At 66.8% G+C, this 56,799-nt stretch carries 47 protein-coding genes (2 of these 47 only partly in view); 23 read left to right on the top strand and 24 right to left on the bottom strand.

Features of this window, described 5'->3' with window-relative positions; translation table 11 throughout:
• The 5 genes from pdxA to lptF all read right to left on the bottom strand — a co-directional run.
• On the bottom strand, nucleotides 1-150 hold the start of the coding sequence (pdxA, locus tag ACO2RV_RS08615; RefSeq protein WP_423291862.1) for a 4-hydroxythreonine-4-phosphate dehydrogenase PdxA. It extends 924 nt beyond the left edge of the window; 150 of the gene's 1,074 nt are visible here — the first part of the coding sequence; it begins with the start codon at nucleotides 148-150; its stop codon lies off the left edge, out of view.
• Nucleotides 151-180: 30 nt separating this feature from the next.
• Nucleotides 181-1,173, bottom strand: coding sequence for a SurA N-terminal domain-containing protein (locus tag ACO2RV_RS08610; RefSeq protein ID WP_423291860.1), 993 nt, complete (start codon nucleotides 1,171-1,173; stop codon nucleotides 181-183).
• Nucleotides 1,174-1,326: 153 nt separating this feature from the next.
• Nucleotides 1,327-3,801 (bottom strand): LPS-assembly protein LptD, encoded by a 2,475-nt coding sequence (locus tag ACO2RV_RS08605; protein WP_423291858.1) that lies wholly within the window; start codon nucleotides 3,799-3,801, stop codon nucleotides 1,327-1,329.
• Nucleotides 3,798-4,883, bottom strand: coding sequence for an LPS export ABC transporter permease LptG (gene lptG, locus ACO2RV_RS08600; protein ID WP_423291856.1), 1,086 nt, complete (start codon nucleotides 4,881-4,883; stop codon nucleotides 3,798-3,800). The genes ACO2RV_RS08605 and lptG overlap by 4 nt, the downstream gene beginning before the upstream one ends.
• A gap of 40 nt (nucleotides 4,884-4,923) precedes the next feature.
• Nucleotides 4,924-6,078 carry an LPS export ABC transporter permease LptF gene (gene lptF / locus ACO2RV_RS08595; protein ID WP_423291854.1) on the bottom strand — a complete coding sequence of 385 codons (1,155 nt, stop codon included), beginning with the start codon at nucleotides 6,076-6,078 and terminating at the stop codon, nucleotides 4,924-4,926.
• 205 nt (nucleotides 6,079-6,283) lie between these two features.
• Between lptF and ACO2RV_RS08590 the strand changes: the two genes are divergently transcribed.
• From ACO2RV_RS08590 to ACO2RV_RS08580, 3 genes are all read left to right on the top strand, one after another.
• Nucleotides 6,284-7,792: a leucyl aminopeptidase gene (locus ACO2RV_RS08590; protein ID WP_423291852.1), complete on the top strand. Its 1,509-nt coding sequence runs from the start codon at nucleotides 6,284-6,286 to the stop codon at nucleotides 7,790-7,792.
• A gap of 33 nt (nucleotides 7,793-7,825) precedes the next feature.
• A complete protein-coding gene (locus tag ACO2RV_RS08585; protein WP_423291850.1) occupies nucleotides 7,826-8,272 on the top strand; it encodes a DNA polymerase III subunit chi in 447 nt (148 codons plus the stop codon).
• A 298-nt stretch (nucleotides 8,273-8,570) separates the two neighbouring features.
• Complete coding sequence (locus tag ACO2RV_RS08580) at nucleotides 8,571-9,812, top strand: porin (RefSeq protein WP_423291848.1); 1,242 nt, start codon at nucleotides 8,571-8,573, stop codon at nucleotides 9,810-9,812.
• Nucleotides 9,813-10,161: 349 nt separating this feature from the next.
• Here the strand turns inward: ACO2RV_RS08580 and ACO2RV_RS08575 are convergent, their stop codons facing one another.
• Entirely contained in the window at nucleotides 10,162-12,033 is a 1,872-nt protein-coding gene (locus ACO2RV_RS08575; protein WP_423291846.1) for an ABC-F family ATP-binding cassette domain-containing protein, read from the bottom strand.
• Nucleotides 12,034-12,220: 187 nt separating this feature from the next.
• Here ACO2RV_RS08575 and ACO2RV_RS08570 point away from each other — a divergent pair, with 187 nt between their 5' ends.
• On the top strand, nucleotides 12,221-13,039 hold the full coding sequence (locus tag ACO2RV_RS08570) for a cyclase family protein (RefSeq protein WP_423291844.1): 819 nt from the start codon (nucleotides 12,221-12,223) through the stop codon (nucleotides 13,037-13,039).
• Nucleotides 13,040-13,066: 27 nt separating this feature from the next.
• On the opposite strand, the gene ACO2RV_RS08565 is transcribed toward ACO2RV_RS08570, so the two are convergent.
• A complete protein-coding gene (locus tag ACO2RV_RS08565; RefSeq protein WP_423291842.1) occupies nucleotides 13,067-13,600 on the bottom strand; it encodes a DinB family protein in 534 nt (177 codons plus the stop codon).
• Between the two features lie 256 nt (nucleotides 13,601-13,856).
• Here ACO2RV_RS08565 and ACO2RV_RS08560 point away from each other — a divergent pair, with 256 nt between their 5' ends.
• Nucleotides 13,857-14,546, top strand: coding sequence for an aquaporin (locus tag ACO2RV_RS08560; RefSeq protein ID WP_423291840.1), 690 nt, complete (start codon nucleotides 13,857-13,859; stop codon nucleotides 14,544-14,546).
• A 305-nt stretch (nucleotides 14,547-14,851) separates the two neighbouring features.
• On the opposite strand, the gene ACO2RV_RS08555 is transcribed toward ACO2RV_RS08560, so the two are convergent.
• Nucleotides 14,852-15,070 carry a hypothetical protein gene (locus tag ACO2RV_RS08555; RefSeq protein WP_423291838.1) on the bottom strand — a complete coding sequence of 73 codons (219 nt, stop codon included), beginning with the start codon at nucleotides 15,068-15,070 and terminating at the stop codon, nucleotides 14,852-14,854.
• 238 nt (nucleotides 15,071-15,308) lie between these two features.
• Nucleotides 15,309-15,524: a hypothetical protein gene (locus tag ACO2RV_RS08550; protein WP_423291836.1), complete on the bottom strand. Its 216-nt coding sequence runs from the start codon at nucleotides 15,522-15,524 to the stop codon at nucleotides 15,309-15,311.
• 239 nt (nucleotides 15,525-15,763) lie between these two features.
• Here ACO2RV_RS08550 and ndk point away from each other — a divergent pair, with 239 nt between their 5' ends.
• The 4 genes from ndk to ACO2RV_RS08530 all read left to right on the top strand — a co-directional run bounded on the left by ndk (nucleotide 15,764) and on the right by ACO2RV_RS08530 (nucleotide 20,355).
• The gene (ndk, locus tag ACO2RV_RS08545; RefSeq protein WP_423291834.1) at nucleotides 15,764-16,186 is read left to right on the top strand and encodes a nucleoside-diphosphate kinase; all 423 of its coding nucleotides are present in this window, start codon (nucleotides 15,764-15,766) and stop codon (nucleotides 16,184-16,186) included.
• 361 nt (nucleotides 16,187-16,547) lie between these two features.
• Nucleotides 16,548-17,249, top strand: a complete 702-nt coding sequence (locus ACO2RV_RS08540) for a TerC family protein (protein ID WP_423291832.1) — start codon at nucleotides 16,548-16,550, stop codon at nucleotides 17,247-17,249.
• Nucleotides 17,250-17,434: 185 nt separating this feature from the next.
• Nucleotides 17,435-18,184, top strand: coding sequence for a TerC family protein (locus tag ACO2RV_RS08535; RefSeq protein ID WP_423291830.1), 750 nt, complete (start codon nucleotides 17,435-17,437; stop codon nucleotides 18,182-18,184).
• 83 nt (nucleotides 18,185-18,267) lie between these two features.
• Entirely contained in the window at nucleotides 18,268-20,355 is a 2,088-nt protein-coding gene (locus ACO2RV_RS08530; RefSeq protein ID WP_423291828.1) for a molybdopterin-containing oxidoreductase family protein, read from the top strand.
• A 12-nt stretch (nucleotides 20,356-20,367) separates the two neighbouring features.
• Here the strand turns inward: ACO2RV_RS08530 and purN are convergent, their stop codons facing one another.
• From purN to ACO2RV_RS08510, 4 genes are all read right to left on the bottom strand, one after another.
• Nucleotides 20,368-21,021, bottom strand: coding sequence for a phosphoribosylglycinamide formyltransferase (gene purN / locus ACO2RV_RS08525; RefSeq protein ID WP_423291826.1), 654 nt, complete (start codon nucleotides 21,019-21,021; stop codon nucleotides 20,368-20,370).
• Nucleotides 21,022-21,029: 8 nt separating this feature from the next.
• Complete coding sequence (gene purM, locus ACO2RV_RS08520) at nucleotides 21,030-22,109, bottom strand: phosphoribosylformylglycinamidine cyclo-ligase (protein WP_423291824.1); 1,080 nt, start codon at nucleotides 22,107-22,109, stop codon at nucleotides 21,030-21,032.
• Between the two features lie 79 nt (nucleotides 22,110-22,188).
• Nucleotides 22,189-23,334, bottom strand: coding sequence for a benzoate/H(+) symporter BenE family transporter (locus ACO2RV_RS08515; protein ID WP_423291822.1), 1,146 nt, complete (start codon nucleotides 23,332-23,334; stop codon nucleotides 22,189-22,191).
• A gap of 86 nt (nucleotides 23,335-23,420) precedes the next feature.
• Complete coding sequence (locus ACO2RV_RS08510; RefSeq protein WP_423291820.1) at nucleotides 23,421-24,158, bottom strand: class I SAM-dependent methyltransferase; 738 nt, start codon at nucleotides 24,156-24,158, stop codon at nucleotides 23,421-23,423.
• 199 nt (nucleotides 24,159-24,357) lie between these two features.
• On the opposite strand from ACO2RV_RS08510, the gene ACO2RV_RS08505 reads away from it, so the two are divergent.
• Genes ACO2RV_RS08505 through ppx form a run of 4 tightly spaced genes read left to right on the top strand, consistent with a single transcriptional unit; the run spans nucleotide 24,358 to nucleotide 30,057 of the window.
• The gene (locus ACO2RV_RS08505) at nucleotides 24,358-25,485 is read left to right on the top strand and encodes an AI-2E family transporter (protein ID WP_423291818.1); all 1,128 of its coding nucleotides are present in this window, start codon (nucleotides 24,358-24,360) and stop codon (nucleotides 25,483-25,485) included.
• A gap of 3 nt (nucleotides 25,486-25,488) precedes the next feature.
• Complete coding sequence (locus ACO2RV_RS08500; protein WP_423291816.1) at nucleotides 25,489-26,235, top strand: chromosomal replication initiator DnaA; 747 nt, start codon at nucleotides 25,489-25,491, stop codon at nucleotides 26,233-26,235.
• 8 nt (nucleotides 26,236-26,243) lie between these two features.
• A complete protein-coding gene (locus ACO2RV_RS08495; RefSeq protein ID WP_423291814.1) occupies nucleotides 26,244-28,538 on the top strand; it encodes an RNA degradosome polyphosphate kinase in 2,295 nt (764 codons plus the stop codon).
• Nucleotides 28,539-28,542: 4 nt separating this feature from the next.
• Nucleotides 28,543-30,057 carry an exopolyphosphatase gene (gene ppx / locus ACO2RV_RS08490; protein WP_423291812.1) on the top strand — a complete coding sequence of 505 codons (1,515 nt, stop codon included), beginning with the start codon at nucleotides 28,543-28,545 and terminating at the stop codon, nucleotides 30,055-30,057.
• Between the two features lie 21 nt (nucleotides 30,058-30,078).
• On the opposite strand, the gene rnd is transcribed toward ppx, so the two are convergent.
• A complete protein-coding gene (gene rnd, locus ACO2RV_RS08485; protein ID WP_423291810.1) occupies nucleotides 30,079-31,239 on the bottom strand; it encodes a ribonuclease D in 1,161 nt (386 codons plus the stop codon).
• 164 nt (nucleotides 31,240-31,403) lie between these two features.
• On the opposite strand from rnd, the gene ACO2RV_RS08480 reads away from it, so the two are divergent.
• Nucleotides 31,404-31,877: a DUF992 domain-containing protein gene (locus ACO2RV_RS08480; protein WP_423291808.1), complete on the top strand. Its 474-nt coding sequence runs from the start codon at nucleotides 31,404-31,406 to the stop codon at nucleotides 31,875-31,877.
• A gap of 144 nt (nucleotides 31,878-32,021) precedes the next feature.
• Nucleotides 32,022-33,794, top strand: a complete 1,773-nt coding sequence (gene aspS / locus ACO2RV_RS08475; protein WP_423291806.1) for an aspartate--tRNA ligase — start codon at nucleotides 32,022-32,024, stop codon at nucleotides 33,792-33,794.
• Nucleotides 33,795-34,132: 338 nt separating this feature from the next.
• On the opposite strand, the gene ACO2RV_RS08470 is transcribed toward aspS, so the two are convergent.
• On the bottom strand, nucleotides 34,133-36,160 hold the full coding sequence (locus tag ACO2RV_RS08470; RefSeq protein WP_423291804.1) for a hypothetical protein: 2,028 nt from the start codon (nucleotides 36,158-36,160) through the stop codon (nucleotides 34,133-34,135).
• 163 nt (nucleotides 36,161-36,323) lie between these two features.
• Between ACO2RV_RS08470 and ACO2RV_RS08465 the strand changes: the two genes are divergently transcribed.
• The 4 genes from ACO2RV_RS08465 (at nucleotide 36,324) to ACO2RV_RS08450 (ending at nucleotide 39,906) form a co-directional block, all read left to right on the top strand.
• Nucleotides 36,324-38,603: an NADP-dependent malic enzyme gene (locus ACO2RV_RS08465; RefSeq protein WP_423291802.1), complete on the top strand. Its 2,280-nt coding sequence runs from the start codon at nucleotides 36,324-36,326 to the stop codon at nucleotides 38,601-38,603.
• A gap of 1 nt (nucleotide 38,604) precedes the next feature.
• Nucleotides 38,605-38,925, top strand: a complete 321-nt coding sequence (locus ACO2RV_RS08460; RefSeq protein WP_423291800.1) for a glycine zipper domain-containing protein — start codon at nucleotides 38,605-38,607, stop codon at nucleotides 38,923-38,925.
• Between the two features lie 268 nt (nucleotides 38,926-39,193).
• Nucleotides 39,194-39,406 (top strand): cold-shock protein, encoded by a 213-nt coding sequence (locus ACO2RV_RS08455; protein ID WP_213755755.1) that lies wholly within the window; start codon nucleotides 39,194-39,196, stop codon nucleotides 39,404-39,406.
• Between the two features lie 287 nt (nucleotides 39,407-39,693).
• Entirely contained in the window at nucleotides 39,694-39,906 is a 213-nt protein-coding gene (locus tag ACO2RV_RS08450; protein ID WP_423291797.1) for a cold-shock protein, read from the top strand.
• 157 nt (nucleotides 39,907-40,063) lie between these two features.
• Here the strand turns inward: ACO2RV_RS08450 and ACO2RV_RS08445 are convergent, their stop codons facing one another.
• Entirely contained in the window at nucleotides 40,064-40,606 is a 543-nt protein-coding gene (locus tag ACO2RV_RS08445; RefSeq protein WP_423291795.1) for a GNAT family N-acetyltransferase, read from the bottom strand.
• 664 nt (nucleotides 40,607-41,270) lie between these two features.
• Nucleotides 41,271-44,975 carry a vitamin B12-dependent ribonucleotide reductase gene (locus ACO2RV_RS08440; protein ID WP_423291793.1) on the bottom strand — a complete coding sequence of 1,235 codons (3,705 nt, stop codon included), beginning with the start codon at nucleotides 44,973-44,975 and terminating at the stop codon, nucleotides 41,271-41,273.
• A gap of 561 nt (nucleotides 44,976-45,536) precedes the next feature.
• On the opposite strand from ACO2RV_RS08440, the gene ACO2RV_RS08435 reads away from it, so the two are divergent.
• The 3 genes from ACO2RV_RS08435 (at nucleotide 45,537) to ACO2RV_RS08425 (ending at nucleotide 48,003) form a co-directional block, all read left to right on the top strand.
• Nucleotides 45,537-46,736, top strand: coding sequence for an MFS transporter (locus ACO2RV_RS08435; protein ID WP_423291791.1), 1,200 nt, complete (start codon nucleotides 45,537-45,539; stop codon nucleotides 46,734-46,736).
• A gap of 98 nt (nucleotides 46,737-46,834) precedes the next feature.
• Complete coding sequence (locus ACO2RV_RS08430) at nucleotides 46,835-47,248, top strand: NADH:ubiquinone oxidoreductase subunit NDUFA12 (protein ID WP_423291789.1); 414 nt, start codon at nucleotides 46,835-46,837, stop codon at nucleotides 47,246-47,248.
• A 119-nt stretch (nucleotides 47,249-47,367) separates the two neighbouring features.
• A complete protein-coding gene (locus ACO2RV_RS08425) occupies nucleotides 47,368-48,003 on the top strand; it encodes a DUF2155 domain-containing protein (protein ID WP_423291787.1) in 636 nt (211 codons plus the stop codon).
• On the opposite strand, the gene aat is transcribed toward ACO2RV_RS08425, so the two are convergent.
• The 6 genes from aat to ACO2RV_RS08395 form a co-directional block, all read right to left on the bottom strand.
• Nucleotides 47,934-48,611, bottom strand: a complete 678-nt coding sequence (aat, locus tag ACO2RV_RS08420; protein ID WP_423291785.1) for a leucyl/phenylalanyl-tRNA--protein transferase — start codon at nucleotides 48,609-48,611, stop codon at nucleotides 47,934-47,936. The two genes, ACO2RV_RS08425 and aat, sit on opposite strands and share 70 nt — an antisense overlap.
• A 205-nt stretch (nucleotides 48,612-48,816) precedes the next feature.
• Entirely contained in the window at nucleotides 48,817-50,169 is a 1,353-nt protein-coding gene (accC, locus tag ACO2RV_RS08415) for an acetyl-CoA carboxylase biotin carboxylase subunit (RefSeq protein ID WP_423291783.1), read from the bottom strand.
• 10 nt (nucleotides 50,170-50,179) lie between these two features.
• Complete coding sequence (gene accB / locus ACO2RV_RS08410) at nucleotides 50,180-50,650, bottom strand: acetyl-CoA carboxylase biotin carboxyl carrier protein (protein WP_423291781.1); 471 nt, start codon at nucleotides 50,648-50,650, stop codon at nucleotides 50,180-50,182.
• 37 nt (nucleotides 50,651-50,687) lie between these two features.
• On the bottom strand, nucleotides 50,688-51,125 hold the full coding sequence (gene aroQ, locus ACO2RV_RS08405) for a type II 3-dehydroquinate dehydratase (protein ID WP_423291779.1): 438 nt from the start codon (nucleotides 51,123-51,125) through the stop codon (nucleotides 50,688-50,690).
• Nucleotides 51,126-51,289: 164 nt separating this feature from the next.
• A complete protein-coding gene (locus ACO2RV_RS08400; RefSeq protein WP_423291777.1) occupies nucleotides 51,290-52,087 on the bottom strand; it encodes a DsbA family protein in 798 nt (265 codons plus the stop codon).
• Between the two features lie 43 nt (nucleotides 52,088-52,130).
• Complete coding sequence (locus tag ACO2RV_RS08395) at nucleotides 52,131-53,591, bottom strand: M48 family metalloprotease (protein ID WP_423291775.1); 1,461 nt, start codon at nucleotides 53,589-53,591, stop codon at nucleotides 52,131-52,133.
• Nucleotides 53,592-53,736: 145 nt separating this feature from the next.
• Here ACO2RV_RS08395 and ACO2RV_RS08390 point away from each other — a divergent pair, with 145 nt between their 5' ends.
• Complete coding sequence (locus ACO2RV_RS08390) at nucleotides 53,737-54,939, top strand: pyridoxal phosphate-dependent aminotransferase (RefSeq protein ID WP_423291773.1); 1,203 nt, start codon at nucleotides 53,737-53,739, stop codon at nucleotides 54,937-54,939.
• 71 nt (nucleotides 54,940-55,010) lie between these two features.
• Here ACO2RV_RS08390 and ACO2RV_RS08385 read toward each other — a convergent pair whose 3' ends face one another.
• Nucleotides 55,011-56,799, bottom strand: partial view of an Rne/Rng family ribonuclease gene (locus ACO2RV_RS08385; RefSeq protein ID WP_423291771.1) — the 3' portion only. It continues 854 nt past the right edge of the window; 1,789 of the gene's 2,643 nt are visible here — the last part of the coding sequence; the start codon falls outside the window, past its right edge — the gene reads right to left on this strand; its stop codon occupies nucleotides 55,011-55,013.

Raw genomic sequence — 56,799 nt, 5'->3', positions numbered from 1 at the left:
AGGATCGCCGGTGATGAAGAATGCCGGCAGGTCGAGCTCGATCCGGTTCTCCCAGGCGAGCAGCGCGATGTCCGGGCCTATCCCGGCCGGCTCGCCCAGCGACAGCGCCAAGGCGGACAGGGACGACGGCGGCACGCGGGAGGGGGACATCGCAGTCTCGAAGCAGGGTGAAGGGCCGTCTCAGCGGTACTGGATCATAGCCGTGCGACGGGCATCCTGCAGCAGGCGCTTCGACAAATCGTCGAATTGCTTGCTCTGCAATTCGCTGCGGACTTCCTTTTTCTGGGCGCTCTCGCCCACGACCTCGCGTCGCGCGCAGATGGCGACCATCTCGATGCCGGCGCGGGTGACTTCGGGGGCCGTGGTCTGGCCCACCGGAATCTCATCCATGATCTTGCGCACCGGCGCGCTCATATCCGCCGAGGTGCGGATCACCGGCTCGCGGACCACGGTCTCGCGCATTCCGCGCGCGGTGGCGACGCCGGTTTCGCAGTCCGTGAAATTCTTGCGCAGCGCGTTGGCTTCGGCGAGGCGCTGGGCGCGCGAGGAATCCGGGGCGGTGCGCGAGACCACGAGGACGATCTGCCGCACGGTGTACTCGGTCGTACGCTGGGCCTTGGTGAGGTCCTCGCCCTTGGTTTCCAGCGCGGCGAAGATGTCGGAATCACGCACGGTCGTGGCGGACGAGAAGCGCCCGCGCACATAGGAGTTCCACACGAAGTCGGCGCGCATCTTCTGCTTCAGGGCAGCGGGTGTGAGCCCCTGCTGGGTGAGCCCCGCCGTGAGCTGCTCGACCGTGCGGCCGTTACGGCTGGCCATCTGGGCAAACATCTTGTTCACCTCGTCGTCATCGGCCTTGATGCCGTAGCGCTCCGCGGTGAAGATCTTGAGCCGCTCGTCGATCAGTTCGTCCAGCGCCTGCTTCTGGTTGAGGGAACGGCGCTCGGTGAGCTGCACCAGCTTTATACGCTGGGCGACATCGAAGCTGGTGATCGGCTGGCCCTGCACCATCACCAGAATCTGCTGGGCGGCGGCAGGCGTGACCGGCAGGACAATGGCAGGCAAGGCGAGCGTCGCGGCCACAAGTGCCGGTGCGAGCAGGCGCCGGGCGAGACGCCGGATCGCCCCGTCACAGGACGGTGTCGCAGGTCGTTCGCTGGCGGTCGTAAGCATGTCGCGCCTCATCCTCCCCTCGCCACAGCCGTCGAAGTGCCGGGGCGATACCTATGCGTCGCGGCAGAACCGACGAACCCGGCACTTTTGATGAGTGCTTGTGGCGTCAATACGACGCCGGGCGTGGCTTCGTTCGTCAGCCACGCCGCAGGGTCAGTCCGAAGTTGCCGTCGAGCCAACCTCCGAAGAGAAGCCGGCCGAACCCAGCGTACGCAGGCTGATGGTCACCAGCACTGTGTCGACGCGTTCGCGGTCGATGCTCTCCGTGTAGTCCGAGCGATAGGTGAGCGCCAGCCCGAAGCACTCGTCCGCATAGGACACGCCGAACAGGGTGTAGTCGATTTCGCTCTGCTGGATGTTGTAGCGGGCGGCAGCCGAGAGCTTCCAGTTGTCGTTGATCTTGTACTCGCCCCTGCCGAGGACGCCCTCGCGGTCCTCGTAATAGCCGAGCTCGGGTTGGGCGGTGTAGAGGCCGTAGGTCGCCGACACGCTCAGCTGCTTCCACGTCGCCCGGCCCTCGAACTCGTAACGCTCGACCGACCAGTCGTCCTTGTCGAAGCGGAAGCGGTTGATCAGCGCGAAGGTCTGGCTCGGCGCGTAATAGAGGCGGGCGACATAGTCGGAGACGTCGTCCTCAAGGCCGGAGTCGGCACCCGTATTGGCCATGTCCTCATAGGCGTAGGAATTCTGGCCGGCCAGCTGGTAGGACTGCCCGAACAGCGCGTTGACCTGGCCGACGCCCTGAATCTTGGCGGTGTACTGAATGCCGACATTGCCGCGGGTGCCGCCTTCGACGCGGTCATAGCCCGAGTACTTGTTGATCTCGAACAAGTTGGTGTCGTCGAAGATCAGGCTTTGCGCGTCTTCGTTCGGGAACTCGCCGATGTCGGTCTCGTCCGGACGCACGATGATCTGGGCGATCGGCTCGATGGTCTGCGTGCCCCAGCTCTGCACCGAGATGAAGGGGTAGCGGTATTCGAGGCCGATGGCGGGCATGGCGCGAATGAGCTGCTGGTCCTCGCCCGGCAGCCAGGGATAGTCCTCGGCCTCGGGCTGAACCGAGGCGACGTCGACCTGCACATTGGCGAAGGGCGTCCAAGACTGGCCGATCTCGTCGATCATGGTCTTGCGCCAGTTCGCCACGCCCGACAGGCGGGTGTAGGTGCCGGCCATGCCTCGCATCAGGCATTCCTGCCGCGCCACGGCGGGGTCGGCGCTGAGCTTTTCGAGATCGCAGCCATTCGAGGGGCCCTCGCTGCCGGCGGGCACCGCGTAGTCCGCCGAGGTGGCGCGCAGGTCCATCTGCTGGCGGGTGAGGCTGGTGAGGTTGAAGTCGTAGCTGAACTCGCCGCCGAAGACGGAGTTGCCGAGCGTCTTGCTGTAGTCGATCACCGGATGGATGACCGGCTGCTGGTCCTGGATGTCGTAGGTGGTCAGGCCCATGAAGTACTGGGCGCGGGCGTCGAAATAGCTGCGGTCGCCCTGACCGACGAGGAAGATCTGCGAGACGACTTCCTTCTTGTTCTTGTCGACCAGGTTATAGTCGGTCAGGAAGGTCTGGTCCGAGGTGAGCCAGCCGTCCCAGCCCCAGTACCACTGCTCGTTGATGTTGAAGAGGCCGTGGCTTTCGACCAGGCCGCGCTGGTCGCGATAGCCGTCCTGGCCGATGAACTCGTCCTTGTCCTGCTGATCGATGCCGGCGGCGCGGATCGAATAGATGCCGGTGTCGAGCCGATGGCGGAACTCGCCGTCGAGCATGACGCCCTGCTTCGAGACGAACAGCGGCGAGAAGGTGAGATCCATGTTAGGCGCGATGTTCCAGAAATAGGGAACAGTCGCGCCGTAGCCGATCTCGGTCGAATTGACGAATTCCGGGAACAGGAAGCCCGACTTGCGCTTCACCGACGGATCGGGAGCGGACATGTAGGGAGCCCAGGCGATCGGAACGCCGAGGAATTCCAGCCGCGCGTTCTCGAAATAGATCATCTGCTCGCTTTCCTTGTGGATGATCCGGGCAGCCTTGATCTGCCAAAGCGGGGGCTTTTCCGGATTCGTCTTACAAGGTTCGCAAGGCGTGTAGGCGCCGCTGGTGAGCACGGTGGTGTCGCCGCCCGAACGGTCGGCGCGGGCCGCGGCGAAATGCATGTTGTCCGGCGTGTCGATGCGGAGCGAGTTCACGAAGCCGTCGGTGAACTGCTGCGACAGGTCGAGGCTGTCGGCCGCGATGATCTTGCCGTCCTTGTCCTTCAGGCGGACTCCGCCCTCGGCGCGCAGGCGGTTGTTGGCGCGGTCATAGACCACGCGCTTCGCCTCGAGCACGGCGCCGTCGTAATAGATCTGGACATTGCCATCGGCAATGACCTCGTTGCGCCTGTCATCATAGACAAGCTCGTCCGCTGTCACCAGCATCTTGGCGTTGGGGTCGACCTGACGCTGCGCAAGCATCTCCCGCGCCGCCGCAGACGAAGTCGCCTGCTCCTGCGCAAGGGCCTGCGTCGCCGGAGACAACACCCCCAACGTGCCCGAAACCACCGTAAAGAACAGCCAACAAGCGGAGATACCCAGACGGCGCTTGTGCCGTCCGATTACCGTTTCCGCCTGGCCGGCCATGACGCCGCCGACCTTCATCCGTCCTCCCGGTGAAGCAGGATGAGAACGCCCATCAATGCTCCAACGACTGCTGGAAACCACGCTGCGATAATGGGATGCACAATCCCGGCCTCGCCGAGGTCTTCGGCGAGCTTGGTGAAAACATAAAGCAGAAAGCCGGCGGCCACGCCACCGAGAATCGTCTGCCCGATCCCGCCGAAGCGGAAAACCCTGAGGCTGACCGACGCGGCGATGAGCACCATGGCCAGCAGGAGCACGGGGCGGGCGAGCAGGCTCTGATATTGCAGACGATAACGCTCCGCGCCGAACCCGACCCGGCCTGCCGCCTCGATGGCGGCCGGAAGATGCCAGAAGGAGACGGTATCCCCTTGTAGCGTGTCTTCGATCTGATTCGGGGTGAGATTCGTTGCGACCATGTAGGTATCGTACGCCTGCAAACCTGTTTCCGGGGTTAAGACCCGCACATCATTCAGCCGCCACGCTCCCTCCTCGAGAGTCGCGCTGCGCGCTTCGATGCGTTCGATCAGCTTGCCATCGTCCCCAAATAAGAAAACGTTAACGCCAGACAGCTCGCGGCCGCCATTGGCCTTGGCGGCTGCCTGTATCACGGCCTGACCGTCCACGCTCTGCTGGCGTATCCAGAAGCCGCCAATCGTCGAGGCGAACAGGCCGGTCTGGCGGTTGAAGATCTCCGCCTCGATGCGGTTTGCCCGCTCCTTGAAGTCGGCCGACAGCGGGTCGTAGACAGTTGTGGACAACACGCCGAGCAGCATCGCGAGAAGACAGGCCGGCGCGATGAACTGCCACGCTGAGATGCCCGCGGCGCGCGCGACGACGAGCTCGAGCCGGCGCGACAGCGTCAGGAAGGTCCCGATCGCCCCGAACAGCACGGCGAAGGGCAGCAACTGCTCGGTGAAGAATGGCACTCGATAGAAGATCAGCAGCAGCAGGGTCAGCGAATCCACGTCCCGCTCGCCCACGCGCCGCGACATCTCGAGGAAGTCGATCAGCATGATGAGGAAGGCGCAGCCCACGAAGATGCCAAGGACCGACGTGATGAAGCGCCGCCCGAAATAGACTCCGAGTGTGCGCCCGATCACGTCGATTCTCCCCAGAGCGAACGCTTCAGCATGATCGGGCTCAATTCACCGTGGCGCGCGCGACGCGCTGCGCCATGCGGTCGAAATAAAGGCTGATCGCCCGCGGCATGCGGGGCTTGAAGCGGCCGCTAAGCGACAACACCGAACCGATGATGAAGATGATCGGCACGAGATAGACGAGGGGTACGAGGTCGGGATTGTTTCTCACCTGGTTGATCAGGCCGAAGCTGGTGACCTGTAGCACCACCACGAACGGGGCGGTGGCGGCCAGCGCCAGGCCGCGTCCCTCGCGTGTGGTGCGCGGTTCCGCCAGCGCCGCGACGGCGATGCCGAAGAAGGCGAGCACGTAGAGCGGCAGCGACAGGCGGCGATGAATTTCTTCGGTGAACCGGCCCGCGTCCAGCTTGTACGCGAGATCGTTCGGGTCCGGGTTCAGCAATTCGCGAAAGCTGCGCTCCGGCGCCCGGTACATGGTGTTGTCGGCCGAGGTGAACGGCGAGAGGTCGAAGGCGTAGCGCTGGAACTCGACGACATTGGTGTCCGGCTTGCCGGCGGTGCGGCGATGGATCGCCCCGTCCTCGAGAATGAGGAAGGTGCCGTCCGCCGAATCGACGACCTGCCCGCGCTGGGCGAGATAGGTGTTCACCTCGTTCGGGTTGCGGGCATCGTTGATGAAGATGCCGCCCAGCACGCCGTTCGCGTTGCGCTCGCGCACGTTGAACACCATGCCCGGCGCGAGGTTGGTGAACCGGCCGGGCTGGGCGATGAAGCCGACGAAGTCTGCGCGCACCTGGCTGATCTCGTAGCGGAACTGGCGCAGCGCCGCTGGCACCAACTCGATCGACAGGCTGGCGCAGCCCGCCGCGACCAACAGGGCGAGATAGACGAGCGGCCGCAGGAAGCGCCAGGTGGAAATGCCGGCCGCGCTCGCCACGACGATTTCCGAATCGCTGTTCAGGCGGAAGAGGGTGTGCGCGACCGCCATGAACAGCGCTGCCGGCGCGAGGCCGAGGATGAGCGCCGGCAAGGCGAGGCTGGTGATGAAGACGAAGGCGAGGATGGTCTGTCCCTGCGTCGTCATGATGTCGAGCTGGCGCAGCGCCTGCGTCACCCAGATCATGCCGGCGAGCACGGTCAGCGTTCCTACGAAGGCGACCATGGCCGAACGGAACACATAGCGATCCAGTCGGGTCATCGAGCGGCGGTCCTCATCCTTTCCAAGCGACAAGTCCGCCGCCCCGGCGTGACCATCGTGCAGGGTGATCAATAAGCGGCCTCGGCGCCCGGTGCAAATCGCCGCTGCCGGCGCTCCCTTCACCATGCCGACATCCGGGCCTCGTCGCCGGACGCGCATTCGGCTAAACATGAGGGCTCAGAATGACGCCAAGCCAGGTGCCCCGATGCCCGATACCGTGAAATTCAGCTTCTCCAAGCTCCCCGCCGCGCTCGAAGGCGTGGTCGTGCTTCTCGCGGCCGAAGGGGCGGATGGGGGAGGGCCGGCGCTGGCTCCGGCGGTCGAGGCGCTGCTCGCGCCGGCCGGCGACGCCGTCACCCGCGCCGCGCTGGCGGACCGTTTCGACGGCAAGGCGGGCAAGACGCTCGAACTGCTCGCGCCGGCGGGTCTGGCCGTCACCCGCCTCATTCTCGTCGGCGTCGGCAAGCCCGCTGAACTCACCACTTTCGACTGGCTGAAGATCGGCGGCAGCGCCATGGGCAAGCTGCCCGCTTCGGTGAAGGAGGCGAGTGTCGTGCTCGCCCTTCCGCATGGCGAGGTTGCGCCCGAGGCGGCGGCGGAATTTGCCGTCGGCGCCCGGCTGCGCGCCTATAATTTCGACCGCTACAAGACCAGGAAGAAGCCGGATGACGCTACCGCCCGGCCGAAGGTGACTCTTTATATAGAGGACGACACCGCAGCGAAGCGTGCCTTCAAGAAGCGCGAGGGCGTCGGCGACGGCATCGTCATCGCCCGCGACCTGGTGAACGAGCCGGCCAACGTGCTGACCCCGACCGAGTTCGCCAAGCGCGCCGGCGACCTTTCCAAGCTCGACGTCGACGTCGAGGTGATGGGCGAGAAGGAACTGCGCAAGCTCGGCATGGGCGCGCTGCTCGGCGTCGGCCAGGGCTCGAGCCAGGAGAGCCGCGTCGTCGTCATGCGCTGGAAGGGCGCGAAGGACGACGAGGCGCCGGTCGTCTTCGTCGGGAAGGGGGTGGTCTTCGACACTGGCGGCATCTCCATCAAGCAGGCTGCTGGCATGGAGGACATGAAGGGCGACATGGCGGGCGCGGCCTGCGTCGTCGGTCTCATGCACGCGCTGGCGAGCCGCAAGGCGAAGGTGAACGCGGTCGGCCTGATCGGCCTCGTCGAGAACATGCCGGACGGCAATGCCCAGCGGCCGGGCGACATCGTCACCTCGATGTCCGGCCAGACCATCGAGATCATCAATACCGACGCCGAGGGCCGCCTCGTGCTGGGCGATGTGCTCTGGTACGCCAAGGAGCGCTTCAAGCCGCGCTTCATGGTGGACCTCGCCACGCTCACCGGCGCCATCATGGTGGCGCTCGGCACCGAGCATGCGGGCCTGTTCTCCAACGACGACACGCTGGCGGAGCGCCTGTTCGCCTCCGGGCAGGCCACCGGCGAGAAGGTCTGGCGCCTGCCGCTCTCGCCCGAATACGACAAAATGATCGATTCGAAATTCGCCGACATGAAGAACACCGGCGGGCGCTTCGGCGGCTCGATCACCGCCGCGCAGTTCATCAAGCGATTCGTCGGCGACGTGCCGTGGGCGCATCTCGACATCGCCGGCACCGGCATGTCCTCGCCGGCGAACGAGTTCAACAAGAGCTGGGGCGCCGGCTGGGGCGTGCGCCTGCTCGACCACATGGTCGCGCAGCACTACGAATCCTGACGCGCCGGCGCGGCACTGCGAGGCGCTGGGGCAATGGCCGAGGTCTTCTTCTATCACCTGCAGGGGCGGCCCATGGAGGCCGCCCTTCCGCAGCTGCTGGAGAAATGCCTCGAACGCGGCTGGCGCTGTGTGGTGCAGGCTTCCACCGACGAGCGGATCGATGCGCTCGACCATCTGCTGTGGACCTATGACGAGGCGTCTTTCCTGCCGCACGGCACCGATCGCCAGCCCGAATCGGCGCGCCAGCCGATTCTCCTCACCACGACGGAATCGAATCCCAACGGCGCGCAGGTGCGATTCCTCGTCGAACGCGCGGTGATTCCCGACATCGCCTCGTACGCGCGCGTGATTCACCTGTTCGACGGCGCCGACCCGGAAGAGATCGACAACGCCCGCGCCCAATGGCGCGCGGCGAAAGATGGCGGCCATGAGGTCGCTTATTGGCAGCAGTCCGCCGAGGGGCGCTGGCAGCGGCGCTGAATACCGGCAAGATCAGGGCGCCGCCGATGTCCGCCCGCGGCAGCCACCGAGCCCGCCATCCGTTAAGCCTTGATTCATCATGACTTTTTAAGATGGTGAATTAACAGTGAAGCCGGCCGGCGGGCGTGTGAAAATTGTGTCTGGACGGCAACACTCCGCTGCTGAATGGCCCCCCGAGCCCCTTTCCGGCCACTTTGGCTTTGCACCGCCCCCTCGTTTCCAACAATATCGTCCTCGGATGCCGCGACATGCGGTGGGTCCTGACAAGCAACCCAACATTGGTCCAATTTGGGGGAGAATGAAGTTGAAGACGGTCATCAAGAATGTACTGCTGAGCTCGGTTGCCGGGCTTGCTATGGTCGGGACTGCTGCGGCGGCCGATCTGCCTGTGAAGGCGAAGGCTGCGGAATACGTGAAGATCTGCTCCACCTACGGCGCGGGCTTCTACTACATCCCCGGCTCGGACACCTGCCTGAAGGTCGGTGGCTTCGTCCAGGTTGACTACAACTACCTCGACACGTCTTACCTCCCGGGCGAGGCGCAGGACGATGTGTACTTCCTGGCTCGTGGCGCCCTGCGTCTCGACGCGCGCACCCAGACCGAGTACGGCACGCTGCGCTCGTTCATCGAGTACCGCCTGACCTACGGTGAGTCGACCTCGCCGAGCCTGGACAAGGCCTACATCCAGTTCGCCGGCTTCACCTTCGGTAAGGTTCAGTCGTTCTACGACTACTACGCCGACAACAACGTCTGGGGTATCGACTCGATCGAGCTCACCTCGGACGAGAACGCGATCGTCGCCGCTTACACCGCTGACTTCGGCAATGGCTTCACGGCCACGGTCTCGATCGAAGACGACTCGACCCGTTCGAACGGCGTCTACGATCTCGACTTCGGTTCTGAAGACGCTGGCTCCGATCTCCCCGCCCTGGTTGGTAACCTCAACTACGAAGGCGAGTGGGGCGGTTTCCAGGTGTCGGGCGTCGTTCGTCAGATCAACGACGAGACCTATGACCTGCTCGGCGGCGAGAACGGCGACGACATCGGTTGGGGCGTCCTCGGTGGCGTGAAGTTCAACCTGAACGCTCTCGGCGAGGGTGACACCCTGTACATCGAAGCCGCCTACGGCGACGGCGCGATTGCCTACACCGGTATCGCTGGCAGCTATGCCCCGGCGAACACCTTCCAGCTGGCCGACGTCTACTTCAACCCGGCGACCGGCACCTACGAGACGTCCACCGCTTGGACCGTCGCCGGCGAGCTGACCCACTACTTCAGCCCGCAGGTCTTCGGCGTTCTGTTCGGCAACTACGGCGAGCTGGACGTTCCCGAGGCGGCTTGGGATGCGAACTCCTCGAGCTTCAACATGTTCAACGTCGGCGCCAGCCTGAACTGGGTGCCGGTCAAGAACCTCCTGTTCGTGGCTCAGTACACCTACGGCGAAGCCAACTACGACTCCCCGATCGAGGACGAGTTCGGCAACCTCATGAACTCTTCGAACTTCAACCAGGTTATCCTGTCGGTTCGTCGCACGTTCTGATCTCGTCAGTCTCTGACGTGAGGGAAACCCCGGCCTTGTGCCGGGGTTTCTTTTTGTCTGGGCGCCGCGCATTCGTCCGCAGATGCGGCGCCGCGCCGGCCCCGGCCGATAGCGGCATGGCTCAATGGCGGGAGAATTCTCCGGTCGGAACGCCGCATCGACGCCGGCCTTGGGCCAGCCTCAGGCTTGTGGTGGCGTAATTCGAGGCAAGCCGACGTGCCGCCGGCGGCGCGGAGCCCCGCGGTTCAACGCATCTCAATGGGGTCGACTGTGGTGTCGTCGGCGAGGCTCTCTCAGTCCGGCAGGCCCCGGGCGAACGCGGGTTGCGCCGGACGCGCCAGCACCCCGTTCACATTTTGCCGGCTTCGATCTGTTCGAGTTCGGCAGAGAGCGTGATCCAGCGCTCTTCCTCGGTCGCGAGCTTCTCGCTCATTTGCGCGCGCGTGGCCGATAGCTGCGCCGCCTCGCGGGGATCTTTCTCATAGAAGCCCGGCGCCGCCAGCCGGGAATCCAGCTTGGCGATCTCACCTTCCATCCGGGCCATGGCCGTCTCGGCTTCCTTGATCTGCTTGCGCAATGGTCCAAGAGCCGGACGTTTGGGCGCCGTATCCTTGCGCGCCGCCGCATCGGAAGCCGACACATTGCGCTCCTTCGGCGCGGATCTGCGCAGGACGAGCTGCCGGTACTCGTCGAGGTCGCCCTCATAGGGGCGCACCGTACCGTCGGCGACCAGCCAAAGCCGCTCGGCTGCTGCGTCGAGCAGCGAGCGGTCATGGCTGATGAGGATCACCGCGCCCGGAAATTCGTTCAGCGCCTCGACCAAAGCCTGGCGCGAGGCGATATCGAGATGGTTCGTCGGTTCGTCCAGAATCAGCAGATGCGGGCCACGAAACGCGGCGAGCCCGAGCAGCAGGCGCGCCTTCTCGCCACCCGACAGGCTGGCGATGCGGGTATTGGCCGGCTCGCCGGAAAAGCCCATCTCGGCGGCGCGCGCCCGCACCTTGGCCTCGGGCGCGTCCGGCATCAGCCGGCGGACATGGTCGTACACGGTGTCCTCCGCCACCAGTTCGTCGAGCTGGTGCTGCGCGAGATAGGCGATCTCCAGCCCCGCCGCGGTGACGACACGGCCGCCCAGCGGCGCGAGCCGGTTCGAGATCAGCTTGGCAAAGGTCGACTTGCCGTTGCCGTTCGGGCCGAGCAGGGCGATGCGGTCGTCATGGTCGATGCGCAATGTCAGGTTGCGCAACACGGTGCGGCCGTCATAGCCCGCCGAGACGCCGTCAAGCGTCATGATCGGCGGCGAGAGCTGCCGCTCGGGATGGCGGATTGAAATGGCCGCTGCGCTCTCGCCCACCGCCTCGGCGATCGGAGCCATGCGCGCCAGCGCCTTCAGGCGGGATTGGGCCTGCCGGGCCTTCGACGCCTTGGCGCGGAAGCGCTGCACGAAGGATTCCATATGCTTGCGCTTGGCTTCCTGCTTGGTGCGGGCCTTCTGGTCGAGTGCCTGCTTCTCCGCCCGCTGGCGCTCGAAGGAATCGTAACCGCCGCGCCAGAGCGTGAGCTTGCGCTGGTCGAGATGCAGGATGAAGGAGACGGATTCGTTCAGCAGCTCGCGGTCATGGCTGACGATCAGCACGGTGCGGGGATAATGTGCGAGATAGTCCTGCAACCACAGCGTGCCTTCGAGGTCGAGATAGTTCGTCGGCTCATCGAGCAGCAGCAGGTCCGGCTCGGAAAACAGCACGGCGGCCAGCGCGACGCGCATGCGCCAGCCGCCGGAGAATTCAGAGCAGGGGCGCTGTTGCGCGCTCTCGTCGAAACCGAGGCCCGCGAGGATCCGCGCCGCGCGCGCCGGGGCGGAATGCGCGTCGATATCGACGAGCCGCAGCTCGATGTCGGCGATGCGGCCGGGATCGGTGACGGTTGCCTGTTCGGCGAGCAGCGCGGCGCGCTCGGTGTCGGCGGCCAGCACGACGTCGATCAGCCGCTCCGGCCCGGCGGGTGCTTCCTGCGCGACCTGACCGATGCGCGAACTCGCGGGGATGCGGATATTGCCGGTCTCGAGCGAGAGGTCGCCGGTGATGGCGCGGAACAGCGTGGTCTTGCCGGTGCCGTTGCGCCCGACAAGGCCGACGCGCGCGCCCTCGGGGATGAAGACCGAGGCGTGCTCGATGAGAAGGCGTCCGGCGACCCGGAGCGAGATATCGTCGAAGGTGATCATGCGCCGTCTTGTGCCGCGCCATTGGCAAAGCGGCAAGAGACGGAATGTCCCGCAGGGGCGTCATGTGCCGGGAGCTTGGCGTCAGACAGGGCGAGGGGGGGCATTCTGTACCAGCAGGCTTTACAGAATCGTCAGATAGTACACTATTCACATAGAGTAATATGGAGCAGGCGGGGAGTGCAGGGCGATGTGCATACCGGGTTGCCAGGAAGTGGTGGCGCAGCGTCTGTCGCGCCGGGGGCTGTTCAAGGGGGCCGGGATGGCCGCGGCCGCAGCGGCGTTCTCGGCGATGCCGGTGGCCGGCGCCTTTGCCGCGCCGGTGAGCTTCAGCAAGGTGGTGGACCTCACCCATGTGCTGGACCCAGCCTTCCCGACCTTCTTCGGCAAGCCGCAGCTGGAGATTCGCCAGCTGTTCAGCTTCGACAAGGACGGCTTCAACCTGAATGAGTGGGTGGTGAACGAGCACACCGGCACGCATCTCGACACCCCCTTCCACTTCTCCAAGGATGGTCCGAGCGCCGACCAGATCGCGATCGAGGCACTGGTGGTGCCGCTGGCGGTGATCGATATCTCGGCCAAGGCGGCGGCCGATCCCGACTACCAGCTGATCGCGGCCGACCTGGCGGCCTATGAGGCTACCAATGGCCCGCTGCCGCCGGGCGCGGCGGTGGGGCTCCATACCGGCTGGGACAGGTTCGTCGCCACCGACAAATTCCGCAATGCGGACGCGACGGGCACGCTGCATTTCCCCGGCTTCCACCCGGACGTCGCCGCGGTGCTGGCGCAGAAGGGAGTGTCCGGCGTGGTGGTGGATACGTTGTCCCTGGACCATGGTGCGTCCAAGGACTTCGGCTTTCACTACAAATGGCTCGGCTCCGGCCATTGGGGGGTGGAGGCGGCGAGCAATCTCGGCATGCTGCCCGCCAAGGGAGCGACGCTGGTGGTGGGCGGCCCGAAGATCAAGGGCGCGTCCGGCGGGCCGAGCCGGGTGCTGGCGCTGGTCTGAGCCGCTCGCCGGCGTGGGACCGATACCTTACACTGGAACGGCGATGCCCGCCTCGCGCTGGTACAGCACTAGGTCGAGCGAGGGTGTCGCCGCATTTCCCAGAAGGCCGCTGATGAGGCTGTGCACCTGCCCGCGATGATGGGTCTGGTGGTTGAACACATGGTCGAGCACCGTCGCCAGCGGCTGGACGAAGGGCTGCCCGGCCGAGTTGTTGTAACGGAGATCGGCCGAAAGCTCGGCCGCTCTAAGGCCGGCGACATGGGTCGCGATGCGTGCGTCCTCGGCCTGGCGGGCGGGGACCAGCTCCGCAAGCGTCTCGAACAGGATTGCATCCAGCCGGGTCGGCGCGTCGCCGGTGCCGGACATGCGCCGCATCCAGATCCGGTCGGTCACCAGCAGATGGTTGAGCGTGCCGTGGACGGAGCCGAAGAAGGCGCCGCGGTTGGCACGGTATTGCGCGTCGATCAGCTGCGCCGCCGCGGAATAAAGCCGGCGATTGGCCCAGGCATTATAGGCGGCGAAGGTCCGATAGCGTTGGACGAAAAGGTCGGCGGCGCTCATGCGGGTCACTCATTGGCGGTATTGGGCGGGACCCGTGGATGATGCGCCGACATTCGCGGCGCGGCCAATTCTCTGTGGTGATGATTGTCATAGCGTCGGCGCGATCCCGGGGCTGGCGCGGGCCGCGTGTGGGAGCAGGCGAGGGTGGGACGCGCCACGCTTGACGGAGATTGTTCTGCGGTATCAGAATCCGCTTGCGTTGTTGCGTACGGGATGGGTGCCTCGTTTCGTGCATCTGCGGCCCAACAGGTGACGAATGAAGAAATATGTTGCGGAGTTTCTCGGCACCGCCGTTCTCGTGCTGTTCGGCTGCGGCGCCGTGGTGACGGGCTATGCGGCGATTTCCCCGGTCTGGTTCCTCGCCGTCGCCTTCGCTTTCGGTCTTTCGGTGACAGTGATGGCCTATGGCATCGGCCCGATCTCGGGTTGCCATATCAACCCGGCCGTTAGTCTGGGCGTCTGGGCCGCCGGCCGGCTGCCGGCCTCGGAGCTGCCGGGATATATCATCGGGCAGTTGCTCGGCGGCGTTTTCGGCGCGGGAGTGCTCTACGCGATCGTCAGCGGCAAGATCGGCGGCTACGACATCGCCACGCTCGGCTTCGCCCAGAATGGCTGGGGCGAGGGTTATGGCGGCGGCTACAGCATGGGCTCGGCCATTCTCGTGGAACTCGTCACCACCTTCGTCTTCCTGGTGGTGATCCTCGGCGCGACCAGCAAGGCGGGAACCACGCCGGCGGCCGGTCTTGCCATCGGCTGGGCGCTGGTGCTCATCCACATCGTGTTCATTCCGGTGACGGGCGTGTCGGTCAATCCGGCGCGCAGCCTCGGTCCTGCGGTGTTCGCCGGCGGGCAGGCGCTCAGCCAGCTCTGGCTGTTCATCGTCTTTCCGCCGATCGGCGCCATCGCCGCCGGCCTGCTGTTCCGCAAGCGGCTTCTCGAAGCCTGAATCCACGGCTCACGCGCGGCCGGGGCAGTGCCCCCGGCCCCGCTTCTGCGGCGGGACCGGGGGCGCCGAACGCAGCACCGGGTCGGCGGGAACGGGCTGGATCGGGGTCGCTCGTACCGGGTGACCGGAACAACCGCAATCTCGCGCATCGCCGGGCAATATTTGCTGAATGGGCGGTTGCCCGCCGTTCATCTCGGCGGATAGCAAAAAAATGCCCCGGCTCCTTAGGGGGAAGGAGCCGGGGCGTATGGGCTCGCGTGGGGCTTGGGGGAGTGGGATGCCGCGAGCCTATTCCTGAATTCCGTTCAGTAGCAGACGGGCCGCTCGACCTTCACCATGCGGCCGGCGTCGCTCATCCACTTGGTCTGGATAACGCAGTCCCCTGCGATCGGTTCGACCGGTATTTCCACGGTCGCGGCGACCGGCTGACGCTTGAAATATCCGGTTGCCGACGCCGCGCCGACGAACAGCGCGGTAAAACCCATCAACGCAGCGATCGCACTAAGAACAACGGTCCGTAACATCTCTGGTTCCCCTTCCACCTTCCGGTGGGAAGAACCACCGGACCATCAACTCGACATCGCAAAACTCTCAACTGCGGACACAGACAAGCACCACCCGCCGCTTACTGCAGCCAGCCTAACCGAACGAAGCGCTTTGCTTACGTTCATCCGTGCTTTGCCTCTCTCGTCCGTTAACGTGACCTTAACGTGTGTACTGACGATAAAGTTCCAAGGCCTGTTCATGAAGTCGTGAAGATACCTAGCTGTCGAACACGCAACGGCGTGTCGTCTCCAGCCGCGGCATGCCGGTGGACACAAGCCGCCGCTCGATGAAACAGGTGCGGTAGCCATTCTGGGCCGGGGCCACGACGTTGGCCGCCTCGGCGCTGCTGTCCGACATGGGCATGCGCGGCAGGAGCAGGGCGCCGCCCAGCAGAAGGACGGCTCCAAGGGCGGGCAGGATCCATTTCTTCATTTCTCAACTTCCTCAACGATCCGGCCGACATCTCGCCGTCCCGCGGTCACCCAGATGCTCCCGGACCGGTTCCCCCGCAAGCGGAGTCCGCCCGATAGTTGCGACTGCGCACGCCGTGTTGATCGGCCGGCCGGCGCGGTCGTGTCTCCGAGGTCATCTTGTCGGCGCCCGGAGGCGCCGCTATAAGCCGCTGCGAAACGCAATCCCAATCCTTCCCACTGCTTCAAGGAACGAACGTCATGGCGCTCGAGCGCACCTTTTCGATCATCAAGCCCGACGCGACCCGCCGTAACCTGACGGGTGCCATTAACAGCCACATCGAGAAGGCCGGCCTGCGGATCGTCGCCCAGAAGCGCATCCTGCTCACCCGCGCTCAGGCCGAGACCTTCTACGGCGTGCACAAGGAGCGCCCCTTCTTCGGCGAGCTCGTCGACTTCATGATCTCCGAGCCGATCGTCGTGCAGGTGCTGGAAGGCGAGAACGCCGTCGCCAAGTATCGCGAAGTGATGGGCGCCACCAACCCGGCGAATGCCGCCGAGGGCACCATCCGCAAGGACTTCGCCCTCTCGGTCGGCGAGAACTCGGCGCACGGTTCCGACAGCCTGGAGAACGCCGCGATCGAGATCGCCCAGTTCTTCGCCGGGAACGAGATCGTCGGCTGATTGACCAGTCTTCGCAGCGTCTTCCGCTGCGTTTGCGCCCCGTCCGGTCCGCCGGGCGGGGCGTTATCTTTTGCACGGCAGCGCAACATTGTGCGCATGCAGCACGATTACCTCAGGAAATTTCGTCCCAAAGGCTTGGCCACCCCATAGATTATTATGTATGTTGCTGCCATGGGCGCTGCGGGGGTCCGGCCACGGAGAAGTGGCCCGCAGCGGGGATGCCGTTATTGGCGCGCCAAGAGCGCCCGGGAGTGGGCCCGCCGGAGCCACCTCCTCTTGCCTCACCGTAGCACGGCGCGCCAACGCCGATAATCCATATCGAGTCTCGCCTGAAAGGCGAGCGGTGAGGGAAACCGTATCAATGAACTACCTTGAGCCGCTATTCTGGCTAGCGCTGCTGAAGATCATCTGGATCAACGTCCTCTTGTCGGGCGACAACGCCGTGGTGATCGCCATGGCCTGCCGCTCGCTGCCTGATCGCATGCGCCGCACGGGCATGGTGCTCGGCGCCGGCGTCGCGGTCGGCATGCGCATCGTCTTCACCGCCATCATCGCGGTGTTGCTCGGCCTGCCCTGGCTGCGCGTCATCGGTTCGCTGGCGCTGATGTACATCGCCGTAGACCTCGTCGTCCCCGAGGCGGAAGGCGAAGAGGGCGGCGTTGCCGCGCATGACAGCCTGTGGCGTGCGGTCGGCACCATCGCCGTGGCCGACCTTGTCATGAGCCTCGACAACGTCGTCGCCATCGCCGCGGTGGCTGACGGCAACTGGACGCTGATCGTGTTCGGTCTGGTCATTTCGATCCCGATGATCATTGCCGGCGCCGCGCTGATCATGGGCCTGCTGTCGCGCTTTCCGTTCCTGGTCTGGGCCGGCGCTGCGCTGCTGGGCTGGGTTGCGGGCGAAATGTTCGTCTCGGACATCAAGGTCCTCGAATATTTCGGCGAGGCCGTCGTCCACCACTTCGAATATGTCGCGGCGGCATCTGGCGCGGCGCTGGTGCTGGCCATTGGCTGGACCATCACGCGCCTGCGCGGCGGGCACTCGGCAGAGCCGCACGCCTGACGCGACGGGCTGGATTCCCTCCCTGGGCGCCCGCGGCTCTCAAAAGTCGTGGGCGCTTTCAGTTTGCGGACAGGCAACTGGCGTACTTAATAAAGTATGCCAGTTGCCTATCGGCAAAACTGTTCAGGGGTTCAGGAAATCCTAGCGCGGCGATATAAACGACTTCGACGACCAGAGAGGACACGATGGATTTCACTAGCCCTATCTTCTGGGTGGCGCTGCTCCAGATCATCTGGATCGATCTGCTGCTCTCCGGCGACAACGCCGTGGTGATCGCCCTTGCCTGCCGCTCCCTGCCGGAGAAGCAGCGTAAATGGGGCATTCTGCTCGGCGCCGGCGCGGCCGTCGGCCTGCGCATCCTGTTCGCGCTCGCGGTTTCCTATCTGCTCGGCGTCCCGCTGCTGAAGGTTGTCGGCGCGCTGCTGCTGTTCTGGATCGCGATCAAGCTCGTGCTCGACGAAGGCGGCGAGGGCCATCACGTAGAGAGTGCCGACAGCCTGTGGAAGGCCGTGCGCACCATCGCCATCGCCGACGCCGTGATGAGCCTCGACAATGTCGTCGCCATCGCCGCCGCCGCGCGCGGCCATGCCGAACTGTTCATCTTCGGCCTGCTGCTCACCATTCCGCTGATCGTCTTCGGCTCGCAGCTGATCCTGAAGCTGATCTCGCGTTTCCCGGTCCTCATCTGGTTCGGCGCAGCGCTGCTGGGCTGGATCGCCGGCGAGATGCTGGTCAGCGACAAGGTCGTGCTGGAAGCCATGCAGGGCTTCGCGGGCGGCCTCGTGGAAGAGGTTGCCGATCCCGAGGATCCGGTTGGGCTGAAGCCGGCGGCGCTGCCGCACTACCTCGCGGCAGTGATTGGCGCGATCTTCGTGGTCAGCTTCGGCTGGATCACCAAGAGCCGCCGCTCGGCGGCGGCGGTCGGCTCTCACTGAGCCGGAAGCCTCGCCGGGCGTCTGTCCCGCAGGGTGTTAAATGAAGGGGCGCTCCGCTAGGATGCTGGCGGAGCGCCTTTTTCATGAATCAGCACAATTTCCCCGCCCGCACCGGCCATTCGGCCTGCCCGCATGACTGCCCCTCGACCTGTGCGCTGGAGATCGACATCTCCGGCGGGCGCATCGGCCGGGTGCGCGGATCGAGCGCCAACACCTACACGGCCGGCGTCATTTGCGCGAAGGTCGCGCGTTATGCCGAGCGGGCCAACCACGCCGACCGCCTGACCCGGCCGCTGCGCCGCATGGGCGCCAAGGGGGAGGGGAACTTCGCGCCCATCGCGTGGGACGAGGCTCTGGACGAAATCGCGTACCGCTTCCGCGAAGCCGAGCAGCGCCACGGTGCGGAAGCGGTCTGGCCCTATTACTACGCCGGCACGATGGGGCTGGTGATGCGCGACGGCATCAACCGGCTGACCCATGCCAAGGGATATTCGCGCTTCTTCTCCTCGATTTGCGTCAACCCGGCCTGGGGCGGCTTCATGGCCGGCACCGGCAAGCTGGCCGGGCCGGATCCGCGCGAGATTGCCAAGGCCGATCTCGTGGTGATCTGGGGCACCAACCCGGTCTCCACGCAGGTCAATGTGATGACGCACGCCATCCGGGCCCGCAAGGAGCGGGGGGCGAGGATCGCCGTCATCGACGTCTATCGCTCGCCCACCGTGGAGCAGGCGGACATTCCCCTGCTGATCCGTCCGGGCACAGACGGGGCGCTGGCCTGCGCCATCATGCATGTGCTGTTCCGCGACGATCTCGCTGACCGCGCCTATCTCGCCGCGTTCGCTGACGATCCGGCAGGGCTGGAGGCGCATCTCAAGGACCGCACGCCGGAATGGGCGGAGGGGATTACCGGCCTGCCGGCGGCAGAGATCGAGGTGTTCGCGCACGCCATAGGGCGCACGCCGAAGACCTTCATCCGCGCCGGCTACGGCTTCACCCGCTCGCGCAACGGCGCGGTGAACATGCATGCGGTGGCCTCGATCGCCACCGTCGCGGGGCTCTGGCAGCATGAGGGCGGCGGCGCCTTCCACACCAACGGCGCCATCTTCCGCTGGAACAAGCAGATGATCGAGGGGCTCGACATCCCCGGCATCGCGACGCGCCGGCTCGACCAGTCGCGCATCGGCGACATCCTGACCGGCGATCCCGAGGCGCTGCTGGGCGGCCCGCCGGTCGCCGCCATGCTGATCCAGAGCACTAATCCGGTGTCGGTCGCGCCCGATCAGGACAAGGTGCTGCGCGGCTTCGCCCGCGAGGACCTGTTCGTCGCCGTGCACGAGCAGTTCATGACCGAGACGGCGCGCATGGCCGACATCGTGCTGCCGGCGACCATGTTCACCGAGCATGACGACATCTACCAGGGCGGCGGCAACCAGTATGTGCTGCTCGGCCCGAAACTGGTCGAGCCGCCGGGCGAATGCCGCACCAATCACGAGGTGGTCTGCGCTCTGGCCGAGCGGCTCGGCGCCGAGCATGCGGGCTTCCATATGAGCCCGCGCGACATCGCCGACTGGACGCTGCAGGCGACGGGACGCGGCACGCTGGCGGAACTGGAGCAGAAGCGCTTCATCGACATCCAGCCGGATTTCGAGACGGCACATTACGTCAAGGGCTTCAACTGGCCGGACGGCCGATTCCACCTGAAGCCGGACTGGGACAAGGTGCCGTTTTCCCGGCCGGATAAGACGTGGGACCACGCGCAGATGCCGGAGTGGCCCGACCACTGGGACGTCATCGAGGAGGCGACGGCAGACTTCCCGTTCCGCCTGGTGACGGCGCCGGCGCGCTCCTTCCTCAATTCCAGCTTCACCGAGACGCCGAGTTCCATCAGTCGCGAGAGGCGTCCGGAACTGATGATCCATCCCGAGGACGCGGCGGCGCTCGCCATCGTCACGGGCGATCTGCTGCGGATCGCGAGCGCGCGCGGCGAGGCGCTGCTGCACGCCCGGCTGTTCGACGGCGTGCGGCGCGGCGTGGTGGTGGCGGAATCGATCTGGCCGAACCGCGCGCATGCCAATGGGCGGGGCATCAACAGCCTCACCGGTGCCGACCCTGTCGCGCCCTTTGGCGGCGCGGCGTTCCACGACAACCGGGTGCGGATCGAGCGGGCGTAGGCGGCCGCGCGTTCAGAAGGCCGGCGGCACCACCAGCGCCGGTGGCATCAGCTCGAACTCGTCGACCACGACGCGCCCGTCCCGCAGCGCGGCGCGGCCCTCGGTGACGAGGCGCAGCGCGGCGGGGTAGATGACGTGCTCCTGCGCCAGCACGCGGGCACCAAGCGTCTCGGGCGTGTCGCCGTCCAGCACCGGCACGGCGGCCTGCATGATGATCGGGCCGACATCCATTTCCGGCGTGACGAAATGCACGGTGCAGCCGTGGATGCGCACGCCTTCCTCCAGCGCCCGCTCATGCGTGTGCAGGCCCTTGAAGCTCGGCAGCAGCGCCGGGTGGATGTTGATCATCCGGCCGTACCATTTCCGCGTGAACTCGGCGGTGAGCAGCCGCATGAAGCCGGCGAGGCAGACGAAATCGACCTGTTCGTCTGCCAGCACGGCGTCGAGCGCCGCATCGAAGCTCGCCCGATCCGCATAGGCCTTGTGGTCGATGATCCGCGTCGGGATGTTCGCCGCCTGTGCGCGGGCGAGGCCGTGGGCCTCGGGGCGGTTGGAAATGACCACCGCGATCTCCACCGGATAGCCCGGCTCGCTCGCCGCCTCGATGAGCGACATCATGTTGGAGCCGCGCCCGGAGATGAGGACGGCGACGCGGGGCTTGGTCATGGCGCGCCTCAGAGCGGGGCGTCGACGGCGAGCGTGCCGTCATAGACCGTGTGCGCAGCGCCTTCGCCGGGCTCGATGGCACCGAGGTGGATCACCTCCTCGCCGGCATCGGCGAGGGTGTCGGCCACCGTCTCGGCATCTTCCGGCGCGCAGACCACCACCATGCCGATGCCGCAATTGAAGGCGCGCAGCATTTCCTCCGGCGCCACCTTGCCGACTTGCGCCAGCCAGCGGAAGACGGGCGGGACGGTCAGGCCGGTGAGGGCGATGCGGCCGACCGTGTGCTTGGGCAGCACGCGCGGCAGGTTCTCGGTGAGGCCACCGCCGGTGATGTGGGCGAGCGCCTTGACTTTCCTCGTGCCGCGGATGGCCGCGAGCGCTGATTTCACATAAAGCCGCGTCGGGGTGAGCAGCGCCTCGCCGAGCGTTTTTTCCGGCGCGAAGGGAGCCGGTGAGTCCCACGCAAGGCCGGACACCTCGACGATGCGGCGCACCAGCGAATAGCCGTTGGAATGCACGCCGGAGGAGGCGAGGCCGAGCAGCACGTCGCCGGGCCGGACATTCGGCGAGGGCAGCAATTCGCCGCGCTCCACCGCACCGACGGAGAAGCCGGCGAGATCATAGTCGCCCTCGGCATACATGCCGGGCATCTCGGCGGTTTCGCCGCCGATCAGCGCGCAGCCGGACTCCTTGCAGCCCCTGGCGATGCCGGCGACGATCTTGGCGCCGACCTCGGGGGCCAGCTTGCCGGTAGCGAAATAGTCGAGGAAGAACAGCGGCTCGGCGCCCTGCACCACGAGGTCGTTCACACACATGGCCACGAGGTCGATGCCGATCGTGTCGTGGCGGCCGGTCTCGATGGCGATCTTCAGCTTGGTGCCGACGCCGTCCGTGGTGGCGACGATGAGCGGGTCCTTGAAGCCGGCGGCCTTGGGATCGAACACGCCGCCGAAGCCGCCAATGTCGGCGTCCGCGCCGGGTCGGCGGGTCGCCTTGACCAGCGGCTTGATGAGATCGACCAGCCGGTTGCCGGCGTCGATGTCGACACCTGCGTCGCGGTAGCTGAGGCCTTTTTCCGTACCGGTCATCTCGTGCACCCTTCAAGAACGCTCGCGGATTAGCCGCTTATCGGCGCCCTCGCAAGCTGGAGCGGGCTCGCCCTGTGGGTCAGCGCCGCCCCGCATGGTCGATGCCGAGCGCCACCAGCCCGGCGATGAGGCCCCAGAAGGCCGAGCCGATGCCGAGCAGCGAGACACCGGACGCGGTCACCGCCAGCGTCAGCACGGCTGGAAAGCGCCGCTCCGCATCGCCCATGGCGGTGCCGAGCGCGTTCACCAGCGGCCCCAGCAGTGCGAGCCCGGCAAAGGTCGCCACCAGCCCGGCCGGCAGCGCCGCGATCAACGCCACCACCGAGGCGCCCCCCGCCGCCAGGACGACATAGGACAGCGCATAGAAGGAGGTCGCCATCCAGCGCTTGTTCGGGTCCGGATGAGTGTCCGGCCCGGTGCAGATCGAAGCGGTGATGGCGGCCAGGTTCGAGGTCAGCGAGCCGATCGGCGCGGTGATGAGCGAGGAAATCGCCGTGACCGCGAGGATGGACGGGGTCGGCGGCTTGTAGCCGGCGGCCTGCAGCACGGCGAGGCCGGGCAAGTTCTGCGAGGCCATGGTGACGACATAGAGCGGCAGGCCGATGCCGATCAGCGCCTGCAATTCGAAGCGCGGCAGTACCAGTTCCACCGCCGGCAGCGGCAGGCCGGCCGGCAGGGGGCCGACATGGCCGAGGAAGAAGGCGAGCGCGATGCCGATGATCAGCACGGCGAGCACCGCGCCGAACGGGCTGATGCGGCGTGCCACGAGGAAGACCAGCACCAAGGGCAGCACCAGCAGCGGGTCGGCCTCGCCGGCGGTGAACACCGATGTGCAGAAGCGGAACAGCACGCCCGCCAGCATCGCGGCGGCGATGGCGACCGGCAGGCGCTGCACCAGCGCGCCGAGCGGCTTGACCGCGGCGGTGATCAGGATGAGCACGCCGGCCAGCAGGAAGGCGCCGACCGCGGTCTCGATGACCAGCCCGTGCGAGCCGGCAATCAGCGCGGCGCCGGGCGTCGACCAGGCGGTGATGATCGGCATGCGGTGGCGCCAGCCGAGGAAGGCGGAGGTCGCCGCCATGGACAGGCACAGGCCGATGACCGCCGACGAGGTCTGCGCCGGGGTGGCGCCCACCGCCTGCGAGGCGGCGACGATGAGGGCGAGGGTGCCTCCGAAGCCCACAAGGGCGGCGACGACGGCAGAGGTGACGATGGAAGAGCGCATGGGAGGGATCACGGCAGGCGGGGCGGGACACCGCGTTGTGCCACGCCGCGACCGGCGCGTCACGCGGTGCCGGGGATCGTGCCGCTTTAGCCGAGGCGGCCGAGCGGGATGATCTCGGGCGCCGCCTCGTCGAAGGGGCTTCCGGTCCAGTCGCCGAGCCAGCGCTCGACGGAAAGTCCGGCGTCCGTCATCCGCTGCGCCAGCGCGTCGCGCGGGGTGAAGCGGATGCGGCTGGCGGCAGACAGCTCCGCGCCATCCGCGAGGCGGTAGAAGGTCTCATAGGTGACGATGCCGGTGGTGGCGTCATGCGTCGCCGTGTTCCACGCCTCGACCTGGCCGTGAAGCGGGTGATCGACATGGCGCCGCGAATTTTGCGGCTGCCATTCCTCCCATTCCCGGCAGGCGGGGTTGCGGCTGTCGAAGATGAAGCGGCCTCCCGGCGCCAGATGCCGCGCTATGGTGGCGAGCGCGGCGCGCTGGTCCTCGTCGGTCAGGAACACCTGGAAGGCATGGCCGGTCATCACCACGAGGTCGAAGCGGCGGCCGAGATCGAGCTGGCGGGCATCGGCCTCGATCCATTCGACGCCGTCGCCACCGGAGCGCGTGCGCGCCACGTCGAGCATGGCGGCGGCCGGATCGACCCCGACCCGAACGGGAGCGTCGATTCCGACCAGGAACACGCCGGTGCCGCAGCCGAGATCGAGCACCGAGCCGGCCGTGCGGGCAAGATCCGCGCAATAGCCACGGTCCTCGCCCCAGTCATTTTCCGTGTCGTAGAACGCAACCAGCGACGCATCGGTATAGAGCGGGTCGTCATGCGCCATGGCGGTGTCCTGTCGGCAGGGGCGGCTCAAAGGGGCTCGACGTTGTGCCGCAAGCGGTGGTGCCAAGGCAACCTTCCACAGGTGCCGCGACGCGCCGCTCGGCCTGTGAATGGCGGGGGCGGCATCGCTTGTGCATCGCAACGGCCAGGTTTTTCTGTATTTATGGGGTGCGCAGCGTAACGCGCGGGGTGGAGTTCGGATGTCCTGGCACAAGCAGGTTACGTTCTGGGTATCGGTGCTGGCGATCTTCGTAGCGGCGGCGTGGCTGCTGAGCAGCGTGCTGCTGCCCTTCGTCGCCGGCCTCGCGCTCGCCTATTTCCTCAATCCGGTGACGACGCGGCTGGAGAGCTGGGGCGTCAATCGGCTACTGGCATCGCTGGTGACCATTGGCCTCACGCTGCTGCTGGCGATCCTGCTCATGTTGATGGTGGTGCCGATCTTCGGCGCACAGCTTGCCGCCTTCATCCAGAGGCTGCCGGAATACATCGTCAAGCTGCAGAACCTGATGGCCGGCGAGGGCCAGAAGACGGCGTGGCTGCGCGATTTCATCGGCGACCGCATGCCGAGCATCCAGCAGGGGCTGAGCGAACTGGTGTCGCAGGGCGCGACCTATCTCCTCACCCTGATCCAGGGCCTGTGGACCGGCGGGGCGGCGCTGATCTCGCTGTTCTCGCTGCTGGTCATCACCCCGGTGGTGGCGTTCTACATCCTGAACGACTGGAACCACATGGTGGAGAAGGTCGATTCCTGGTTGCCGGTGAAGCATCGCGACGTCGTTCGCGACCTTGCCCGGCAGATGGACCGCGCCATTGCCGGCTTCGTGCGCGGCCAGTCGCTGGTGTGCCTGATCCTCGGCAGCTTCTATGCCATCAGCCTCACCATGACCGGGCTGAACTTCGGCTTCGTCATCGGCTTCATCTCGGGGATCATCACCTTCATCCCCTATGTCGGCTCGCTCACCGGGCTGGTGCTGGCGGCCGGCGTCGCCATCGTGCAGTTCTTCCCCGATTATTCGATGATAGGGCTGGTGATCGGCATCTTCGTCTTCGGCCAGTTCATCGAGGGATACATCCTCTCGCCCAAGCTGGTGGGCGACAGCGTCGGGCTGCATCCGGTGTGGCTGATGTTCGCCCTGCTGGCCTTCGGTTACATGCTCGGCTTCCTCGGCCTGCTGCTGGCTGTGCCGCTGGCCGCGGCAGCGGGCGTGCTGGTGCGTTTCGCCATCGAGCAATATCTCGAAAGCCCGCTCTATACCGGCGAGGAGGAGCCTGCGGCCCTCGCGCCGCCGTCACCGACCCCGGTCGCGCCGAAGTCATGGGTAAGCTGAACCATGCCGGCGTCGACGCCTGTTCCCCCCGCCGCGCGCCAGCTGCCGCTCGACCTGCCGCATCTCGACAGCCGCGCGCGCGACGATTTTCTGCCCGGCCCTGCGAACCGGGCGGCGCTGGCGCTGATCGACGCCTGGCCGGACTGGCCGGCGCGGGCGGTGGCGCTGGTCGGCCCTGAAGGATCGGGGAAATCGCATCTCGCTTCGCTTTTCGCGGAAGCGACCGGCGCGCCGGTGATTCCCGCGCGGGCGCTGGAAATCGCGGCGTTGCCCGATCTTCTCGCCGGTGGCGCATTGGTGGTGGAGGACCTTGGCGAGGGCGCCGTCCCCGAAGCCGCGCTGTTCCACCTGCTGAACCTCGTCGGCGAGCAGGGGGCGAGCCTGCTGGTCACCGCGCGGCGGGCGCCGGCGGCGCTGGCGGGCGAGGTCGTCACCCGCGATCTCGCCTCGCGGCTGCGGGCCATGCCGGCGGTGGAACTCGGGGCGCCCGACGATGCCCTGCTGGCGGCCGTGGCCGTCAAGCTCTTCGCCGATCGCCAGATCGCGCCGGACGAGGCGCTGCTGAGCTTTCTGCTGCCGCGTGTGGAGCGCTCGATCGCCGGGCTGCGCGATGTCATCGCCGCGCTCGACCGCGAGGCGCTGGCGCGCAAGCGCCCGCTCACCCGCGCGCTCGCGTCCGAACTTCTGCGTGCCCGCGACGATGCCGCGGACGCTCCGGCGGAGTCGCCGGACGACCTCGCATCAGGTTAAGGTACCTTATGTCATCCAGCCGTCACGATGCCCGGCGACCTTCCCGCCGAACGAAGCGCGCAAGCCGCAAAAAGGATGGAGTACCAACGGTGCCCGAGACCCAGGTCATTGCGGATATCGAACTCGGACCGGCGCCGGTGCACGAGCCTATCGTTCCCCAGACGCTGGAGGAGGAGCTGATGGCTTCCCCCGAGCGCTTCATCAACCGGGAGCTCTCGTGGCTGCAGTTCAACCGCCGCGTGCTGGAGGAAGCCTCCAATCGCGAGCATCCGCTGCTGGAGCAGCTGCGCTTCCTCTCCATCTCGGCGAACAACCTGGACGAGTTCTTCATGGTCCGCGTCGCCGGCCTGAAGGAGCAGGTGCGCGAAGGCTATAGCGGCAAGAGCCCGGACGGGCTGAAGCCGGCCGAGCAGCTGCCGCTGATCTCCGCCGCGGTGGCCGAGTTGGCCGAGGACCAGCAGGCGCGCTGGCGCGAGCTGCGCACCGCGCTGGTTGCCGCCGGCATCGTGCTGGTGGACGGTGCCGACGTTGAGAAGGCCGACCGTGCGCTGCTGGACGACTTCTTCCTCAGCCATGTCTTTCCGGTGCTGACGCCGCTCGCCATCGACCCGGCGCACCCGTTCCCGTTCATCCCCAATCTCGGCTTCTCGCTGGCGCTGCAGCTCGCGCGCATCAGCGACGGGCGCACCATGAACGCGCTCATCCGTGTCCCCGCGAAGATCGACCGCTTCATCCGGCTGCCCGACAGCGAGGACGGCGCGCAGCGCTTCATCACTCTCGAGCAGATGATCGGCCTGTTCATCGGCCGCCTGTTCCCGGGCTATCAGGTGAAGGGGCAGGGCGGCTTCCGCGTCATCCGCGACAGCGACCTCGAAGTGGAGGAGGAAGCCGAGGATCTGATGCGCCAGTTCGAGCGCGCGCTGAAGCGTCGGCGCCTCGGGCAGGTGATCCGTCTCGAGATCGAAGGCTCCATGCCCGAGGAACTGCGCAGCTTCGTGGCGCGCGAGCTCGCCGTGGCCGACGACGAGATCTTCCTCGTGGACGGGCTGCTGGCGCTGAACGAATTCAGCCAGCTGGTCGGCGTCGACCGCCCGGACCTGAAGTTCAAGACCTACAATCCGCGCTTTCCCGAGCGCATCCGCGACCATGCCGGCGACTGTTTCGCGGCGATCCGCGAGAAGGATCTGGTGGTCCACCACCCCTATGAATCCTTCGACGTGGTGGTGCAGTTCCTGCGGCAGGCGGCGCGCGACCCGAACGTCGTCGCCATCAAGCAGACGCTGTACCGGACCTCGTCCGACAGTCCGATCATCAAGGCGCTGGCCGAGGCGGCCGAGGCCGGCAAGTCGGTCACCGCGCTGGTGGAACTGAAGGCGCGCTTCGACGAGGAAGCGAACATCCGCTGGGCACGCGACCTCGAGCGCGCCGGCGTGCAGGTGGTGTTCGGCTTCCTCGAACTGAAGACCCACGCCAAGCTGTCGATGGTGGTGCGCCGCGAGGGCGGCACGCTGGCGAGCTATTGCCATGTCGGCACGGGCAACTATCACCCGATCACCGCGCGCATCTATACCGATCTGTCCTTCTTCACCGCCGATCCGGTGATCGCGCGCGACGTGGCGCGCATCTTCAATTTCATCACCGGCTATGCCGAGCCGGCGGAACTCGATGCGATGGCCATCGCCCCGCTGACGCTGAAGAAGAAGATCCTCGACCATATCGCCGCCGAGATCGAATTCGCCAAGGCGGGCCGGCCGGCGGCGATCTGGCTGAAGATGAACTCGCTGGTCGACCCGATGATCATCGACGCGCTCTACCGCGCCAGCCAGGGCGGCGTCGCCATCGATATCGTGGTGCGCGGCATTTGCTGCCTGCGTCCGGGCGTGCCCGGGCTTTCGGACAATATCCGGGTCAAGTCCATCGTCGGCCGCTTCCTGGAGCATGTGCGCATCTATGCCTTCGGCAACGGCCACAGCCTGCCCAACAAGGGGGCGGCGCTCTACATCTCGTCCGCCGATCTCATGCCGCGCAATCTCGACCGCCGCGTCGAGTCGTTGTGCCCCATCACCAACCCGACGGTGCACATGCAGATCCTCGACCAGATCATGGTCGCCAACCTGCAGGACAACCAGCAGAGCTGGCGCGTGTTGCCCGACGGCTCGTCGCAACGCATAGTGCCGGCCGAGGGCGAGGAAAAATTCAACGCCCAACAGTATTTCATGACCAATCCGAGCCTGTCTGGACGTGGGAAGTCGCTCAAAGAATCGTCGCCGCGAAGCCTCGTCCGTCGCCGCGACCGCGCGTGACCGCATGAACGAACACCTGCGCGAGGCGTCCTCCAGCCTCGTTTCCGGCGCGCCGATCGCGGTCATCGACATCGGCTCCAACTCGGTCCGCCTCGTCGTCTACGAGCACTTGTCGCGCAGCCCGACGCCGATCTTCAACGAGAAGGCGTCGTGCGGCCTCGGCCGCGAAGTGGCGACCACCGGACGGCTGAATGCCGACGCGGTGGCCAAGGCGCTCTCGACGCTCAGGCGCTTCCGCGTCCTGTGCGACCGCATGGGCGTCGGCCGGCTGTTCGTGCTGGCCACCGCCGCAGCGCGCGACGCCTCCAACGGGCCGGAATTCGTCGCCGCCTGCGCCGAGATCTGCCGCACCGATGTCGAGCTGCTCTCGGGCAAGCGCGAGGCGCAGCTTTCCGCGCTCGGCGTGCTCTCGGGCGTGCACCATGCCAATGGCGTGGTGGGCGACCTCGGCGGCGGCTCGCTGGAACTGGCCGACGTGCAGGGCCATCGCATAGGCAGCGGCGTGACCTTCCCGCTCGGCGGCCTCGCCCTGCAGGACACCTCCGGTCGCTCGCTGAAGAAGGCGGCCAAGATCGTCAAGGACACGCTGACCAAGGAGACGCATCTCGAGCATCTGAAGGGCCGCACCTTCTATGCCGTCGGCGGTACCTGGCGCGCTCTGGCGCGGCTGCACATGTTCCAGCGCGGCTATCCGCTGCATGTGATGCACGGCTACGTCATTCCGGCCAAGGAGGCGCTGGAGTTCGTGCGGCTGGTGCAGCGCGTGCCGGTCGATACGCTCTCGCGCATCGAGACGGTGGCGGAAGGGCGGCGCCAGCTGCTCGCCTATGGCGCGCTGGTGCTGGAGAACGTCATCCGCATCGGCAAGCCGGCCAATGTCTACATCTCGGCGCAGGGCGTGCGCGAGGGCCTGCTGTTCGAGATGCTGGCCGACGACGAGAAGAAGGTCGATCCGCTCATCGCCGCCACGGCCGAGCTGAACGAGGTACGTTCGCGCTCGCCCGTCCATGGCTGGGAGCTTGTGGAGTGGACCGACCGCTTCATGGCCTCGACCGGCATCGAGGAAAGCGTCGAGGAGAAGCGCCTGCGCCACGCCGCGTGCCTGCTGGCGGATATCAGCTGGCGCGCGCATCCCGACTATCGCGGCGAGCAGAGCCTCAATTTGATCGCCCACGCCGCCTTTATCGGCGTCGACCATCCCGGACGCGCCTTCCTCGGGCTCGCCATTTACTACCGTCATGTCGGAATGGTGGACGAGGACCTGTCGCCGCGCATCCGCGAGCTGGTGTCGGCGCGGCTGCTCGACCGTGCGCGCATCCTCGGGGCGGCCCTGCGCGTGGCCTATATCCTCTCGGCGGCCATGCCCGGCACGCTGCAGGAGGCCCCGCTGCTGGTGGATCGCGGCAAGCTGATGCTTCGGCTCAAGGGCGATCTCGGCCCGCTGGGCGGCGAGCGCGTCGGCAATCGCCTGCGCACGCTCGCCCGGCTGATCGGCCGCGAGCCGCTGATCGTGACCTGACCCGCGGCATTCGCCTCGGCGTCAGCCCTCGCCGGGGCGGTCGAGGGCGATGACGCGGCCGCGCTGCATGGCCAGCGCAAGACGGCCGGACTTCAGCGCCAGCGCGCGCTCGCCGAACAGATCGCGCCGCCAGCCGCGCAGTGCCTGCACGTCGGGCGTCTCGTCGGAGGCGATCTGCTCGAGATCGTCCGTGGTGGCGATCACCTTGGCGGCGACGCCGTGCTGCTCCGAGGTCATGCGCAGCAGCACCTTCAGCAGTTCCACCGTCGCCGAGGCGCCGTTGGAGAGCGGCTTGTCGCGCTCGATGCGCGGCAGCGTCTTGGGATCGCGCGCCAGGCCGGCCTTGACCGCCTCGACGATCTGCTCGCCGGCGCGGGAGCGCTCGAAGCCCTTGGGGACCGAGCGCAGCTGGCCGAGGCGCTCCACCGAATTGGGGTGCTGCGAGATGATCTCGGCGATCACGTCGTCCTTCAGGATGCGCGAGCGCGGAATGTCGCGCGCCTGCGCCTCACGCTCGCGCCAGGCGGCGACCTCCATCAGCACCGCGAGGTCCTTGGGCTTGCGCGCGCGCGAGCGCAGCCGCTCCCAGGCGCGCTCGGGCTCCTGCCGGTAGGTGTCGGGCGAGGTGAGGACCGCCATCTCCTCGCCGACCCAGTCGGCGCGGCCGCGCTTCTGCAGATCGGCGTCGAGCTTCAGGAAGACGTCGCGCAGATGGGTGACGTCGGCTTCCGCATAGGCGACCTGCGCGGCGGAAAGCGGGCGGCGCGACCAGTCGGTGAAGCGCAGCGACTTGTCGAGCACCTGGCCGGTGATGCGCTGGACCAGCTGGTCGTAGGAGATGGAATCGCCATGGCCGAGCACCATGGCCGCGACCTGGGTGTCGAACACCGGATGCGGGATGATGCTGGCGAGGTGCCAGACGATTTCGATGTCCTGCCGGCCGGCATGAAAGACCTTCAGCACCTTCTCGTTCGCCATCAGCGCGAAGAAGGGAGCGAGGTCGATGCCCTCCGCAACCGCGTCGACCACCACCGCCTCGTCGGGACTGGCGATCTGGACGACGCAGAGCTTCGGCCAGAAGGTCGTCTCGCGCAGGAATTCGGTGTCGACGGTAACGAAGCGGTGGCTTGCCAGCCGCTCGCAGGCCGCGGTGAGGGCGTCGGTTGTGGTGATCATATCCATGTCCGACTTCTCATAACGGAGTCGGGCGCGCGAGACGACACTGAATCGTGCCGCAATCTGCGGCAAGCGTTAACCATGCGCCGATAAGGTGCCGGAACGATTCGCCATCGACCGTTTGGCGGGACGATTCAATGCGCCGGCGGGACCGGCATTTGGGGGACTTCATGAAGAACACGCTCTTCGCTCTCGCCACCGCCGCGCTGATCGGCACGGCGTCCCAGGCCGTTGCGGCCGACAAGGTCAATGTCGGCGTGCTGGTGTGCAATGCCGGCTCCAGCATCGGCATGATCATCGAATCCAAGCAGGAGCTGTCCTGCACCTTCACGCCGTCCGACAACAGCCCGGTGCAGCGCTATGCCGGCACCATCCAGACCATCGGCGTCGATCTCGGCGTTACCGGCGGCGGCGTGATGACCTGGGGCGTGCTGGCGGTCAGCAAGTCGCCCATCGCCGCCGGCGCTCTGGCGGGTCCGTATGGCGGCGTCACCGGCAATGTTGCGGTGGGCGTCGGCGTCGGCGCCAATGTGCTGGTCGGCAATTCCAACTCCTTCGCGCTGAACCCGATCTCGGTCGAGGGCAATGTCGGCGCCTCGCTCGCGCTCGGAGTCGCCGGCCTGACGCTGCGCTACGTTCCGTGAGATGTGACGGGTTTCGCGCGGCCGCGTGGAACCCGCCTCAAACTTGACAAAGCCGAGCCTGACATGCACCCCTCCGCGCGCCCCGCGAGAGGGGTGTTGTCCTTTGACGGCCTTGAGGGCCGGAAGCAGCCTCGGGAATACACCATGCACCGCTATCGCACGCACACCTGCGGAGCCCTTCGCGCGAGCGAAATCGGCGAGACCGCCCGCCTCTCGGGCTGGTGCCACCGCATCCGTGATCATGGCGGCGTGCTGTTCATCGATCTGCGCGACCATTACGGCCTGACGCAGGTCGTGGTCGATCCCGACAGCCCGGCCTTCAAGCTGGCCGAGACCGTGCGCTCGGAATGGGTGATCCGCGTCGACGGCCGCGTGCGCTCGCGCCCGGCCGGCACTGAGAACCCCGAGCTGCCGACCGGCCAGGTCGAGGTCTATGCGACCGAGATCGAAGTGCTGGGCCCGGCCGCGGAACTGCCGCTCCCCGTTTTCGGCGATGTCGAATACCCGGAAGAGACGCGCCTGCGCTACCGCTTCCTCGACCTGCGCCGCGAGAAGCTGCACAAGAACATCATGACGCGCGGCGCCATCATCGACGCCATGCGGGCGAAGATGAAGGGGCAGGGCTTCTTCGAGTTCCAGACGCCGATCCTGACCGCCTCCTCGCCCGAGGGCGCGCGCGACTTCCTCGTGCCGTCCCGCCTGCATCCCGGCAAGTTCTACGCCCTGCCGCAGGCGCCGCAGCAGTACAAGCAGCTGATCATGATGAGCGGCTTCGACCGCTACTTCCAGATCGCCCCCTGCTTCCGCGACGAGGACCCGCGCGCCGACCGCCTGCCGGGCGAGTTCTACCAGCTCGACCTGGAGATGAGCTTCGTCGAGCAGGAGGACGTGTTCGCCGCCGTCGAGCCGGTCATCACGGGCGTGTTCGAGGAATTCGCCGAAGGCAAGCCGGTCACGAAGAACTGGCCGCGCATTCCCTATGCGGTGTCGATGCGCAAATACGGCACCGACAAGCCGGACCTGCGCAACCCGATCGAGATGCAGGACGTCTCCGAGCATTTCCGCGGGAGCGGCTTCAAGGTGTTCGCGCGCCTCTTGGAGAGCGAGACCAATCAGGTATGGGCGATCCCCGGCCCGACCGGCGGCTCACGCGCCTTCTGCGACCGGATGAATAGCTGGGCGCAGGGCGAGGGCCAGCCGGGGCTCGGCTACATCATGTGGCGCGAAGGCGGGGAAGGAGCCGGCCCGCTCGCCAACAACATCGGCCCCGAGCGCACCGAGGCGATCCGCGCGCAGCTCGGCCTCGGCGCGGGCGACGCCGCCTTCTTCGTCGCCGGCAACCCGGAAAAGTTCGTCAAGTTCGCCGGTGCCGCCCGCACCAAGGTGGGCGAGGAGCTGAAGCTGGTCGATTTCGACCGCTTCGAACTGGCCTGGATCGTCGACTTCCCGTTCTACGAGTGGTCGGAAGAGGACAAGAAGGTTGACTTCTCGCACAACCCGTTCTCCATGCCGCAGGGCGGGCTTGAGGCGCTGAACACGCAGGATCCGCTCACCATCAAGGCGTTCCAGTACGACATCGCCTGCAATGGCTACGAGATCGCCTCCGGCGGCATTCGCAACCATCGTCCCGAGGCGATGGTCAAGGCGTTCGAGCTGGCCGGCTATGACGAGGAGACCGTGGTCGAGCGCTTCGGCGGCATGTACCGCGCCTTCCAGTACGGCGCGCCGCCGCATGGCGGCATGGCGGCCGGCGTCGACCGCATCGTGATGCTGCTGTGCGGCGTGTCGAACCTGCGCGAAATCTCGCTGTTCCCGATGAACCAGCAGGCGCAGGACATCCTGATGGGCGCGCCGAACGAGGCCAGCCCGAAGCAGCTGCGCGAGCTGCACATCCGTACCAACATCCAGGAGAAGTGAGGCGCGGCCTCACGACTCAAGCGAGACCCCGGAAAAGATGAGGGCGGGAGCGCAGGCTTTCCGCCCTTTATCTGTGGCTCCGGCCCCCCATCGTCGTCCCGGTCGATGAAGGTTCCCCCACCCCCATCGTCATCCCGGACGGCCGAAGGCCGATCCGGGATCGCGTGCCGAATGGGAGAGCGATCCCGGCTCTACGGCTTCGCCTTCGGCCGGGATGACGGCGAGGGACGGGGTTGGGCGGGCGTCCCGGCTTGCGGGGGGCGAGGATGTTCCCCCTCACCGACCCGCTTCGCGGGCCACCTCTCCCCGATGGGGAGAGGAAATGACGAGCCCGATGCTCAGGGCTTCGTCGGCGATGTCGGCGGTTCGGCGGCCTCGATCACCTCGACATTCAGCTCGTCGACCAGGGTGAGCGGCTCGTCTCCCTGTAGCGTCTCGGCGATGGCGCCGAGCGGCAGGCTGTCGCCGCGCGGGGTGATCTTCAGTGCCAGCGTGCCGAGCGGCTTCTGCAGGAAGCTGACGAAGGCCTGCGTCGCCGGCTCCAGTTCCGGGCGGTCGGCGACGGTCGACGAGAACAGCAGCTCGGCAAAGCCGGCAAGCAGCTGGCGGATCGCCTCCGGCTCCATTCCCTGCTCCTTGGCGGCTTCCTCCAGCTTGCGCTCATAAATGCCGGCGTCGGAGAGGGTGATCTCGACGCTGTCGAGGCTCGCCGCCAGCGCTCCCGCCAGCGCCTCGTCGGGCTGGGTGGAGAAGACGGAATCGTCGACGTCCTTCAGCTTGACCTTGAGCGAGAGCGCAAAGGCATCCGACACCTCGGCGTAGAGCGGGGCGAGGGTGAGCGTGCTCTGGCTCTCGTTCCATTCGCCGCCGACGTCGAGCGCGACGCTGGCGCGCGTCATGCCGTCCGGCACGAGGGCGAACAGCGAATTGTCGCGCGGGAAGGCCGACGTCGGTCCGCTGACCCGCAGCGTCGCGGCGATGCGGGTGGGGAAGGCGTCCGGTTCTCCCTGCCAGGACAAAGCGAGTTTATCGATCACCACGGGGTCGCCGCCCGCCGAGGCGGGGGCCTCCGCGCCGGCCAGCTCGAAGCCGCCGACCACGCCGAACAGGCGCATGATCCATGACAGGCCCTGCGTGCTGTGCGGGTCTTCGGTGGCGTCGGCTCCCAGCTCCAGCAAGGTGCCGGGGCGAAGGCCGCCGATCTTCATCTGGTCGACGCGGAACACCTTGCCATCGGCATCGGAACCCTTGAGCCGGTCGATGGCGAAGTTCTCGAGCTGTCCCCCGTCCAGCGGGCCCATGGTCAGCGCGGCCAGTTCGGCCTTGTTGCCGTCCTCGTCACGCGCCGACATGTCCTTGAGGACGACGGAGCCGAGCCGGATGCCATCATAGGCGGCGGCGAGGCCGCGCAGGCTCTGGGCGACCACATCCGGCGACGGATCCTCGCCCTTGGCGGCGGCCTCGCGCAGCCGGTTGCCCAGCGCCAGCAGGTCCTCGGCGGGAATGATGGAGGGGCGGATGGCGACGTCGCGTATGTCGATGGCGCCCCAGCGCTGGCGCATGCCGGCATCCGCCGTGACCTCGTAGCCGTCGACGTTGACCGAGCCGTAGACGGTGCGGAACTGGTCGTCCGCCAGACGGCGCTCGGGATCGAGCAGCGTCAGCAGCGCCGCGACGTCGATGGTCTCGACGCTGACGCGGCCTACCTTGCCGGTGGCCGCGTTGGCCGGCGCACCGCCGATGGTGAAGCGCGAGGGCTCGACGGTCGCCTTGGCGATCCGCCCGGCCAGCAGCTTCTCCAGCGCGGTGGCGCCGTGGGTGACGTCGGTCTCGATGCGCGAACTGCCGGTCCCGGTGCTGGTGATGATCAGCGATTCCGGAATGCTGATTCGGTCGGCGCTCGTCTGCTCGAGGAGATCGAGCGCGATCTGCCACGGCCGGGTACCGGCCGGCTGGGTGGAGGGTATCTCCAGCGCGTTGATGGTGATGTGCGGCGCGCGGTAGCTCGCCTCCACCGCCGGGGCGAGCGGCAACGGCCCCTCATAGGACAGGTCGCTGATCTCGACCTGCTTGGCGAAGAGGCGTTTGGGCGAGGGCCGCTCGGTGCCGGTGGCGAGGAAGGACGCGATCTTCAGCGTTCCCTGGCCCGGCGCGGCGAAGGAGAGATCGCGGATCTCGAAGCGCCCGGAGAAGACGTCATAGGTCGCATCGCGCCCCTGCGCCTCGACGCCATTGGCACGCAGATCCGCGAACAGCGTCTCGACCTGGCGGCGGGCCAGATGGTCGACCAGCAGGTGAAAGCCGAAATAGCCGCCGACGCCGGCGACGAGAAGCACGACGAGCGCGATGACGAGAGGTTTGCGCATGCGGAGTCGACCTGACATGAGACGGTAGCGGCGCTTGGATCCGCATCCTGTTTCGAAGGACAATAACGGACCGTCGAAAGGCGGGCATTACAAATTCGGAAAGACGTTGTACGGCGGCGAGGAATGCCTATTGTCCGCCGGCCAATCCGGGGAAGGAACTGCTATGGCCTCGTACATCTCCGACGATCTGCGTTCGGGAGCGATGATTTATCACCGGCTGCCGCGGCCGGGTAAGCTGGAAATTCAGCCCACCAAGCCGCTGGCGAACCAGCGCGATCTCGCGCTCGCCTATACGCCCGGCGTTGCCGCCGTCTGCGAGGCCATCGCCGCGGACGTGTCGCTGGCCGCCGAACTGACCATCAAGCAGAACCTCGTCGCGGTCGTCTCCAACGGCACCGCCGTGCTCGGCCTCGGCAATATCGGCCCGGAAGCCTCGAAGCCGGTGATGGAGGGCAAGGCCGTCCTCTTCAAGAAATTCGCCGGCATCGATGTGTTCGACATCGAGATCCGGGCGCTTGAGGTCGACCATGTGGTCACCGTGGTCGCGGCGCTGGAGCCGACCTTCGGCGGCATCAACCTCGAGGACATCAAGGCGCCCGAGTGCTTCGAGATCGAGGCCCAGCTGCGCGAGAAGATGAACATCCCGGTGTTCCATGACGACCAGCACGGCACGGCGATCATCGTCGCCGCCGCGATCGTCAATGCGCTGCACATCGGCGGCAAGAAGATCGAGGACGTGAAGATCGTCACCTCGGGCGCCGGCGCCGCGGCCATCGCGACGCTGAACCTGCTGGTCTCGATGGGCGCCCGCCGCGAGAACATCTGGGTCACCGACATCGAAGGCGTGGTCTATGAGGGCCGCGAGAAGCTGATGGACCCCTATAAGGGGGTCTTCGCGCAGAAGACCGAGCTGCGCAGCCTCGCTGAGGTGATCGCCGGCGCCGACATCTTCATCGGCCTCTCCGCCGGCGGCGTGCTGAAGCCGGAAATGCTGAAGGCGATGGCCGACCGTCCGCTCATCATGGCGCTGGCCAACCCGACGCCGGAGATCATGCCGGACCTCGCCCGCGACGCGCGGCCCGACGCGATGATCTGCACCGGCCGCTCGGACTTCCCCAACCAGGTCAACAACGTCCTGTGCTTCCCCTTCATCTTCCGTGGCGCGCTGGATGCCGGCGCGACGACGATCAATGAAGAGATGAAGATCGCGGCGGTGAACGCCATCGCCGAGCTGGCGCGCGACACGCCCTCCGACGTGGTGGCCCGCGCCTATGGCGGCGAGACGCCGGTGTTCGGCGCCACCTCGCTGATTCCCTCGCCCTTCGACCCGCGCCTCATCCTGCGCGTGGCGCCGGCAGTGGCGAAGGCGGCGATGGATTCGGGCGTCGCCAAACGCCCGATCGCCGATTTCGAGGCCTATCAGGAGCAGCTGGACCGCTTCGTGTTCCGCTCCGGCCTGGTGATGAAGCCGATCTTCACCCTCGCCAAGCAGGCGCCCAAGCGCGTGATCTACGCCGAGGGCGAGGACGAGCGCATCCTGCGCGCGGTGCAGGTGGTGGTGGAGGAGGGGCTGGCCCGTCCGATCCTGATCGGCCGCCCCTCGGTCATCGACACCCGCCTGCAGCGCTTCGGCCTGTCGATCCGTCCCGGACAGGACTTCGACCTGATCGATCCCGAGGACGACCCGCGCTACCGCGACTATGTGCAGACCTATGTCGAGCGCGCCGGCCGGCGCGGCGTGACGCCCGAGCTCGCCCGCACGCTGGTGCGCACCACGCCGACCGTGATCGCCGCCCTGGCGGTGATGCGCGGCGACGCGGACACGATGATCTGCGGCGTCGAGGGCCGGTTCATCCGCCATCTGCGCCACATCCGCACCATCATCGGCATCGCGCCGGGCGTGCGCGACGTCGCCGCGCTCTCCATGCTGCTGACGCCGAAGGGCGCGTTCTTCCTGTGCGACACGCAGGTGACGCTGGACCCCTCCGCGGAGGATCTCGCGGAAATGGCGCAGCTCGCCGCCGCGCATGTGCGCCGCTTCGGCATCGAGCCCAAGGTGGCGCTGCTCTCGCACTCCGATTTCGGCAGCCGCGACGACGAGAGCGCGACCAAGATGCGCCATACGCTCGCGCTGCTGCAGGAGAAGGCGCCCGATCTGATGGTCGATGGCGAGATGGAGGGCGACAGCGCGCTCATCCCCGAGATGCGCGAGCGCGTGCTGCCGGGCAGCCGGCTGCAGGGCGTCGCCAACATCCTCGTCATGCCGAATCTCGATGCGGCCAATATCGGCTACCAGATGGTGAAGGTGTTCGGCGACGCGCTCCCGGTCGGGCCGATCCTGCTCGGTGCGGCGCGGCCGGCGCACATCCTCACGCCGTCGGTCACGGCGCGCGGCGTGGTGAACATGACGGCCATCGCGGTCGTCGAAGCGCAAGGGCTCTGACATGCTTCGTCGTCTTGCCTGCGCCGCAATCCTGGCCGGTGCGGCCGCCCTCTGGGCGGTCGGGCCGGTGTCCGCCCAGAACAGCACGGCGCGTGGCGCCGTGATCGGCGGCGCGACCGGCGCTGTCGTCGGCGGGGCGGTGACCGGAACCGGGCGCGGCGCGCTGGTGGGCGGGGCGATCGGCGCCGGTACCGGCGCGGCCATCGGCGCCAATCGCAACCGGCGCGTACGCTCCTATTATTTCTGGCGTCACGGCAACTGCTATCTCCGCCAGAACAACGGCCGCGTGGTGCGCGTCGCCCGGAATCGCTGCCGTCGATAGACCCACCGGCGGCCTGCTCGCCGGTCGCGCCGCCGGCGACGGTTACCTCGCGTAACAAATTAGCGGTTCGAGTCGATTTGCGGCTGGAATGCGGCGGTTTGTGCCGTGAAAAAGACGCAATCTTGACCAAGCTGTGCGCGGCGCAGATTTGCTCGAATGACTGGGCCGCCTAGGGGGCGATCAGCTTATTTCGCGAAAATCGGCCGCTAGCGGCGGGTGTCGCAGGGCATCCGTTATCGCACGTTCCTTGTCTCTAAGGTTTGCATCGATGGCTGATACCGGCACCGTTAAGTGGTTCAACGAGCAGAAGGGCTACGGCTTCATCCAGCCTGATGGCTCTGGCAAGGACGTGTTCGTCCACATCAGCGCTGTGCAGCGCTCGGGTCTCCAGGGGCTTCGCGAGGGTGAGAAGGTCTCCTTCGAGCTGCAGACCGACCAGCGGTCGGGAAAGACTTCAGCGGTGAACCTGCGTCCGCTTTGAGCGGGTCGGCGTCATTGTTCCAGACCGGAAAGTCCGTTTAGGATCAGTAAGATCTGTCGCCGTTCCTTGGCGGGATCGGCGACAAAACTCGGCTGTGCGCGGAAAGTGGTGACCTAGGCACTTGCATTGACAGCCATTCGCGTTAGTCTTTCGCGCAGACTTTGGCTGGACTCTGGGCCGTTTCACCTGGCTATGCCGGTGCACGTTCAGCTTTTCTACCAAATTCGACCCAGCTGTCAGGGGCATCCCCCCTGTTGAATGTGCAACCTTGATACGTGAGACTACCTATGGCGCAGACTGGCACCGTTAAATGGTTCAATGAGCAGAAGGGCTATGGATTCATCCAGCCCGATGGCGCGGGCAAGGATGTGTTCGTCCACATCAGCGCCGTGCAGCGTTCCGGCCTGCAGGGCCTGCGCGATGGCGAGAAGGTTTCCTTCGAGTTGCAGACCGACCAGCGTTCCGGCAAGGAATCGGCTGTCAACCTGCGGGTTGGCTGATCGCTCCTCCAACGGAGCGGCGGCGGTCGTAAGGCCGGGTTGTTCCGTGCACTGACAATGAAGAACCGCTGGCCCGCAAGGGCCAGCGGTTTTTTGTTGTCGTGCGAGTGGTGCCCGCCGGCGGGCCCTGCCGCGCCGGCGCGGGCGATTGCGGCCGTCAGGCGGCGGAGGCGACCCGGCGCGCGCGCTCCAGCAGCACCACGGGCTGGCCATTGTAGCTGCCGCGGGTGAACTCGGCGAAGCCGAGCTTGCGCGCCACATGCAGCGAGGCGCTGTGATCCGGCTGGATCATGCAGGTGAAGCGCTCGCCCGTGCCATGGGTGTCGCCCCAGTCGAGCGCTGCGCGCATCGCTTCTTCCGCTAGCCCCTTGCCCTGCGCCGCGCCGACCAGCGCCCAGCCGGCCTCCATGGCGCCCTCGATGGAGGGAATGAGCGTGCGCTTCATGTCGTGAAAGCCGGCCTCGCCGATGAAGGCGCCGGTGACGCGGTCCTCGACGGCGAAGAAGCCGAAGCCGAGATGGTGCCAGAGCCCGATCTGCCGCAGGAAGCGCCCCCACGCCGCCTCGCGCGACAGCGGCTGGCCGCCGATGAAGCGGGTGACGGAAGCCTCCGCCCACATCGCCGCATAGGCATCGAACTCGTCGAGCCGATAGGCGCGCAGGATGAGGCGCGGGGTGGTCAATGTGGGGATGAGGGGCATGGGGGCTGCGCCAAGTGCACTCTATCGAGAATGAGGGGATCGTTTCGGCGGCTGGATATTTTGTGTCAGTTTCGCCGCTTCATCCGACTTTAATTGGCCTTGAAGAATGCGTTAACCACTCTTTCTGGTGCTTGGCTGGCTTGCGGTTTTTGGGTGTCTGAAAATTCAGATAAGGCATTTCTCCACTGACTTTTCCCAAGCGTTTTTTTCCGATTGCAGCATCAGCTATGGATCGAAACCCATAGCTGATGCTATATAAGCGCTATTAAGAGAGTCGTTGTCCGCGGGTATTGATTCCTGAAGCCTTGAAAATGAAATTATCATTTTCGAAGATTGGGATCAGAATTTCGCCTCTCTCGGTGACGTAAAGCGGATTTGCTTGAGGTGCTTTAGAGTCTCGAATGTTGTCATTCGAGTTTTCCATAAAGGCCCTGTTAGCTTTTTTCAGTTTATAGTCAGAAATATAAGTTACGCCCATTTGAATCTCTCTCTCTGATCGGGGGGTGGTTTTTGTGGGTCATAAACACCGCGCTGGCTGCCACCAGCGCGGTGTTTTTTGTTGTTGGGTTCATCGCATTGATCGCCTCTATCTTTGGTTGTGGGTGATTGCAAAAATCAGCCCGCTCGTCGTGAAACGAGCGGGCTGATTGGTTTTCCAATTGCCTCAGCTGCAGCCGGTCGTCGAGCCGCAGGTCTCGCACTTCAGGCAGGTGCCGTTGCGCACCATGGTGAAGTTCTGGCACTCCGGGCAGGCCTCGCCCTCATAGCCCTTGGCGCGGGCGATGGCGCGGGCTTCCGCCTTGGTCGGTCCCGCCGCCGCGGAGACCGGTGCGGGGGCAGCCCAGGGGAGGGAGGCGGTCTCGCCTACCGCGTCTTCCTCGGCCTCCGGCTCGGCCTTCAGCGCGGTCGCGCCCTGGATGGCGCCGCGCAGGGCGGTGACGTTGGAGGCCGTCGGCGCCACCGTCGTGCCGGCCGGCACCACCATCAGCCCCACCGACTTGCCGCGCGTCAGCCCCTTGGAGACCATGCGCGAGGCCGAGGTCGGCACGGCCTTGCCTTCCTCGACACCCTTGCCGAGCGCATCGAAGGCCGATTCCGAAGGCTCGACATGGCCGAGATCGCTGCGGCCGAGATAGGACACGGCGAGCTCGCGGAAGATGTAGTCGAGGATCGACGTCGCGTATTTGATCGTGTCGTTGCCCTGCACCGGGCCGGCGGGCTCGAAGCGGGTGAAGGTGAAGGCGTCAACATACTCCTCCAGCGGCACGCCGTACTGGAGACCCAGCGACACCGAGATGGCGAAGTTGTTGATGAAGGAGCGCAGCGCCGCGCCTTCCTTGTGCATGTCGATGAAGATCTCGCCGAGGCGGCCGTCATCATATTCGCCGGTGCGCAGATAGACCTTGTGGCCGCCGACGACCGCCTTTTGGGTGTAGCCCTTGCGGCGGTCCGGCATCTTCTCGCGGTCATGCACGGCGACGATGCGCTCGACGATCTTCTCCACCACCTTCTCGACGATCTGGGTGGTGCGGGCGGCGGCGGGCTTGTCCAGCAGCGCCTCGACCGCGTCCTCCTCGTCCTCGTCATCGGCGATGAGCTGCGAGTTCAGCGGCTGCGACAGCTTGGAGCCGTCGCGGTAGAGCGCGTTGGCCTTCAGCGCCAGCCGCCAGGAGAGCAGGTACGCCTCCTTGCAGTCCTCGACGGTGGCATCGTTCGGCATGTTGATGGTCTTGGAGATCGCGCCCGAGAGGAAGGGCTGCGCCGCCGCCATCATCAGGATGTGCGAGGTGACCGAGAGGTAGCGCTTGCCGATGCGCCCGCAAGGATTGGCGCAGTCGAACACCGGGTAGTGCTCGAGCTTGAGGAAGGGGGCGCCCTCCAGCGTCATCGCTCCGCAGACATGGATGTTCGCCGCCTCGACGTCCTTCTTCGAGAAGCCGAGGAAGGCGAGGAGATCGAAGGCCGGGTCGACCAGCTTGTCGGCCGGCACGCCGAGCTTGGCCAGCGTCTCGTCGCCCAGCGTCCAGCGGTTGAACACGAACTTGATGTCGAAGGCGGCCTTCACGCTGCCGTCGATCTTCGCCAGCATGGCGTCGTCGAAGCCCTTGGCGCGCAGCGAGCCGTGATTGATCGCCGGGGCCTGGGTGATCGAGCCGTGGCCGACCGCATAGGCCTCGATCTCGGCGAGCTGGCTCTCGGAATAGCCGAGCGTGCGCAGCGCCTCCGGCACGGCGCGGTTGATGATCTTGAAGTAGCCGCCGCCGGCCAGCTTCTTGAACTTCACCAGCGCGAAGTCGGGCTCGATGCCGGTGGTGTCGCAGTCCATGACGAGGCCGATCGTGCCGGTGGGCGCGAGCAGCGTGGTCTGGGCGTTGCGGTAGCCATGCTCCTCGCCGAGCGCCAGCGCCAGGTCCCAGGTCGCCTTGGCGCGCTGGACCAGGATCGGCTCGGGCACCTTGGCGTGGTCGAGCGGCACCGGGTTGGTGTTCAGCCCCTCATAGCCGCCACGCTCGCCATAGGCCGCGCGGCGGTGGTTGCGGATGACCCGCAGCATGTGCGCGGCATTGGGCTTGTATTCGGGGAAGGGGCCGAGCTCCTTCGCCATCTCCGCCGAGGTGGCATAGGAGACGCCGGTCATGATGGCGGTCAGCGCGCCGCAATAGGCGCGGCCTTCCTCGGAATCGTAGGGAATGCCCGAGGTCATCAAGAGGCCGCCGATATTGGCGTAGCCGAGGCCCAGCGTGCGGTACTCGTAGGAGAGCTTGGCGATCTCCTTCGAGGGGAACTGCGCCATCAGGATCGAGATTTCGAGCACGACGGTCCACAGCCGGCAGGCATGCTCATAGCTCTCGACGTCGAACGTGCCGTCGGCCTTGCGGAACTGCAACAGGTTCAGCGAGGCGAGGTTGCACGCCGTGTCGTCGAGGAACATGTACTCCGAGCACGGGTTGGAGGCGCGGATCGGGCCGCCGGCCGGGCTGGTGTGCCAGTCATTGATGGTGGTGTGGAACTGGATGCCCGGATCGGCGCAGGCCCAGGCGGCATGGCCGATCTTTTCCCAGAGATCGGCGGCCTTGAGGGTCTTGGTCACCTTGCCGGTGGTGCGCGAGGTCAGGTTCCAGTCGGCGTCCGCCTCGACCGCCGCGAGGAAGGCGTCGTCGACGCGCACGGAATTGTTCGAGTTCTGGCCGGCGACGGTGAGATACGCCTCGGAATCCCAGTCCGTGTCGTAGATCGGGAAGTCGATGTCGGTGTAGCCCTGGCGGGCGAACTGCACGACGCGCAGGATATAGTTGTCCGGCACCAGCGCCTTCTTGGCGGCGCGGATCTCGCGCTTGAGGGCCGGGTTCTTCTCCGGGTCGTAGCAGTCCTCGCCTTCGCCCTCGCAGTTCACGCAGGCCTTCATCACCGCCTTCATGTGCTTGGCGACGATCTTGGAGCCGGTGACGAGGGCGGCGACCTTCTGCTCTTCCTTCACCTTCCAGTCGACATAGGTCTCGATGTCGGGATGGTCGGCGTCGACCACCACCATCTTGGCGGCGCGGCGGGTGGTGCCGCCCGACTTGATGGCGCCGGCGGCGCGGTCGCCGATCTTCAGGAAGCTCATGAGGCCGGAGGAGCGGCCGCCGCCGGACAGGCGCTCGCCTTCGCCGCGCAGGGCGGAGAAGTTGGAGCCGGTGCCCGAACCATATTTGAACAGGCGCGCCTCGCGCACCCACAGGTCCATGATGCCGCCTTCGTTCACCAGGTCGTCGGAGACCGACTGGATGAAGCAGGCATGCGGCTGCGGGTGCTCGTAGGAGGTCTTGGAGCGGGTCAGCTTGCCGGTGGCGTAGTCGACGTAGAAATGGCCCTGGCTCGGACCGTCGATGCCATAGGCCCAGTGCAGGCCGGTGTTGAACCACTGCGGCGAGTTCGGCGCGGCCATCTGCATGGCGAGCATGTAGCGGTGCTCGTCGAAGAAGGCCTGCGCGTCCTCCTCACTGTCGAAATAGCCGCCCTTCCAGCCCCAATAGGTCCAGGTGCCAGCGAGACGGTCGAACACCTGGCGCGCATCGTTCTCGCCGACATAGCGCTCCTTCTCGGCGAGCGCGCCGAGCGCCTTCTCGTCAGCCGCGCCACGCCACAGGAAGGAGGGGACGGTCTCTTCCTCTACCTTCTTCAGCCGCGCGGGGACGCCGGCCTTGCGGAAATACTTCTGCGCGAGGATGTCGCTGGCGACCTGCGAGAAATGGTCGGGCACATCGATGCCTTCGAGGCGGAACACCACCGATCCGTCGGGATTGCGGATTTCGCTCGTCACCTTGCGGAACGCGATGTCCGCATAGGGAGAACGGCCTGCCTTGGTATAGCGGCGCTCGATGCGCATGATCTTCGTCCCCGGTTCGTGGCGGACATGTCCCCAGCCCGCGCACCGATCATCAATGGCTCGGATCTCTGTCGGCACTTGCCTGTCACGCGGCGCAGGTGAATGGCCGAACGCCATGCCCTCCGCTCAGTTGTCTTCGGCACGCACGACGACACCGCCGATGCTCGTCATCGACGCTGGAATCCGCCTTGGTTTGGATGGTGTCGCCCGCGAAAAAGACGCTGCGTTCGACGGGGCCCAAACTGGCCGACTCCCTGCTCCTCGTCAACCTTTCGTCACAAACTCTAGTGTGGAGGAAGTGAAAAATATCTAAATGTAGATGGTGATGCCAGCGGTTCTTCTCCAGCCGCGAGCCCGCAATCGAGCGCGGATTCGCACGCAGAGTCCAGCTTGTTTACGAGCGGTATGAGAGGGCGGTGAACAGTGGGGAACACGGGCATGCCTGCGATTGCCGCAGGAGAGCCGCCCACCTGAGGCTTGATGAGTTCCCCAACGGCATCTGGACATGGCAACCGGCGCCCCTCACATCATGGCGACATTCCTCGCGATGCGATCCTTCCCATGAGCTCTGAAACCTCCCCGGCGCCTTCCGCGGGCGCCTTCACGTTTTTCCTGCTGGCGCTTGCCGCGGGGCTTGGGGCGGCGAATCTCTATTACGCGCAGCCGCTGATCGCGCTGATCGCCAACGACATCGGTCTCGACGAGACGCTGGCCAGCCTCGTCGTCACCGTGGGGCAGACCGGCTACATATTGGGGCTGCTGCTGCTGGTGCCGCTGGGCGACATCGTCGAGAATCGCCGGCTCATCGCCGCCATCCTCGTCTGTGCGGCGGCGGGGCTGGGGCTGGCGTCCACGGCGCCGACGCCCTCGCTCTTTCTCCTCGCCGCGCTGATGTTCGGCGTCGGCTCGGTGGTGGCGCAGATCGCGGTGCCCTTCGCCGCCCATCTGGCGCGGCCGGAGGAGCGCGGACGCAAGGTCGGCAGCGTGGTCAGCGGGCTGATGATGGGCATCCTGCTCGCGCGTCCCGCCTCCAGCATGGTGGCGCATTTTCTCGGCTGGCGCGCCGTCTTCGCGCTGGCGGCGGTGATGATTCTCGCCCTCGCGGTTGGCTTGAGGCTGGCGCTGCCGCAGCGCCGTCCGCTGTCTACCGGCGGGGGAGGGGCCTATGGCGCGCTGGTCGGCTCGCTCTGGCCGCTGATGCGCACGCAGCCGATCCTGCGCCGCCGCGCCGCTTATCAGGCGGCGATGTTCGGCATCTTCACGCTGTTCTGGACGGCGGTGCCGCTGCAACTCGGCGCGCCGGTGTTCGGCTTCGGGCAGGAGGGGATCGCCGTCTTCGCGCTGGCCGGGGCGGCGAGCGTCGTCATCTCGCCTCTCGCCGGCTGGATCGCCGATCGCGGCTGGTCGCGCGCAGCGACCGGCGGGGCGCTCGTCCTGGCGGTGGCAGGGTTCGCGCTCACCGAACTGGGCGTCGCCTCCGGCTCCGTCATCGTGCTCGGCCTTGGGGCCATCGTGCTCGACTGTGCCGTGACCGCCAACCTCATCTTCGGCCAGCGCGCCATCTTCATGCTGGCGCCGGAGATTCGCGCGCGCCTCAACGCGCTCTACATCGCCACCTTCTTCTTCGGCGGCGCGCTGGGCTCGGCGGTGGCGAGCCCGCTCTACGAGCATGGCGGCTGGAGCTATGTGACGGCTGCGGCGCTCGTCGTCATGGCGGTAGCGCTGGCCTATTACACCACCGAGTTCCGCCGCCGTGGCTAAGCGGGCGCAAAGCGCGCCCGAGCCGCGCGCGCGGCTGGACACCGGGCGGCGCGGGTGGCATGTTCCGCCCCGGTTCTGGCCGCGCAGGGACGACTTCCGTGAAGCTTTCCGACTTTCTCATCGAGACCTTCACCTGGTGGAACGGCCAGACCATGGGCACGCGCTTCCACACCTGGCGGCACGGTGAACTGGTCGGCGAGGACGAGTTCGGCAATCGCTACTACCGCACCAAGGGCGGCGGGATCGATCCGACGCTTGGCTTCCAGCGCCGCTGGGTGATCTTCAACGGCTATGCCGAGGCGACCGCCATCCCGCCGGGCTGGCACGCCTGGATGCACCAGCGCTCCGACGTGCCGCCGAGCGAGGAGACCTACGTTCCGCGCGCCTGGCAGAAGCCACACCGGCCGAACCCGACCGGCACCGCCGCCGCCTACCGGCCGCCGGGCTCCACCGTCGGCCTTGGCCACCGCCCGACCGTGACCGGCGACTACAAGGCCTGGACGCCGGAGTGAGCTCGGCGCTCCCGCGCGATGCCGGCCGGATCCGGCGTTCGCCCCGACATCGCCGCATTGCCCCGCAAGTTGGGCCGCGACGTGCGCCGCCATCGGTGTGCGGTTCCAAAGGCTCCGCGATGCTCTCCGCTTCGATACGTTCTGCCGCACCCGCCCTTCTCGCGCTGCTGATGCTGGCCGTCCCTGCGTCGGCCCAGCAGTCCTGGCAGGGTGGTGTCGAGAGCCAGCCGCTGGCGCCGCCTCCCGGCGCGGTGGAGAACCCCGATTCGCCGCCGGGTGGTCCGGGCGTGCCCTCGATCATGGCGCCGCCGGAGGGGGGGGAGGTGCGCGCTCCCGCGCCGGCCCAGCCGGAAGTGCCGGGACAGGCGACGGTCGGCCCCAGCGGCGACATCGAGGTGGTGCAGCCGCCGACCGAGAAGATCGCCAACAAGACGGCCGTTTTCTCCGGCCTCGACAAGATCACCGGGCGAATCATCTCCTTCGACGTCGCCATCAACGAGACGGTGCAGTTCGGCGCGCTGCGCATCACGCCGCGCGCCTGCTATACGCGGCCCTCGACCGAGACGAAGAACACGACCGGCTTCGTCGAGGTTCACGAGATCGCGCTCGACGGGAAGGTGCAGCCGCTGTTCGGCGGCTGGATGTTCGCCTCCAGCCCCGGCCTGCACGGCGTCGAGCACCCGATCTATGACGTGTGGCTGACCGACTGCAAACAGACCGCGCCGGTGATCGCCTCGCCCGGCGGCCAGCAGTAGAAATCGCCGTCGCCCTCCAGCGCCTGGCTCAGCAGGCGGTGGTAGTGGCGCCGCGAGACCTCGATTGCGCCGAAGCTGCGCAGATGGTCGGTCACGAACTGCGTGTCGAGCAGGGTGAAGCCGCCGAGCTTCAGCCGTCCCACCAGATGCACTAGAGCCACCTTGGAGGCGTCGCGCGCCCGGTGGAACATGCTCTCGCCGAAGAAGGCGCGCCCGAGCCGCACGCCATAGAGCCCGCCAGCGAGCTCGCCATCCTGCCATGCCTCGATCGAGTGGCAGAAGCCGCGGGCATGCAGGTCGCAATAGAGCTTGCGGATGCGCTGGTTGATCCAGGTCGAGCCGCGCCCCTCCGCCGGCGCGGCGCAGCCGTCCAGCACCGCCTCGAAATCATGGTCGATGCGGATTTCGAAACGGTCGGAGCGCACCGTGCGGGCGAGCCGGCTGGAGATGGTGAACTCGTCGAGCGGGATGACGCCGCGCCGCTCGGGCTCGATCCAGTAGAGGCCGGGATCGTCCGCGCTTTCGGCCATGGGAAAGATGCCGCAGGCATAGGCCTTCAGCAGGACTTCCGGCGTGATCTCGACCTGATGCTCGCGCGGGCGTGACATGACGCCAGAATGACGAAGATCGACGGCCCTGTGAAGGCATGGCGCGGGCGCGCGGAGGGCGAAAGCCGCGAAAGCACGGCGAAATTGCAGGTTGTCATGCCGATGCCGCCGCATGAGACGGGGGTAGTCGGAAACGACGGATGCCCGGAACGGGTCCGGGCATCGCTGCATTCTGTCGGCGGCGGCTTGGCGAAGGCGCGAGACCTCAGGTCCCCGGCTCGCCCTCGGCCAGGAAGTGCTCCAGCCAGTGGATGTCGTAGGCGCCGCGCTTGATATCCTCGTTGCGCACCAGTTCGCGGAACAGCGGCAGCGTCGTCTCGATGCCCTCGACCACGAATTCGTCGAGCGCGCGCTGCAGGCGCATCAGGCACTCGGCGCGATCGCGGCCATGCACGATCAGCTTGCCGATCATGCTGTCGTAATAGGGCGGGATCGCATAGCCCTGATACACCGCCGAATCGACGCGCACGCCGAAGCCGCCGGGCACGTGCCAGTTGGCGATCCGGCCCGGCGAGGGGCGGAAGGTGCGCGGGTGCTCGGCATTCACCCGGCACTCGATGGCATGGCCGCGCAGCACCACGTCGTCCTGGGTGAAGCTCATCGTTTCGCCGGCGGCGACGCGGATCTGCTCGCGGATCAGGTCGAACCCGGTGATCGCCTCCGTCACCGGATGCTCCACCTGGATGCGGGTGTTCATCTCGATGAAGTAGAACTCGCCGTTCTCGTACAGGAACTCGATGGTGCCCGCGCCGAGATACTTCATGTCGCGCATGGCCTTGGCGACGGTCTCGCCGATGCGCTCGCGCTGCGCGGCGGTGATGGTCGGGGAGGGGGCTTCCTCCCACACCTTCTGGTGCCGGCGCTGCAGCGAGCAGTCGCGCTCGCCGAGGTGGACGGCGTTGCCCTTGCCGTCGCCCAGAACCTGGATCTCGATGTGGCGCGGCGTGCCGAGGTATTTCTCGATATAGACCGCGTCGTCGCCGAAGGCGGCGCGGGCTTCCGAGCGGGCCTGCGACAGCGCCGAGGACAGTTCCTCCGGCGAGCGCGCGACCTTCATGCCGCGCCCACCGCCGCCGGCGGCGGCCTTGATGAGAACGGGGAAGCCGATGTCGTCCGCGACCTTGGCCGCTTCCTCATCGGTGGAAATGCCGCCCTCGGAGCCGGGAACGCAGGGAATGCCGAGCTTCTTGGCGGTGCGCTTGGCCTCGATCTTGTCGCCCATGATGCGGATGTGCTCGGGCTTGGGCCCGATGAACTGCACGCCGTGGTCGATCAGGATTTCCGCGAACCGCGCATTCTCCGACAGGAAGCCGTAGCCGGGGTGCACCGCTTCCGCGCCGGTGATCTCGCAGGCGGCGAGCAGGGCGGGAATGTTGAGATAGCTGTCCTTCGCCGACGGCGGCCCGATGCACACGCTCTCGTCGGCGAGCTTCACATGCATCGCGTCGGCGTCGGCGGTGGAGTGCACCGCCACGGTCGCGATGCCCATCTCCTTGCAGGCGCGCAGCACCCGCAGCGCGATCTCGCCGCGATTGGCAATCAGGATCTTGCCGAACATCAGGCGGTCCTCACTCGATGATCACGAGCGGCTCGCCATATTCGACCGGCTGCGCGTTTTCCACCAGGATGCGGGTGACGGTGCCCGCGCGCGGCGCAGGGATCGCGTTCATGGTCTTCATCGCCTCGACGATGAGGAGGGTCTGGCCTTCCTTCACCACGGTGCCGATGTCGATGAAGGCGCGCGCGCCCGGTTCCGGCGACAGATAGGCGGTGCCGACCATGGGCGAGGCCACGGCGCCGGGATGCTTGGCGACGTCCTCGATGGCGGCGCTGGCCGGCGCGGCGGCTACCGCAGCGACGGGGGCGGGCGCGGCGACCGCGATCGGCGCCGGCGCGGCGTAGACCGTCGGGGCGGTCCGCACGACGCGGATGCGCAGATCCTCGTGCTGCACCTCGATCTCGGTGAGGTCGCTCTCGGAGAGCAGGTTGGCGATCTCGCGCACCAGCGCGGGGTCGATGTTCGGCTTGTTGGTTTTCATCATGATCCCGTGACGGCGGCTTGCCCGTCTCTCTCCTTCAGCTGACCCGGCTCGCGGCGAGCGCGTCGATGGCGAGCCGATATCCCTCGATCCCCAGGCCGCAGATCACCCCGCGGGCGACCGGCGAAATATAGGAATGATGGCGGAAGGCTTCGCGCGCGAAGACGTTGGACAGGTGCACTTCGACGACATTGAGGCCGACCGCCTTGATGGCGTCGGCGATGGCGACGGAGGTGTGGGTGTAGGCGGCGGCGTTGAGCACGACGCCGAGCGAACCGCCGGCCTGCTGCAGCAGGGTGACGAGCTCGCCCTCGTGGTTGGTCTGGCGGAACACCAGCTCCAGCCCGTGGCGTTCACAGGCGGCGCGGCAGGCGGACTCGATGTCGGCAAGCGTCGCACGGCCGTAGATCGCCGGCTCGCGCGTGCCGAGCAGGTTCAGGTTCGGTCCGTTGAGAACATGCACGGTGTCGGGCATCGCGCCTCAAATAGCCAGCGACTGCCCGGCATCTGCCGGGACAGCCGCGGGGTTATAGGCAATGGCTTGCCAAACGCCAAGCCCCACCGGGCCCGCGCGCCAACTAACCCCCAGAGAACGCACCGGGGAGCGCATCACGGAACGCGATGCGCGCGGCCCGGTGCTCAGCACTGCGCCTTGCCGCATTTGCGCATCGCATCGAGCGCACCGCGGATCTGGTCGTGGCCGACCGCGCCGACGATGACCGCGTCGCCCACCACATAGCTCGGCGTCCCGTCGATGCCGAGCTGGTCGGCGATCTGCAGGCTCTCCTGCAGCGTGGCGTTGATTTCCGGGTCGGACAGCTTCTTTTCCAGCGCCGCCGTGTCGATGCCGACGTCGGCGGCAGCGGCGAGCGCCTTGGCCTTGTTGGCCTGACCGCGGTCGCCGAGCAGCTTCTGGTGGAAGGCGTAGTACTTGTCCGGCGCGACGAGGCGCACCGCGACCGCGACCTGCGCCGCCTCGACCGAGCCCGGCCCGAGCACCGGGAATTCCTTGAGCACGACCTTGAGCTTCGGGTCGTTCTTCACCAGCTCCTGCATGTCGGCCAGCGCCCGCTTGCAGTAGCCGCAATTGTAATCGAAGAACTCGACCAGCGTGACGTCGCCCTGCGGATTGCCGACCACGATCCCGCGCGGGGAATCGAAGATCTGCGGCTTGAGGGCGGCGAGCGCCTGCTGGCGCTGGCTCGCTTCGGCCGCCGCCTGCCGCTTCTGCAGCTCGGCGATGGCTTCCTGGATGACCTCGGGATTCTTGATGAGGTAGTCGCGGATGACGGTCTCGAATTCCTTGCGCTGGGCATCGTCGAGCGCGGAAGCCGGAGAGGCGCCAAATCCGGCGCCGAGGCCAACGCCGATGCCGATCGCGAGGCAGGCAGCGATCGCGCTGCGGCCGGCGCGGCGAAGAAGGGTCAGCGGCGGCATGTTGCGGTCTCCAGGGTCAAAGACAGATAGGCGTTGAAAGGGATCATGGTGTCGGCTTGCGCCGCATCGCTTCCTGCGGCGGCTTGAAATTCAGGATGTCGTCCGCCTTGAGCCAGCCGGGTGAGCCGAGCGCGAATCTGGACTTGGCGCGGGTGGCGAGCTCCCGCGCGAGCCGGTATTCGCCATTGAGCAGCGCCGATTGCGCCGAGGCGAGGTCGGCATTGGGATAGTCGCCGCGCTGGCCATAGGCCATGGCGAGATAGCGCCAGCCGATCGGCGAGGCGGGCTCGCGCTGCAGGCCGAAATTCAGCTCGCGGACCGCCTCGTCCATGGTCGCCTTGTCGTTGGTGGCCACCAGCGCCTGCCCGAGCAGCATGCGGATCAGCGGGGCGCCGTTCGACAGTTCGACCGCCCGGCGCAGCGGCGGCACCGCCTCGCGCGCCCGGCCGGCTTCGAGCAGGGCCTGCCCCTTGATCTCGTAGAAATAGGGGTTGCGCGGCTGCTCGGCGATGAGGGCGTCGATCTGGCGCAGCGCATCGGGAATGCTGCCGAAGCGATAGGCCGAGATGGCGCGCGCATAGCGTGCGGGCATGCCGGTATTGGACGGCGGATAGACCCGACCGACCGAGTCCGGCGTCTGGGTGAAGCCGACCAGCTTGGCGCGCATCATATCGTGCCGCGCCTGCAATTCCGGAGAATCCTTGGCGTTGAAATAGGGGCTCTTCTGCGCGATGTCGGTCAGCGCGGCGACGCGCTCGCTCGCCAGCGGGTGGCTCAGTACATAGGGATCGATGCGCTGGCTGATGAAGATCTGGTCGTTCTGCAAGCGCTGCATGGTGGAGAGCATGCCACGCGCCGACTGCTTCGTCGCGGTGAGATAGGAAACCGCCGAGCGGTCGGCCGCCTGTTCCTCGCTGCGCTGATAGGCAAGCAGTGAACGGCGCACCACGTCCTGCGGCAGCAGCATGGCGCCGGCCGCGGCGTTGCCCATGTTGGTGCCGGACGAGGCGCCCGCCGCGACACCGCCGACCGCCAGCAGCATGGCGACGATGGCGGCGGTCTGCGCGGTCTCCATCTGCTGGCGCATGCGCGCCAGATGGCCGCCGGCGATGTGGCCGGTCTCGTGGGCGAGAACGCCGATGATCTCGTTCGGCGTATCCGACTTCTTCAGCGTGCCGGTGTTGATGAAGATGCGCTTGCCGTCGGCGACGAAGGCGTTGAAGGAATCGTCGCCGATCAGCACGACCTGGATGTTCTGCTGCTGCAACCCGGCGGCCTTGTAAATCGGCCGCGTATAGTCGCGCATCAGCTGCTCGATCTCGGCATCGCGGATGATGGTCGGCTGCTGGCGCGTCTGCGCCCAACCGGAGCCAGGCATGCCGGACAGTCCCGCGAAGCAGGCCAGGCCCGCCGTAGCTCCGCGCAGCACCCGGCACAGCCGCGACGGTGCGGTGGCGGGCGTATGCCGAAGCGAGGGGTTGTCAAGGCAGGGCAGAAGCATCATCCATCGACTGCACGAGGCTGGGCGGACTTGAGGCTGTCCCGAGGTCAGCGTCAAGTCTCGCGCACATCATCTTCCATTGAACGCGGGCCGAGAGACCAGCCGTAGATTGCGGCGTGGGTGCGGCGGTTCCGCAAGGTTGAGCAATATGACCATCAGTTCTGCGATAACTCCGGAAACCGTCGGCAGCATTCTGGCGAGGGCTTCCCGGCGCAGCGAGATCGCTCCGTTCATCGTCATGGACGTGATGGAGCGCGCCGCGCGCATCGAGGCGGAGGGCGGGCATGTCATCCACATGGAAGTGGGCCAGCCGGCCGCGCCCGCGCCGCAGGCGGCGCGCGAGGCGGCCCGGCGCGCTCTGGATCACGGGCGCATCGGCTACACCACCGCGCTCGGCATCCCCTCGCTGCGCGCCCGGATCGCGCGCCACTATGGCGAGACCTACAATGTCGACCTCGATCCGGCGCGCGTGGTGGTGACCACCGGCTCTTCGGCCGGCTTCCTGCTCGCCTTCCTCGCCATGTTCGAGCCGGGCGACCGCGTAGCGATCGCCAATCCCGGCTATCCGCCCTATCGCCATATCCTCACCGCGCTCGGCTGCGAGCCGGTGCTGATCGAGACCGATGCCGCCTCGCGCTGGGTGATCACGCCGGAGGCGCTGGCGCAGGCGCATGCCAAAGCACCGCTCAAGGGCGTGCTGGTGGCGAGCCCGGCCAACCCGACCGGCACGATGATGCGGCCCGAGGCGCTGGCCGAACTGGTCCGCACCGCCGAGGGGCTCGGCATCCGTTTCATCTCCGACGAGATTTATCACGGCCTCGACTATGCCTTCCCCGCCACCACGGCGGCGGCAATCAGCCCCAACGCGACGATCATCCATTCCTTCTCGAAGTATTTCTGCATGACCGGCTGGCGCGTCGGCTGGATGGTCATGCCGGCGACGCTGGTGCGCGCGGTCGAGCGGCTGCAGCAGAACCTGATGATCTCGGTGCCGACGCTGTCGCAGATCGCCGCCGAGGCGGCGTTCGACGGCGCGGCCGAGATGGAGGCGGTGAAGCACGGCTATGAGGAGAACCGGCTGATTCTCACACAGGGCCTTCCCAAGGTCGGGCTGCCGGAGTTCCTGCCGGTCGACGGCGCTTTCTATCTCTATGCCGACGTATCGCGCTTCACCGACGATTCGGCCGGCTTCGCCCGGCGGCTGCTGGACGAGGCGCATGTGGCGGCGACGCCGGGCGTCGATTTCGACCCGCATCGCGGCCACCATTATCTGCGCCTGTCCTATGCCGGCGCGGCCAGCGAGATGCGCGAGGCGGTCACTCGCATCGGTGATTTCCTGCGGCGTGGCTGAGGCGCGGCGGCGGCACAAAGGAAAACGGCGCCCGAGGGCGCCGTTTCCGTTTCAGGAGCGTGTTCGAGCGCTCACTCGCCGAAGATCTTGCGCTGCCACCAGCCGGTGCGCCGGGGGCGCTCCGGCTCGGGCGCACTCGACGCCGGGGCAGGGGCCTCGACCGGAGCGGCCTCGACCGGCGCGGGCGCGGCGGCTTCCTCGGGTGCGGGGATTTCCGCGACCGGCTCGGCCGGCGTGGCGGGAGTGGGCTCCGCCTCGACCGCCGTCTCGGCGCTTGCGACCGGCGCGCGTTCGCGCACCGTGGAGCGGCGGCGGCGCGGCTTGGCTTCCGGCTTCGGCTCCTCGGCAACAGGCTCGGTCACGACCGGCGCGGGCTCGGCGGCAGCGCTTGCCGCCGGTTCTGCCGTGACCTCGGCCGGCGCTTCGGCCTCCGCGTCAGCCTTGGCGCCACGTGTCCGGCGGCCACCACGACGGCCGCGGCGCGGTTTCTCGTCCTCAGCCGGGGCGTCCTCGGCTGCCGGCGCTTCCACCGGCACGACGGCTGTCTCGGCAAGCTCGACCACCTGTTCGGCGGCCTCGGCGGCGATCGGCGCCTCGGGGGTCACCTCGGCCGCGCTGTCCTCGCCATCCTCGCCATCATCCTCGAACTCGGCACCGCCATTGTCCGTGCCGTTCTCGCCCGAAGCGCCGCCGTTCTCGCCGCCCTCACCATTCTGGCCACCGCCGCGCCGACGCCGACGCCGACGGCGCCGACGGCGACCGCCATCACCCTGCGGCTGCTCGCCAGCGGCGGGAGCTTCCTGCGGACGGCTCTCGCGCGGCGCTTCTTCCTCCTCGACCTCCGGCTCCTCGGCCTCGACGATCTCAAGGTCTTCCGGCTCGATGACCAGTTCCGGCGGGCGCGGCAGCGGGATCGGGTTGGGCACCGGCTCGCCGCGGTCGATGGCGAAGGGCACGAGGCCCGTCAGGCTCGCATCGGCGGCGATGGTGATGACGACGCCGAAGCGCTCCTCCAGCTCGTGCAGATGCGCGCGCTTGTGGTTGAGCACATAGAGCGCGTTCTCGGCCCGCGTGCGGATGACGAGGTTGTAGGCGTTGGAGCGCTGGAGCGTGTCCTCGGCCGCGCGCAGCACCTGAAGCGCCACGGAGGGCGAGGAGCGCACATGGCCGGTGCCGCCGCAGTGCGGGCAGACCTCGGTGGAGGACTCCAGCACGCCGGTGCGGATGCGCTGGCGGCTCATCTCCATCAGGCCGAAATGCGAGATACGGCCGAGCTGGATGCGGGCGCGGTCGTTCTTCAGGCATTCCTTGAGCTTGCGCTCGACCGCGCGGTTGTTGCGCTTCTCGTCCATGTCGATGAAGTCGATCACGACGAGGCCCGCGAGATCGCGCAGGCGCAGCTGGCGGGCCACTTCCTCGGCGGCTTCGAGGTTGGTCTTGAGCGCGGTGTCCTCGATATTGTGCTCGCGGGTCGAGCGACCCGAGTTCACGTCGATGGAGACCAGCGCCTCGGTCGGGTTGATGACGAGATAGCCGCCGGAGCGCAGCTGCACCTGCGGCAGGAACATCGCGTCGAGCTGGCTCTCCACCCCGAAGCGGGTGAAAACCGGTTGAAGGTCCTTGTAGATCTTCACGTTCTTCGCATGGCTCGGCATGAGCATGCGCATGAAGTCCTTGGCCTCGCGATAGCCCTCGTCGCCCTGGACGAGAACTTCGTCGATGTCCTTGTTGTAGAGGTCGCGGATGGAGCGCTTGATCAGCGAGCCTTCCTCATAGACCAGCGAGGGCGCGGTCGAGCCCAGCGTGAGCTCGCGCACATTCTCCCACAGGCGCAGGAGATATTCGAAGTCGCGCTTGATC

It is taken from the genome of Ancylobacter sp. VNQ12 (genome assembly GCF_049445835.1).
Lineage (GTDB): Bacteria > Pseudomonadota > Alphaproteobacteria > Rhizobiales > Xanthobacteraceae > Ancylobacter.
This window is presented reverse-complemented; position numbering and strand designations above follow the sequence as displayed.

Bases quoted from the DNA above. Each gene is read 5' to 3' on its own strand.
- ACO2RV_RS08610 (WP_423291860.1), bottom strand. From the start codon at position 1,173: ATGCTTACGACCGCCAGCGAACGACCTGCGACACCGTCCTGTGACGGG.
- ACO2RV_RS08445 (WP_423291795.1), bottom strand. From the start codon at position 40,606: ATGCCCCTCATCCCCACATTGACCACCCCGCGCCTCATCCTGCGCGCC.
- ACO2RV_RS08395 (WP_423291775.1), bottom strand. From the start codon at position 53,591: ATGATGCTTCTGCCCTGCCTTGACAACCCCTCGCTTCGGCATACGCCC.
- ACO2RV_RS08460 (WP_423291800.1), top strand. From the start codon at position 38,605: ATGCTTCGTCGTCTTGCCTGCGCCGCAATCCTGGCCGGTGCGGCCGCC.
- ACO2RV_RS08540 (WP_423291832.1), top strand. From the start codon at position 16,548: ATGAACTACCTTGAGCCGCTATTCTGGCTAGCGCTGCTGAAGATCATC.
- purN (WP_423291826.1), bottom strand. From the start codon at position 21,021: ATGACCAAGCCCCGCGTCGCCGTCCTCATCTCCGGGCGCGGCTCCAAC.
- ACO2RV_RS08565 (WP_423291842.1), bottom strand. From the start codon at position 13,600: ATGAGCGCCGCCGACCTTTTCGTCCAACGCTATCGGACCTTCGCCGCC.
- ndk (WP_423291834.1), top strand. From the start codon at position 15,764: ATGGCGCTCGAGCGCACCTTTTCGATCATCAAGCCCGACGCGACCCGC.
- aat (WP_423291785.1), bottom strand. From the start codon at position 48,611: ATGTCACGCCCGCGCGAGCATCAGGTCGAGATCACGCCGGAAGTCCTG.
- ACO2RV_RS08480 (WP_423291808.1), top strand. From the start codon at position 31,404: ATGAAGAACACGCTCTTCGCTCTCGCCACCGCCGCGCTGATCGGCACG.
- rnd (WP_423291810.1), bottom strand. From the start codon at position 31,239: ATGGATATGATCACCACAACCGACGCCCTCACCGCGGCCTGCGAGCGG.
- ACO2RV_RS08590 (WP_423291852.1), top strand. From the start codon at position 6,284: ATGCCCGATACCGTGAAATTCAGCTTCTCCAAGCTCCCCGCCGCGCTC.
- ACO2RV_RS08495 (WP_423291814.1), top strand. From the start codon at position 26,244: ATGTCATCCAGCCGTCACGATGCCCGGCGACCTTCCCGCCGAACGAAG.
- ACO2RV_RS08425 (WP_423291787.1), top strand. From the start codon at position 47,368: ATGCTCTCCGCTTCGATACGTTCTGCCGCACCCGCCCTTCTCGCGCTG.
- ACO2RV_RS08465 (WP_423291802.1), top strand. From the start codon at position 36,324: ATGGCCTCGTACATCTCCGACGATCTGCGTTCGGGAGCGATGATTTAT.
- ACO2RV_RS08450 (WP_423291797.1), top strand. From the start codon at position 39,694: ATGGCGCAGACTGGCACCGTTAAATGGTTCAATGAGCAGAAGGGCTAT.
- lptF (WP_423291854.1), bottom strand. From the start codon at position 6,078: ATGACCCGACTGGATCGCTATGTGTTCCGTTCGGCCATGGTCGCCTTC.
- ACO2RV_RS08530 (WP_423291828.1), top strand. From the start codon at position 18,268: ATGAATCAGCACAATTTCCCCGCCCGCACCGGCCATTCGGCCTGCCCG.
- ppx (WP_423291812.1), top strand. From the start codon at position 28,543: ATGAACGAACACCTGCGCGAGGCGTCCTCCAGCCTCGTTTCCGGCGCG.
- ACO2RV_RS08555 (WP_423291838.1), bottom strand. From the start codon at position 15,070: ATGTTACGGACCGTTGTTCTTAGTGCGATCGCTGCGTTGATGGGTTTT.
- ACO2RV_RS08435 (WP_423291791.1), top strand. From the start codon at position 45,537: ATGAGCTCTGAAACCTCCCCGGCGCCTTCCGCGGGCGCCTTCACGTTT.
- ACO2RV_RS08390 (WP_423291773.1), top strand. From the start codon at position 53,737: ATGACCATCAGTTCTGCGATAACTCCGGAAACCGTCGGCAGCATTCTG.
- ACO2RV_RS08570 (WP_423291844.1), top strand. From the start codon at position 12,221: ATGTGCATACCGGGTTGCCAGGAAGTGGTGGCGCAGCGTCTGTCGCGC.
- accC (WP_423291783.1), bottom strand. From the start codon at position 50,169: ATGTTCGGCAAGATCCTGATTGCCAATCGCGGCGAGATCGCGCTGCGG.
- ACO2RV_RS08505 (WP_423291818.1), top strand. From the start codon at position 24,358: ATGTCCTGGCACAAGCAGGTTACGTTCTGGGTATCGGTGCTGGCGATC.
- ACO2RV_RS08605 (WP_423291858.1), bottom strand. From the start codon at position 3,801: ATGAAGGTCGGCGGCGTCATGGCCGGCCAGGCGGAAACGGTAATCGGA.
- ACO2RV_RS08440 (WP_423291793.1), bottom strand. From the start codon at position 44,975: ATGCGCATCGAGCGCCGCTATACCAAGGCAGGCCGTTCTCCCTATGCG.
- ACO2RV_RS08580 (WP_423291848.1), top strand. From the start codon at position 8,571: ATGAAGTTGAAGACGGTCATCAAGAATGTACTGCTGAGCTCGGTTGCC.
- ACO2RV_RS08470 (WP_423291804.1), bottom strand. From the start codon at position 36,160: ATGCGCAAACCTCTCGTCATCGCGCTCGTCGTGCTTCTCGTCGCCGGC.
- aspS (WP_423291806.1), top strand. From the start codon at position 32,022: ATGCACCGCTATCGCACGCACACCTGCGGAGCCCTTCGCGCGAGCGAA.
- ACO2RV_RS08535 (WP_423291830.1), top strand. From the start codon at position 17,435: ATGGATTTCACTAGCCCTATCTTCTGGGTGGCGCTGCTCCAGATCATC.
- ACO2RV_RS08400 (WP_423291777.1), bottom strand. From the start codon at position 52,087: ATGCCGCCGCTGACCCTTCTTCGCCGCGCCGGCCGCAGCGCGATCGCT.
- ACO2RV_RS08510 (WP_423291820.1), bottom strand. From the start codon at position 24,158: ATGGCGCATGACGACCCGCTCTATACCGATGCGTCGCTGGTTGCGTTC.
- ACO2RV_RS08515 (WP_423291822.1), bottom strand. From the start codon at position 23,334: ATGCGCTCTTCCATCGTCACCTCTGCCGTCGTCGCCGCCCTTGTGGGC.
- purM (WP_423291824.1), bottom strand. From the start codon at position 22,109: ATGACCGGTACGGAAAAAGGCCTCAGCTACCGCGACGCAGGTGTCGAC.
- ACO2RV_RS08455 (WP_213755755.1), top strand. From the start codon at position 39,194: ATGGCTGATACCGGCACCGTTAAGTGGTTCAACGAGCAGAAGGGCTAC.
- ACO2RV_RS08585 (WP_423291850.1), top strand. From the start codon at position 7,826: ATGGCCGAGGTCTTCTTCTATCACCTGCAGGGGCGGCCCATGGAGGCC.
- ACO2RV_RS08575 (WP_423291846.1), bottom strand. From the start codon at position 12,033: ATGATCACCTTCGACGATATCTCGCTCCGGGTCGCCGGACGCCTTCTC.
- ACO2RV_RS08560 (WP_423291840.1), top strand. From the start codon at position 13,857: ATGAAGAAATATGTTGCGGAGTTTCTCGGCACCGCCGTTCTCGTGCTG.
- aroQ (WP_423291779.1), bottom strand. From the start codon at position 51,125: ATGCCCGACACCGTGCATGTTCTCAACGGACCGAACCTGAACCTGCTC.
- ACO2RV_RS08500 (WP_423291816.1), top strand. From the start codon at position 25,489: ATGCCGGCGTCGACGCCTGTTCCCCCCGCCGCGCGCCAGCTGCCGCTC.
- ACO2RV_RS08550 (WP_423291836.1), bottom strand. From the start codon at position 15,524: ATGAAGAAATGGATCCTGCCCGCCCTTGGAGCCGTCCTTCTGCTGGGC.
- accB (WP_423291781.1), bottom strand. From the start codon at position 50,650: ATGAAAACCAACAAGCCGAACATCGACCCCGCGCTGGTGCGCGAGATC.